The sequence below is a fragment of the Burkholderia sp. AU31652 genome (assembly GCF_002223155.1).
Classification (GTDB): domain Bacteria; phylum Pseudomonadota; class Gammaproteobacteria; order Burkholderiales; family Burkholderiaceae; genus Burkholderia.
Window position 1 is genome coordinate 1485914 of record NZ_NKFG01000003.1, and the last position, 57323, is coordinate 1543236.

General features: G+C 67.3%; 53 protein-coding genes (2 of these 53 running past the window's edge). 20 read left to right on the plus strand and 33 right to left on the minus strand.

The features are described from left to right. From CFB40_RS09430 to CFB40_RS09445, 4 genes are all read left to right on the plus strand, one after another. On the plus strand, positions 1-1067 hold the 3' portion of the coding sequence (locus CFB40_RS09430; protein WP_089431110.1) for an MFS transporter. The gene continues 172 nt to the left of window position 1, outside the view; the window shows 1067 of its 1239 coding nt (coding positions 173-1239); the start codon falls outside the window, past its left edge; its stop codon occupies positions 1065-1067. 76 nt (positions 1068-1143) lie between these two features. Continuing rightward, positions 1144-2427 carry a beta-ketoacyl-ACP synthase II gene (fabF, locus tag CFB40_RS09435; RefSeq protein ID WP_206148705.1) on the plus strand — a complete coding sequence of 428 codons (1284 nt, stop codon included), beginning with the start codon at positions 1144-1146 and terminating at the stop codon, positions 2425-2427. A gap of 106 nt (positions 2428-2533) precedes the next feature. Then, complete coding sequence (locus tag CFB40_RS09440) at positions 2534-3043, plus strand: winged helix-turn-helix transcriptional regulator (protein WP_089425478.1); 510 nt, start codon at positions 2534-2536, stop codon at positions 3041-3043. 167 nt (positions 3044-3210) lie between these two features. Further along, complete coding sequence (locus tag CFB40_RS09445; RefSeq protein ID WP_089431111.1) at positions 3211-3927, plus strand: helix-turn-helix transcriptional regulator; 717 nt, start codon at positions 3211-3213, stop codon at positions 3925-3927. A gap of 105 nt (positions 3928-4032) precedes the next feature. Here the strand turns inward: CFB40_RS09445 and CFB40_RS09450 are convergent, their stop codons facing one another. The 18 genes from CFB40_RS09450 to CFB40_RS09535 all read right to left on the minus strand — a co-directional run bounded on the left by CFB40_RS09450 (position 4033) and on the right by CFB40_RS09535 (position 27491). After that, positions 4033-4242, minus strand: coding sequence for a hypothetical protein (locus tag CFB40_RS09450; protein ID WP_089431112.1), 210 nt, complete (start codon positions 4240-4242; stop codon positions 4033-4035). Between the two features lie 215 nt (positions 4243-4457). Continuing rightward, a complete protein-coding gene (locus CFB40_RS09455; protein WP_089431113.1) occupies positions 4458-5105 on the minus strand; it encodes a glutathione S-transferase family protein in 648 nt (215 codons plus the stop codon). 100 nt (positions 5106-5205) lie between these two features. After that, positions 5206-8367, minus strand: coding sequence for a multidrug efflux RND transporter permease subunit (locus CFB40_RS09460; RefSeq protein WP_089431114.1), 3162 nt, complete (start codon positions 8365-8367; stop codon positions 5206-5208). A gap of 21 nt (positions 8368-8388) precedes the next feature. After that, entirely contained in the window at positions 8389-9750 is a 1362-nt protein-coding gene (locus CFB40_RS09465) for a TldD/PmbA family protein (protein ID WP_089431115.1), read from the minus strand. Beyond that, entirely contained in the window at positions 9750-11201 is a 1452-nt protein-coding gene (locus CFB40_RS09470; protein ID WP_089431116.1) for a TldD/PmbA family protein, read from the minus strand. The genes CFB40_RS09465 and CFB40_RS09470 overlap by 1 nt, the downstream gene beginning before the upstream one ends. Beyond that, a complete protein-coding gene (locus tag CFB40_RS09475) occupies positions 11194-12837 on the minus strand; it encodes an ABC transporter ATP-binding protein (protein WP_089431117.1) in 1644 nt (547 codons plus the stop codon). Before CFB40_RS09475 ends, CFB40_RS09470 begins: the two co-directional genes overlap by 8 nt. Further along, positions 12837-13949, minus strand: coding sequence for an ABC transporter permease (locus tag CFB40_RS09480; RefSeq protein ID WP_089431118.1), 1113 nt, complete (start codon positions 13947-13949; stop codon positions 12837-12839). Before CFB40_RS09480 ends, CFB40_RS09475 begins: the two co-directional genes overlap by 1 nt. Further along, complete coding sequence (locus tag CFB40_RS09485; protein ID WP_089425486.1) at positions 13903-14955, minus strand: microcin C ABC transporter permease YejB; 1053 nt, start codon at positions 14953-14955, stop codon at positions 13903-13905. Before CFB40_RS09485 ends, CFB40_RS09480 begins: the two co-directional genes overlap by 47 nt. Before the next feature lie 13 nt (positions 14956-14968). Next, positions 14969-16891 carry an extracellular solute-binding protein gene (locus CFB40_RS09490; RefSeq protein ID WP_089431119.1) on the minus strand — a complete coding sequence of 641 codons (1923 nt, stop codon included), beginning with the start codon at positions 16889-16891 and terminating at the stop codon, positions 14969-14971. A gap of 237 nt (positions 16892-17128) precedes the next feature. Continuing rightward, positions 17129-19921: a TonB-dependent receptor gene (locus CFB40_RS09495; protein ID WP_089431120.1), complete on the minus strand. Its 2793-nt coding sequence runs from the start codon at positions 19919-19921 to the stop codon at positions 17129-17131. Between the two features lie 336 nt (positions 19922-20257). After that, positions 20258-20833 (minus strand): helix-turn-helix domain-containing protein, encoded by a 576-nt coding sequence (locus CFB40_RS09500; protein ID WP_027787334.1) that lies wholly within the window; start codon positions 20831-20833, stop codon positions 20258-20260. Between the two features lie 300 nt (positions 20834-21133). Further along, positions 21134-22324, minus strand: coding sequence for a tetratricopeptide repeat protein (locus tag CFB40_RS09505; RefSeq protein WP_089425489.1), 1191 nt, complete (start codon positions 22322-22324; stop codon positions 21134-21136). A 16-nt stretch (positions 22325-22340) separates the two neighbouring features. Beyond that, positions 22341-22772 (minus strand): ExbD/TolR family protein, encoded by a 432-nt coding sequence (locus CFB40_RS09510; protein ID WP_011352157.1) that lies wholly within the window; start codon positions 22770-22772, stop codon positions 22341-22343. Between the two features lie 175 nt (positions 22773-22947). Further along, positions 22948-23370, minus strand: a complete 423-nt coding sequence (locus CFB40_RS09515) for an ExbD/TolR family protein (RefSeq protein WP_021160935.1) — start codon at positions 23368-23370, stop codon at positions 22948-22950. Between the two features lie 20 nt (positions 23371-23390). Further along, positions 23391-24308, minus strand: coding sequence for a MotA/TolQ/ExbB proton channel family protein (locus tag CFB40_RS09520; RefSeq protein WP_089431121.1), 918 nt, complete (start codon positions 24306-24308; stop codon positions 23391-23393). A gap of 85 nt (positions 24309-24393) precedes the next feature. Next, positions 24394-25092, minus strand: a complete 699-nt coding sequence (locus tag CFB40_RS09525; protein WP_089425491.1) for an energy transducer TonB — start codon at positions 25090-25092, stop codon at positions 24394-24396. A gap of 811 nt (positions 25093-25903) precedes the next feature. Further along, a complete protein-coding gene (locus CFB40_RS09530; RefSeq protein ID WP_031401741.1) occupies positions 25904-26389 on the minus strand; it encodes an aminoacyl-tRNA deacylase in 486 nt (161 codons plus the stop codon). Positions 26390-26513: 124 nt separating this feature from the next. Next, the gene (locus CFB40_RS09535) at positions 26514-27491 is read right to left on the minus strand and encodes a cysteine synthase A (RefSeq protein WP_089425926.1); all 978 of its coding nucleotides are present in this window, start codon (positions 27489-27491) and stop codon (positions 26514-26516) included. 143 nt (positions 27492-27634) lie between these two features. Between CFB40_RS09535 and CFB40_RS09540 the strand changes: the two genes are divergently transcribed. Beyond that, a complete protein-coding gene (locus CFB40_RS09540; protein ID WP_089431122.1) occupies positions 27635-28084 on the plus strand; it encodes an adenosine-specific kinase in 450 nt (149 codons plus the stop codon). Between the two features lie 262 nt (positions 28085-28346). Next, positions 28347-28640 (plus strand): YciI-like protein, encoded by a 294-nt coding sequence (locus CFB40_RS09545; RefSeq protein WP_089425493.1) that lies wholly within the window; start codon positions 28347-28349, stop codon positions 28638-28640. Positions 28641-28647: 7 nt separating this feature from the next. Here CFB40_RS09545 and corA read toward each other — a convergent pair whose 3' ends face one another. Beyond that, on the minus strand, positions 28648-29625 hold the full coding sequence (gene corA / locus CFB40_RS09550; protein WP_089425494.1) for a magnesium/cobalt transporter CorA: 978 nt from the start codon (positions 29623-29625) through the stop codon (positions 28648-28650). Between the two features lie 179 nt (positions 29626-29804). On the opposite strand from corA, the gene cydX reads away from it, so the two are divergent. Then, positions 29805-29951 (plus strand): cytochrome bd-I oxidase subunit CydX, encoded by a 147-nt coding sequence (gene cydX / locus CFB40_RS09555; protein ID WP_043182986.1) that lies wholly within the window; start codon positions 29805-29807, stop codon positions 29949-29951. Then, complete coding sequence (locus tag CFB40_RS09560; protein ID WP_089431123.1) at positions 29948-30565, plus strand: AAA family ATPase; 618 nt, start codon at positions 29948-29950, stop codon at positions 30563-30565. The genes cydX and CFB40_RS09560 overlap by 4 nt, the downstream gene beginning before the upstream one ends. 96 nt (positions 30566-30661) lie before the next feature. Here CFB40_RS09560 and CFB40_RS09565 read toward each other — a convergent pair whose 3' ends face one another. Beyond that, entirely contained in the window at positions 30662-31762 is a 1101-nt protein-coding gene (locus CFB40_RS09565; protein ID WP_039357959.1) for a saccharopine dehydrogenase family protein, read from the minus strand. A gap of 248 nt (positions 31763-32010) precedes the next feature. Between CFB40_RS09565 and CFB40_RS09570 the strand changes: the two genes are divergently transcribed. From CFB40_RS09570 to CFB40_RS09585, 4 genes are all read left to right on the plus strand, one after another. Continuing rightward, positions 32011-32793: a COG4705 family protein gene (locus tag CFB40_RS09570; RefSeq protein ID WP_089425496.1), complete on the plus strand. Its 783-nt coding sequence runs from the start codon at positions 32011-32013 to the stop codon at positions 32791-32793. Between the two features lie 38 nt (positions 32794-32831). Continuing rightward, positions 32832-33272 (plus strand): hypothetical protein, encoded by a 441-nt coding sequence (locus tag CFB40_RS09575; RefSeq protein ID WP_089425497.1) that lies wholly within the window; start codon positions 32832-32834, stop codon positions 33270-33272. Positions 33273-33353: 81 nt separating this feature from the next. Continuing rightward, positions 33354-34019 carry a response regulator transcription factor gene (locus CFB40_RS09580; protein WP_089425498.1) on the plus strand — a complete coding sequence of 222 codons (666 nt, stop codon included), beginning with the start codon at positions 33354-33356 and terminating at the stop codon, positions 34017-34019. Continuing rightward, positions 33995-35425, plus strand: coding sequence for a sensor histidine kinase (locus CFB40_RS09585; protein WP_089431124.1), 1431 nt, complete (start codon positions 33995-33997; stop codon positions 35423-35425). The genes CFB40_RS09580 and CFB40_RS09585 overlap by 25 nt, the downstream gene beginning before the upstream one ends. A 3-nt stretch (positions 35426-35428) precedes the next feature. On the opposite strand, the gene CFB40_RS09590 is transcribed toward CFB40_RS09585, so the two are convergent. Next, the gene (locus CFB40_RS09590; RefSeq protein WP_006481526.1) at positions 35429-35893 is read right to left on the minus strand and encodes an Lrp/AsnC family transcriptional regulator; all 465 of its coding nucleotides are present in this window, start codon (positions 35891-35893) and stop codon (positions 35429-35431) included. Between the two features lie 255 nt (positions 35894-36148). On the opposite strand from CFB40_RS09590, the gene CFB40_RS09595 reads away from it, so the two are divergent. Together CFB40_RS09595 and CFB40_RS09600 are read left to right on the plus strand one after the other, a co-directional pair. Beyond that, entirely contained in the window at positions 36149-36700 is a 552-nt protein-coding gene (locus tag CFB40_RS09595; RefSeq protein ID WP_089425500.1) for a Spy/CpxP family protein refolding chaperone, read from the plus strand. A gap of 130 nt (positions 36701-36830) precedes the next feature. Further along, a complete protein-coding gene (locus CFB40_RS09600; RefSeq protein WP_089425501.1) occupies positions 36831-37262 on the plus strand; it encodes a PGDYG domain-containing protein in 432 nt (143 codons plus the stop codon). Between the two features lie 33 nt (positions 37263-37295). On the opposite strand, the gene CFB40_RS09605 is transcribed toward CFB40_RS09600, so the two are convergent. From CFB40_RS09605 to CFB40_RS09640, 8 genes are all read right to left on the minus strand, one after another. Then, on the minus strand, positions 37296-37658 hold the full coding sequence (locus tag CFB40_RS09605; protein WP_047850836.1) for a DUF3022 domain-containing protein: 363 nt from the start codon (positions 37656-37658) through the stop codon (positions 37296-37298). A gap of 13 nt (positions 37659-37671) precedes the next feature. Further along, positions 37672-38463 carry a YhfC family intramembrane metalloprotease gene (locus tag CFB40_RS09610; RefSeq protein WP_089431125.1) on the minus strand — a complete coding sequence of 264 codons (792 nt, stop codon included), beginning with the start codon at positions 38461-38463 and terminating at the stop codon, positions 37672-37674. Between the two features lie 54 nt (positions 38464-38517). Continuing rightward, entirely contained in the window at positions 38518-39561 is a 1044-nt protein-coding gene (locus CFB40_RS09615; protein WP_089425503.1) for a LacI family DNA-binding transcriptional regulator, read from the minus strand. A gap of 389 nt (positions 39562-39950) precedes the next feature. Then, positions 39951-40916 (minus strand): NAD(P)-dependent oxidoreductase, encoded by a 966-nt coding sequence (locus CFB40_RS09620; protein ID WP_089425927.1) that lies wholly within the window; start codon positions 40914-40916, stop codon positions 39951-39953. Positions 40917-40921: 5 nt separating this feature from the next. Beyond that, entirely contained in the window at positions 40922-42202 is a 1281-nt protein-coding gene (locus tag CFB40_RS09625) for an MFS transporter (RefSeq protein ID WP_039357927.1), read from the minus strand. A 212-nt stretch (positions 42203-42414) separates the two neighbouring features. Further along, positions 42415-43407 carry a sugar kinase gene (locus tag CFB40_RS09630; protein WP_089425928.1) on the minus strand — a complete coding sequence of 331 codons (993 nt, stop codon included), beginning with the start codon at positions 43405-43407 and terminating at the stop codon, positions 42415-42417. A gap of 28 nt (positions 43408-43435) precedes the next feature. Then, positions 43436-44200 (minus strand): TIM barrel protein, encoded by a 765-nt coding sequence (locus CFB40_RS09635; protein ID WP_089431126.1) that lies wholly within the window; start codon positions 44198-44200, stop codon positions 43436-43438. Between the two features lie 160 nt (positions 44201-44360). Beyond that, the gene (locus tag CFB40_RS09640) at positions 44361-45254 is read right to left on the minus strand and encodes a LysR family transcriptional regulator (protein WP_089425505.1); all 894 of its coding nucleotides are present in this window, start codon (positions 45252-45254) and stop codon (positions 44361-44363) included. A 112-nt stretch (positions 45255-45366) separates the two neighbouring features. Here CFB40_RS09640 and CFB40_RS09645 point away from each other — a divergent pair, with 112 nt between their 5' ends. Together CFB40_RS09645 and CFB40_RS09655 are read left to right on the plus strand one after the other, a co-directional pair. Next, entirely contained in the window at positions 45367-46434 is a 1068-nt protein-coding gene (locus CFB40_RS09645; protein WP_089431127.1) for a YeiH family protein, read from the plus strand. Positions 46435-46537: 103 nt separating this feature from the next. Beyond that, positions 46538-48271, plus strand: coding sequence for a ClcB-like voltage-gated chloride channel protein (locus CFB40_RS09655; RefSeq protein WP_218828874.1), 1734 nt, complete (start codon positions 46538-46540; stop codon positions 48269-48271). A gap of 54 nt (positions 48272-48325) precedes the next feature. On the opposite strand, the gene CFB40_RS09660 is transcribed toward CFB40_RS09655, so the two are convergent. Continuing rightward, the gene (locus CFB40_RS09660) at positions 48326-48946 is read right to left on the minus strand and encodes a TetR/AcrR family transcriptional regulator (protein WP_089425509.1); all 621 of its coding nucleotides are present in this window, start codon (positions 48944-48946) and stop codon (positions 48326-48328) included. 186 nt (positions 48947-49132) lie between these two features. Between CFB40_RS09660 and CFB40_RS09665 the strand changes: the two genes are divergently transcribed. The 4 genes from CFB40_RS09665 to CFB40_RS09680 all read left to right on the plus strand — a co-directional run bounded on the left by CFB40_RS09665 (position 49133) and on the right by CFB40_RS09680 (position 56109). Further along, a complete protein-coding gene (locus tag CFB40_RS09665; RefSeq protein WP_089425510.1) occupies positions 49133-50242 on the plus strand; it encodes an efflux RND transporter periplasmic adaptor subunit in 1110 nt (369 codons plus the stop codon). Then, positions 50239-53385, plus strand: coding sequence for an efflux RND transporter permease subunit (locus CFB40_RS09670; protein ID WP_089425511.1), 3147 nt, complete (start codon positions 50239-50241; stop codon positions 53383-53385). The genes CFB40_RS09665 and CFB40_RS09670 overlap by 4 nt, the downstream gene beginning before the upstream one ends. A 2-nt stretch (positions 53386-53387) precedes the next feature. Continuing rightward, positions 53388-54962, plus strand: a complete 1575-nt coding sequence (locus tag CFB40_RS09675; protein ID WP_089431129.1) for an efflux transporter outer membrane subunit — start codon at positions 53388-53390, stop codon at positions 54960-54962. A 118-nt stretch (positions 54963-55080) separates the two neighbouring features. After that, complete coding sequence (locus tag CFB40_RS09680; RefSeq protein ID WP_089431130.1) at positions 55081-56109, plus strand: MerR family transcriptional regulator; 1029 nt, start codon at positions 55081-55083, stop codon at positions 56107-56109. 159 nt (positions 56110-56268) lie between these two features. Here the strand turns inward: CFB40_RS09680 and CFB40_RS09685 are convergent, their stop codons facing one another. The 3 genes from CFB40_RS09685 to CFB40_RS09695 form a co-directional block, all read right to left on the minus strand. Further along, on the minus strand, positions 56269-56493 hold the full coding sequence (locus CFB40_RS09685; protein ID WP_027787308.1) for a helix-turn-helix domain-containing protein: 225 nt from the start codon (positions 56491-56493) through the stop codon (positions 56269-56271). An 8-nt stretch (positions 56494-56501) separates the two neighbouring features. Further along, positions 56502-57065, minus strand: coding sequence for a DUF2975 domain-containing protein (locus tag CFB40_RS09690; RefSeq protein WP_089425514.1), 564 nt, complete (start codon positions 57063-57065; stop codon positions 56502-56504). A 229-nt stretch (positions 57066-57294) separates the two neighbouring features. Further along, positions 57295-57323: the final stretch of a sigma-54 interaction domain-containing protein gene (locus tag CFB40_RS09695; RefSeq protein ID WP_089431131.1), read on the minus strand. It continues 1363 nt past the right edge of the window; the window shows 29 of its 1392 coding nt (coding positions 1364-1392); the start codon falls outside the window, past its right edge; the stop codon is at positions 57295-57297.

The window sequence follows — 57323 nt, forward strand, 5'->3', positions numbered from 1 at the left end:
TGGCGCTCTATCCGCTGGCCATGTTCGCCGCGTCGCCGCTGCTCGGCGACATGTCCGATCGGTACGGCCGCAAACGTGTGCTGCTGCTGTGCCTGGGCGGCAACGCGCTCGGCATGCTCGGCACCGCTGCCGGCGTGTACGCCGGCAGTCTGTGGGGGGTGCTCGTCGGCCGCGCGATCTGCGGCCTGACCGCCGCGAGCCTGCCGGTGGCGCAGGCGGCCGTCATCGACATCAGCACGCCCGACACGAAAGCCGGCAACCTCAGCATGATCACTGCGGCGAACGGCGTGGGATTCGCGATCGGGCCGGTCATCGGTGGGGTGTTTTCCGGCACGGGCGGCGGTGCGTTCGGCGTCGCGCTGCCGTTCGTCATCGGTGCCGCCCTGGCGGCGCTCACGCTCGCGTTCGTGATCGCGTTCTTCTCCGATCGTCGCGCACACGACGGCACCACGCCTGCGCGACGCGCCGGCGCATGGCGGCGCATCGTCGCGAATGCGGCATCGCCGGTACTCCGCACGCCGCTCGTCATCCTCGCGGTGTTCCTGACCGGCTACTACATCTTCTTCAACTACATGTCGGCCTTTTCCCTGCTGCGGTATGGATTCGACGCGTTCTGGGAGGCGATGCTGCTGTCGTTCTACTCGGCGTGCTTCGCCGTGTCGCTGCTGTTCATCATTCCCGCACTGGCGAAGGCGTTTTCACCGCGACAGAACCTCATGGGCAGCCTGATCGCGCAACCGGTCCTGATCGCACTGGTGATGCTGGTCGACGCCCCCATCAGCCTCTGGGCGGCCGTGCCGCTGCTCGCGCTCGCCGTCTCCAACTGCTATGTCACGCTGCTCAGCATCGCGTCGAACCGCGCGACCGCCGACGATCAGGGGCAGGTGCTGGGCGTCGTCTCGTCGATCAATGCGCTTGCCTGGGGCGTCGCCCCGATCGTGACCTCGTTGCTGCAGCCGCACTCGATCGTCCTCCCGGTCGCGACGTCCGCGCTCGTGCTCGTGTCGGCGTGTGTGCTGGGCGGCCGCTTCTGCAACCAGGCGATCGAACTCGAGGTCAGCCGATGAGCCCGCGTCAAGGTCATTCACCGCGAACCAACTGGAGAATTCAATGAATCCCAACACTCCCCAACTGCCTCATCCGCTGGGATTGCGGCGTGTCGTCGTGACGGGGCTCGGCCTCGTGACTCCGCTCGGCGTCGGTGTCGAACACTCGTGGCGGAACCTGCTCGCCGGTCGAAGCGGTATCACGACCATCGATCGCTTCGACACGTCGAACCTGCCTTGCAAGATCGCCGGGCTGATTCCCGCCGGCAATGCGCGCGACGGCGGCTTCGATGCGACCGAATGGGTCGAGGCGAAGGAAGTCAAGAAAATGGATCCGTTCATCGTCTATGCGATCGCGGCCGCCACGGAAGCGCTCGACGACGCACAATGGCATCCGGACGACCGGGCGCTGCAGAATCGCACCGGCGTCATGGTCGGTGCGGGTATCGGCGGCCTGCCGGGCATCGAGGCTGGATCGCGACAAATCGAGCGTGCGCCCGGCAAGCGGCTGTCGCCGTTCTTCATTCCGTCGAACCTGATCAACCTGGCCGCCGGCCAGATTTCGATCAAGTACGGCTTTCGCGGCCCGACGCACGCAACGGTCACGGCATGCGCATCCGGTGCCCATGCGATCGGCGATGCGGCGCGCCTGATCGCGCTCGACGACGCGGACGTGATGATCGCGGGGGGCGCGGAGGCCGCCGTGTGCGAGGTCGGGATCGCCGGTTTTGCCGCGGCGAAAGCGCTGTCCACGGGCTTCAACGACACGCCGGAGCGTGCGTCGCGGCCGTGGGATGCCGACCGCGACGGCTTCGTGATGGGTGAGGGCAGCGGCATGGTCGTCCTCGAGGAATACGGGCATGCGCTGGCGCGCGGCGCCCGGATCTACGCGGAAGTGATCGGTTACGGCATGTCGGGCGACGCTTATCACATCGTCGCGCCGCCGGATGATGGCGACGGCGCGGCCCGCGCGATGCTGGCCGCCCTCAAGCGTGCGCGCATCGAGCCGGACGCCATCGACTACATCAATGCGCATTCGACGTCGACGCCCGCCGGCGATCTGGCCGAGATCGCCGCGCTGAAACGCGTGTTTGGCGAGCATCTGTTCGGTGGTGCGTCGGTGTCCGCCACGAAGGCGTCGACCGGGCACCTGCTCGGCGCCGCCGGCAGCGTCGAAGCGGTGTTCGCGCTGCTGGCGCTCCGCGACCAGGTCGCACCGCCGACGATCAACCTCGATCGCCCGGCCCCCGAATGCGACGGCCTCGATCTGGTGCCGAACCGCAGCAAGTCGCGGCCGGTGCGTTACACGCTGTCGAATTCCTTCGGCTTCGGCGGAACGAACGCCGCGCTGATATTCGGCCCTCCGCCGGCAGACGCCTGATCCAGGGGCGTGCCGGACACGCCCGTCCGGCACGCCCTTGACGCCACAGGGCATCCGTCCGGATAGTCACTTGCATATTAGAAGTCACGATGTTAGCCTTCACGCCATGAGAACGACCAGCTTTAAATCGATGGAGTGCCCGACCGCGCGCGCACTCGACTGCATCGGCGAATCGTGGACGCTCCTGATCCTGCGGGATGCGTTGCAGGGGTGTACACGCTTCGACGAATTCCAGCGCAGTGTCGGGATTGCAACCAATACGCTGACGCGCAGATTGAAACGCCTGGTCGATCAGGGCCTGCTGGAGCGCCGGCGCTACATGACGCGACCCACGCGTTACGAGTACGTGCTGACGCAGATGGGCATCGACCTGTTCCCGCTGCTGGTCGTGCTGTTCGATTGGGGGAGCAAGTACCTCGTCAACGACGGTGTCGCGGTTCAGCAGATCGATCGGGAGAGCGGTCGGGTGCTGGAGTCCGTGGTCGTCGACAGGAATGACCTGCAGCCGATTACCGTGGATCGCGTCCTGCTCAAGGCAGGGCCGGTCGCGTCGGCTGCCGTGCATGAACGTGTCGAGCAGGTGCGCGAGCTGCGCGAAAGTGCGTCGGGCAGCTAACCGCTCCCGTACTGTTGGCACCAGCCGGACTCGCCCCGAGTACCGGCCATGAAATACCGGATCGACCCGCGCGGGGCGCCGCTTGTCGGCGGGCGAGCGCGGCGTTTCCGATGGTGTTGACGCGTGCTTACGTTCGAGATCAGTGAAGAGTCAATACGGAGTTTGAATTGGTAGACGAATTCATGCCTATCCTTCAATCGCAGACGATGGAGGAGCTCGGGGCCCACGTGGGAAGTTTCTGCCGCGAGGCCGGATACCAAACTTATATGTATTCGGTTGTCTCGTCCGGGTCCGCCGGCGAGACGGCCTTCAGTCACATCATCTCGAACTGCCCGGCCTGGCAGGATGTCTACGCCGAGCGCCGCTACGCGAACATCGACCCGATACTCGCCCACGCACGCACGTCCTCGCTGCCGCTGCGATGGGAGCGCGCGATGTACAGCTCCGGCGAGCAGCGGTGCCTCGAAGCGGACGCGCGTCGCTTCGGTCTCGTTCACGGCCTGAGCTTGCCGGTGCGCGGCCATCGCGGCGACATCGGCGTGCTGAGCGTTGCCTCCGACGGCTCTGAAGGCATCCCGGCGCACGACCTCGGCCAGACCGCGAAACTCAGTCTGCTTTGCGCGTATATCGAGGAAAAGGTCACCATGATCGCGCGGGAAACCAAAGGGCAGGGCACCACGCGGATGTCGGGCATGAGTTCGCGCGAACGGCAATGCCTGCAATGGTGTTCCGCCGGCAAGACGAGCTGGGAGATCGGTGAGATTCTCGGCATCACCGAGCGAACCGTAAATTTTCATATCGGCAATGTCGTTCGGAAACTCAATGCCAAGGGCCGTCGCCATGCGGTGACGAAGGCCATCTCGCTCGGGCTGTTGTGCGTCTGACAAGCACGCATCGGTTGTCTTGCGGCTTGGGTCTGATTGTTCCGTCAAGCTGGCGGAGGGGAACGGAACAGTCATCGATCGGCGGCACTCGGGTCCTGACAGCGGTTAGCGTCCTTCGCCCGGTGTCTCGACATCGATCGCGTCCGGCTTGCCGTGCTCACGTGGCCTGCCGACGAACCGGCGAATTCGGCGGGTCGTCAACGCCTGCCGTTCGGCTGCACGTCCCGGCTTCAAGCCCGTGTCCACCACGGCCTGGATTACCTTGAGTCGATCAAGCTCTCGCATCGTCAGTGTCACCAATCCGGCTGGCTGCATGGTCGGCTCCGCGCTCGCTCAACGAGCCGTCCAGCATGCCAGCAGTCAAAAACACGACATCTGTAAATAGCCAGAACACGACATTAGGATATGGCTGCTACAACCAAATCCGCCGATAATGTTGATTATGTCAAATACGATATTTCATCCCCAAACCCCACGACAAGCAGCCTCCAACCGACCGCTGCCGCACTTTTGAGCGCCTTCGGAAACGCTCAGGCAACCGGATTCAACCACTCCGTCAGACCTTCACGCGCGTTCAACTCGATGAACGTCGGCATCGCGCGAAGCTCGTGGATATAGCGCGCCAGATTCCTCCACGTCGTTGCCGGACGCGGCATGTTGCGCGTCCAGCGCATGAGCATCAGCGCCAGGAAGTCGACCGTGCTCAACCGATCGTTGATCAAATACGAACGGCCATCGGACAGCAGAGTGTCGAGATGTGCCATCGATTCCTCGATTTGCCCTTGCGAAAACGTCTTCACCATTTCAGCGCATCGCGGATCCCCATCCGTCTCCGCATAGAACCAGTTTCGCATCGCCGGCAAGACGGAATTGGCGAGATAGATCATCATCTCGAACCACTCGGCACGTTCAGGCGAGCCCGGATCCGGAGCCAGGCGCGGCTCCGGATGACGTTCGGCGAGCAGCATCAGCAACGCGGCCGATTCGGTCCGCGGTTTGCCATCGACGACCAGCGTCGGCACTCGGCCCGCGGGATTCAACCGCAGGTACTCGGGCGTATGCTGCGCCCCCGTATCGATATCGACGAGGCGCGTTTCGAACGGCACGCCGAGTTCGATCAACATCCAGTGCACGGCCATGCTTGCCGCGCCGGGCGAGTAATACAGAACGTAGGACATGGTCTGAATTCGTCTCTTTGAATTGAAATGTCTGTGACTCGTCTGCACGGTAATCGCATTCAATCAACACAACGCTCGAAAATCACCTGTCGAAGCGACCTCACTCCCCCACCACCTCCGCCTGACGATCATCCCGTTTCGCCACCGTCGCCCGCCTGCCGCGTCGCCCGACCGACGCCACGACCCGAAACGCTACCGGCGCGAACACGAGCCCGAACACCGTCGCCGCCAGCACACCGCCGAACGCGCCCGTGCCGATCGACCGTCGGCTTTCCGCCCCCGCGCCCGTTGCCAGCACGAGCGGCACGACGCCCAGCAAGAACGCCATCGACGTCATCACGATCGGCCGGAATCGCGCAGCGGCCGCGTCGACCACCGCCTGCCGCAGCGGCACGCCATGCACGACCAGGTCGCGCGCGTATTGCACGATCAGGATCGCGTTCTTCGCCGCCAGCCCGACCACGGTGATCATCCCGACCTTGAAATACACGTCGTTCGGCATCCCGCGCGCGAGCGCCGCCGCGATCGCACCCATCATGCCGAGCGGCACGATCGTCAGCACGGACAGCGGAATCGTCCAGCTTTCGTACAGCGCGGCCAGCGCCATGAAAACCGCGAGCACCGACAACCCGACGAGCAGCGGCGTCTGCCGCGCGGCAACCTGCTCCTCGCGCGCCGCATCGACCCAGTCGAAGCCGATCCCGGCCGGCAGCGCAGCGGCAAGCCGCTCCATCTCCGCCATCGCCGCGCCCGAACTCGTGCCTGTCGCCGCCCGGCCGCTGATGTCGAGCGACGGATAGCCGTTGTACCGGTTCAGCATCACCGGCCCGATCGTCCAGTGCGGCGCGGCAATGGCCGACAGCGGCACCATGTCGCCGGTACGGTTCGGCACGGTCAGCGCCATCAGCTGCGTATCGGTTGCGCGTGCAACCGGATCGGCCTCGATGATCACCCGCCGCATCCGGCCCGACGCCGGAAAGTCGTTGATGTAGTTCGAGCCGAACGTGCCGCCCAGCAGCCCCGCGATCCGCTCGAACGGCACGCCGAGCGCGTACGCCTTCGCGCGATCGACATCGAGCTCGATACGCGGTGCGTCCGGCAGGTCTTCGAAATGCACGGCCGAGAGCAATGGGCTCGCCTTCGCGCGTTCGGCAAGCTGCTCGCGAGCCGCCTTCAACGCATCGAGCCCGACCCCACCGCGATCCTCGAGCCGGAACGTGAAGCCGTCCGAATGCCCGATGCCGCGCACCGACGGCGGCAGCGCCGCCTCGACGTCGCCGTCGAGGATCGCACTGAACCGCCCGTTGAGCCGGTCGCGCAACGCCATCGCATCGACGTCGCGCTTCGCCCAGTCCTTCAGTTCCACGAACGCCATCCCGACGTTCTGCCCACTGCCGACGAAACTCCAGCCGATCACGCTCGTCACGTTCGCAATCGCCGGCTCCCCGTGCAGGATGGCCTCCACCCGCTCGACGACCGCGAGCGTGCGCGCCTGCGTGGCGCCCGCCGGCAACTGGATCATCACCTGCAGTTGCCCCTGGTCCTCGGTCGGCAGGAAGCCGCCCGGCATCATCCAGTACAGCAGCCCGCACGCGATCACGAGCGCCGCGTAGACCACCACGACCATGCCGGTGCGGCGCACCGCAAACACGGCGACGCGGCGATAACCGGTTTCGGCGCGCGCGAAAGCCGTACCGAACCGGTCGGCCAGACGCGCGCCGATGCCGCGTCGCCGCGCACGGCCGGCGCCGCGATCGTGCCGCGCGACCGGCTTCAGCAGGTTCGCGCACAGCGCGGGCGTGAGCGACAGCGCCATGAACGACGACACCAGCATCGACGCGATCATCGCGACCGCGAACTGCCGGTAGATGCCGCCGACGCTGCCCGGGAAAAATGCCATCGGCACGAATACGGCGGTCAGCACCGCGGTCACGCCGACGATCGCCCCGCCGATCCGCTTCATGGCCCGGCGCGTGGCGTCGCGCGGCGACACGCCCTCCTCCATCACGCGATGCACGCTCTCGACGACGACGATCGCGTCGTCGACCAGGATGCCGATCGCCAGCACGAGGCCGAACATCGTGAACACGTTGATCGACAGCCCGAACGCCCACATCGCGACGAACGCGCCCATCAGCGTGACGGGAATCACGACGGTCGGCACCAGCGTGTAGCGCAGGTCGCGCAGGAACAGCCACATCACGCAGAACACCAGCACGACGGCCTCGACGAGCGTCAGCACGACTTCGTGGATCGCGATCTTGACGAAATGCGCGCCGTCGAACGGAATCTCGACGGCGACGCCCGGCGGCAACGTCCGCGAGAGTTCCGCGAGCCGCGCGCGAATCGCATTCGACGTTTCGAGCGCGTTGCCGCGCGGGCCGAGCTGGATGCCGACCGTTGCGGCCGGCCGGCCGTTCAGCCGCGAATAGAACGAATAGTCGTCGCGACCGATCTCGACGCGCGCGACATCGCCCACACGCACCACCGAGCCGTCCTGTTTCGACTTCAGCACGATCCGGCCGAACTCCTCGGGCGACGTGAGCTGGCCCTTGACCACGACCGTCGCGGTGAGCTGCTGGCCGCGCACGAACGGCGCGTCGCCGATCGCACCGGCCGTGACCGTCGCGTTCTGCGCGCTGATCGCCGTGATCACGTCGTCGGCGCCGAGGTCGTATTCGCGCAACTTGACCGGATCGAGCCAGACCCGCAGCGCCTCGTCGGCATCCCACAGCTCGGCCGCACCGACACCCGGCGCGCGCTTCAGCTCGCGCAGCACGTAGCGGTTCAGGTAATCGCCGAGCTGCGCGGAATCGCGCGTGCCGTCGGTCGACGTCAGCGTGACGAGCATCAGGAACGTGTTCGCCGCCTTGAACACGCCGATCCCCTGCTGGACGACCTGCTGCGGCAGCCGCGGCTCGACCTGCTTCAACCGGTTGTTGACATCGACGAGCGCGATGTCCGGATCGGCGCTGGGCGCGAACGTCACGTCGATCTCGAGGTTGCCGTGGCCGTCGCTGCTGGTCTCGTAGTACAGCAGCCCGTCGGCGCCATCGAGGCTTTCCTCGATGACGCTGCCGACGTCGGCATCGACCGTCTCGGTCGACGCGCCCGGATAGGACGCGGTGATCACGACCCGCGGCGGCGCCAGGCGTGGATACTGCGCGATCGGCAGCTGCGGAATGGCGAGCACGCCCGCGACGACGATCGCGAGCGCGACGATCCACGCAAAGACGGGACGGTCGATGAAGAATGACGGCATCGGCGAGTGTCGGCGAACGCGCTACAGCGTGAGCTCGAACGAACGCGCGAGCAGCCCCGGCAACTGCGCGCCTCCGGTGGCGCGCTCGCCGTACGTGTCGTCGCTCGCGAGCAGCGCCGGTGCCGCGCCGAGCTGCTCGAGCTCCGACCCGAACAGCCGGTAGAAGCTGTCGTCGAACCGCATCGCGTCGACCGGCGCGACGATGCGCCCGCCTTCGACCCAGAACGTCGCGAACCGCGTCATCCCCGTCATCCGGCACGCGATCGGGTCCGAAAAGTTCAGGTACCAGAGGTTGCCGACGTAGAGCCCCGTGTCGAGCGCGGCCAGCACGTCGGCGTCGGCGAGCGTGCCGCCCGCGATCGACAGCGACTGCGGCGCTTCGGCGTTGTCCGCGCCGTTCGGTGTGCGCCCGTGCTCACGCGCGGTGCGTGCACACACGAGCTGCCCGGCGCCCCGCCCTTCGACGACGAGCGGCACGCTGTCGCGCCGGTAGCCGTCCGCGTTGAACGCCGGCGCGATGCCCAGCGTGAAATCCTCGGTGATCGACACGCGCGGATCGAGCGCGACCTCGCCGGCGTACAGGCGATGCAGCGGGCTGCGGGCGCTCGCCACCGCGCGCGCCGAGAAGCCGCTCCAGCCGAGCAGGCTCGTCATCTCGTGAATGGCGTCCGGCGCGAAATACGCGCGGTAGCGCCCGGGCGCAAGCGCCTTCGGCGTGCGGCCGAGCACGGGCAGCCGCGCGGCGGCCGCGTCGACCTTCGCCGCGAACGCCGCATCGCGCCAGTCGTCACCCGCATAGACGGTCTTGATCGCGCGGCCGCTCGGGTCATACAGCGACCAGCTGAAGTTGAAATTCTCGACCTCGTACCAGCCGCGGCTGCCGGTCGACGATGCGAAGCCGCGCGCCAGCGTGCCGCCCGCGTAAAAGCCGACGAAGTCGAGCCCGCGCGCGCATTCGGCCACGATTCGCGCGAGCCCGTCCGCATTCGGCAAGCGCCCGGTGCGGCGCGTTTCCTGCACCCACGACGCGGTATCGAACAGCAGATGAGGATCGTCCTGCGCATCGCGCAGGCCGTCGCGCAGCACGGCTAGCGCGTCCGCCAGTTCGCGCAGGTCGGCCGCCGGATCGCCGCAGACGGTCAGCGCCGAGTGCGCCTGCCGCGCCCCGTCGATGAGCCGCACGGACAGCCGCCCTTGCGTGACGCGCCCGGTCTGGCGAATCCTGCCGCCATTGAAACGGATGAAGTCGGACGTTTCGCCGGAGAAGCCGAGCAGGACGGTTTCGGTCGGCGCGGTCAGCCGCTGCGCCTCCTCGGCGAGCCGGGCGAAATACGCGTGCCAGTCGATTCCGGCCTGGCGGGCGATCGGATCGAATCCCGTCATCACGCGCCTCCGAAGACGTCGACGCCGGCGAACACGCAGGCCGGCGCGGCGTGGCCGACACGGATGATCTGCGCAGGCTCGCCCTTCCCGCAGTACGGCGTGCCGTAGATGCCGAACGTGCCCGCATCGCCGACCGCGCGCAGGCTGCGCCAGAACTGGGCAGAGATGCCGCGGTAGTTCGGACGCTTGACGACCTGCGTGAGCCGGCCGCTCTCGATCAGTTGCCCGAATTCGCAGCCGAACTGGAATTTGTTGCGGTGGTCGTCGATCGACCAGGACGTGTTGGTGCGCATCAGGATCCCGTGCTCGGTGCCGGCGATCAGCGCATCGAGCGACTGGTCGCCGGGTTCGACGTTCAGGTTCGCCATCCGGTCGATCGGCGCGCGGTTCCAGCTCGACGCGCGCGAGTTGGCGACGCCCGGCAGGCCCGCGCGCTGCTGCGACAGCGCCCCGCCGAGCAGCCGTTCGAGCACGCCGTTGCGGATCAGGTACTGCTTGCGCGCCGGCGTGCCGTCGTCGTCGAATGCGTAGGACGCGGCTTCGGCCGTCGGCTCCGGATCGAACGTGACGTTCAGCAGCGGCGAGCCATATTGATAGTGGCCGACCATCTCCGGCCTGACGAAACTCGATCCGGCGAAGTTGCGCTCGTCGCCGAGAATCCTGTCGAGTTCGAGCGGATGGCCGATCGACTCGTGGATCTGCAGCATCATCTGGTCCGGCATCAGCAGCAGGTCGCGCCGGCCGGTCGGGCAGTTCGGCGCGGCAAGCAACTGCAGCGCCTCGTCGGCAACACGCGCGCCGGCGCCATCGAAGCCGTAGCGCGCCAGCACGTCGATGCCGCCCTGCGCCAGCGTGCCCGATTGGCCGAGCGAGCGCGTCTGCGTGTCGCCGTCGCCATGGGCGACGGCCTGCAGCTCGGGCATCAGGAAGCGGAAGCGCTGGTCGATCCGCACGCCGTCGCTCGTCACGTAATACTGCTCGGTGTGCACGATCATCACGCTAGCCGAACGCTCGACGATGCGCGCGCCGAGGTTTGCCGCCGCACATTCGTGCGCGAGACGCTCGATCCATTCCGCGCGTGACGGCAGCGTCGCATCGACATCGGGCGACGCATAGGTGCCGCTCGCCTGCGGACGCGCGGCCTGCCGATGATCGACCAGCGCCCACGGCGCGCTGGCACGGGCCCGCGCGGTCGCGATGTCGAGCGCCGCCTGCAGCCCGGCCGGGGACAGGTCGGGCGTCGCGGCATAACCCGCGCCCGTGCCGGCCCAGGCCGTCAGCATCGCACCGCGCTCGCGCGTGCGCGAAAACGGCTGCGCGACGTCGTTGCGCACCGCGTGTTCGTCGATCGTCTCGTCGACGATGCGCAGCGACCAGAAATCGGCGTCGCTGCGCAACCCCTGCGCCGCCTGCACGGCTCGGGCACCCGGCGCCCGGTTCTCGTCAATCATCGGTTCCCTCTTGCTGCTCCTGCGGGCCGCGCTCAGGCGCCAGCATGGACGACGCGAGCAGCGCCCGCGTATACGGATGGGATGGCGCGTGCAATACGTCGAGCGTCTCGCCCGCCTCGACCACGCGCCCCGCCTTCATCACGATGACCCGGTGGGCCATCGCGCGCATCACCGCCAGATCGTGCGTGATGAACAGGTAGCTGAGTTTGTACTTCTTTTGGAGATTCGTCAGCAGATTCAGCACCTGCTTCTGGATCGACACATCGAGCGCGCTCGTCGGCTCGTCGAGCACCAGCAGTTCCGGCTCCACCGCCAGCGCCCGCGCGATCGCGATCCGCTGCCGCTGCCCGCCGGAAAACTCGTGCGGATAGCGCAGCATCGCCTCGGGCGGCAGGCCCACCTCCTGCAGCAGCGCGGCGATCCGCGCGCGCCGCGCGTCGCCGGCCACCTGCGGCCGGTGCACGGCAAGCCCCTCGCCGACGATCTGCTCGACCGTCATGCGCGGCGACAGCGAGCCGAACGGATCCTGGAACACCACCTGCATGCGCCCGTACAGCGTGCGCCGGCCCTGCGTCGTGCGCAGCGACGCCAGCGGCATCCCGTCGATCTCGATCCCGCCCGACGCCGGCCGCTGCAGGCCGAGCACGGCCGACGCGAGCGTCGATTTCCCCGAGCCCGACTCGCCGACGATCCCGAGCGTTTCGCCGCGCTTCAGGCTCAGCTGCACGTCGTGCACGGCGCGGAACGTCGTCTTGCCGAGCACCGAGCGCCAGCCGTTCGCCGCGATGCGGTAGTCGACGGCGAGATGCTGCACGTCGAGGATCGTCTGCGCGCCGGCGGCCACCGGCTCGACCGCCCGTTGCGGCGCGCTGTCGAGCAGCCGGCGCGTATACGGATGCTGCGGCGCCGCGAACAGGTCGGCCGTCGTGTTGCTTTCCACCAGCACGCCCTTCTCCATCACGGCCACACGCTGCGCGAAGCGCCGCACAAGGTTCAGGTCGTGCGTGATCAGCAGCACGGCCATCCCGCGTGCGGCGGCCTCCTGCTCCTGCAGCTCGATCAGCAGGTCGACGATCTGCTGGCGCACCGTCACGTCGAGCGCGGTGGTCGGCTCGTCCGCCAGCAGCAGGCGCGGCCGGCACGCCAGCGCCATCGCGATCATCGCGCGTTGCCGCTGCCCGCCCGACAGCTGGTGCGGAAAGCTGTCGATGCGCCGCTCCGGCTCCGGAATCCCGGTGCGCCGCAGCAGCGCGATCCCGCGCTCACGCGCGTCGCCCGGGCGCAGCCCCTCGTGCAGCCGCAGGCTCTCGGCGATCTGCTTGCCGATCGTATACAGCGGATTGAGCGCCGTCATCGGCTCCTGGAACACCATCGCGATGTCGGCGCCGCGAATCCCGCGCATCTGCTGCTCGGTCTTCGCGAGCAGATCCTCGCCGTCGAACAGCATCCGCCCCGACAGCGTCGCCTGCTGCGCGAGCCGCAGGATCGACAGTGCGGTCACGCTCTTGCCCGACCCCGACTCGCCGACGAGCGCCACGCGCTCGCCGCGGCCGATCGACAGGCTCAGGTCCTGTACGGCCGCGCTCGCGCCGAAATGCGCGGAAAACCCGTCGATCTGCAGCAATGGTCTCGTCATCACCGCCCTCCACCGAATGCCGAACCGCGCGTGCGCGTATCGAGCGCGTTGCGCAGCGCATCGCCCATGAAGGTGAGCAGCAGCAGCGTCATCACCAGCGCCGCGAACGCCGCGATCGAGATCCACCACGCATCCAGGTTGTTCTTGCCTTCCTGCAACAGCTCGCCGAGGCTCGGCGTCGGCGGCGGCACGCCGAGGCCGAGGAAATCGAGGCTCGTCAGCGACAGGATCGCCGCGCTCATTCGGAACGGCAGGAACGTGATCACCGGCGTGAGGCTGTTCGGCAGCACGTGGCGCCACATGATCTGTGCGTTGGTCAGCCCCATCGTGCGCGCCGCTTTCACATAGTCGAGCGCGCGGTTGCGCAGAAATTCGGCGCGCACGTAGTCGGACAGCACGAGCCAGCCGAACATCGACAGCAGGATGAACAGCAGCCACAGCGACGGCGTGAAGATCGACGCGAAGATGATCAGCAGGTACAGGTCCGGCAACGCGCTCCAGATCTCGATCAGGCGCTGCCCGACCAGGTCGGTGCGGCCGCCGTAGAAGCCCTGCAGCGCGCCCGTCAGCACGCCGACCAGCACGCCCGATACGGTCAGCGCGAACGCCATCAGCACCGACAGCCGGAACCCGTACAGCAGCCGCGCAAGCACGTCGCGGCCGAACTGGTCGGTGCCGAGCCAGTTGCTCGACGACGGCGGCGCCGGATACGGCCGCGACGCGAAATAGTCGATCGTGTCGTAGCGGTAACGGTTCGGCGGATAGATCGCGAAGTTGCCGTGCGACTCGATCTTCGTGCGGATATACGGATCGAGATAATTCGTCATCGCGGGAAAGTCGCCGCCGAACGCCGTCTCCGGATAGTCCTTCACGATCGGGAAGTAATAGCGCCCGTCGTAGCGCACGATCAGCGGCCGGTCGTTCGACAGCAGGTCCGCACCGAGGCTGAGCGCGAACAGCACCGCGAAGATCACGAGGCTCCAGTAGCCGAGCGGCTGCGCGCGAAAGCGCAGCCACGTGCGCCGCCACGGCGACGGCGAGGCCGCACACGCGGCGCAGGCCTGGTCAGTGGTCCAGGCGGTTGAACTGGATACGGGGGTCGACGAGGACATAGCAGATATCCGCGATGAGTTTGGTCAGCAGGCCGATCAGCGTGAACAGGAACAGCGAGCCGAGCACGACCGGATAGTCGCGGCGGATCACCGAGTCGTACGACAGTTGCCCCATGCCGTCGAGCGAGAACAGCGTCTCGATCAGCAGGTTGCCGTTCAGGAAGGCGCCGACGAACGCGGCCGGCAGCCCCGTGAGCAACGGGATCGCTGCATTGCGCAGCACGTGCTTCCACAGCACGTCGCGCTCCGGCGCGCCCTTCGCGCGTGCGGTCAGCACATATTGGCGGCCGATTTCCTCGAGGAACGTGTTCTTGGTCAGGATCGTGACGATCGCGAAGTTGCCGACGACCGACGCCGTCACCGGCATCACGACGTGCCACAGATAGTCGAGCGCCTGGCCGATCAGCGTCAGGTCGTCGAAGTTATCGGACGTGAGCCCGCGCATCGGGAACACCTGCCAGAACGTGCCGCCGCCGAACAGCATCAGCAGCAGCACGCCGAGCACGAAGCCCGGCACCGCGTATCCGGCCAGCACCAGCACGCTCGTCACGGTGTCGAACCGCGATCCGTTGCGCACCGCCTTCGCGATGCCGAGCGGCACCGACACCAGGTACGTGAGGATCACCGTCCACATCCCCAGCGTGATCGACACCGGCAGCTTCGAGCGGATCACCGCCCACACGCTGCGATGCGCGAAATAGGACTGGCCGAGGTCGAACGTCGCATAGCTTTTCAGCATCAGCACGTAGCGTTCGAGCGGCGGCCTGTCGAAGCCGAACTGCCTGCGGATCTGCTCGATCTGCTGCGGGTCGACGCCCTGGCTGCCGTGGTAGCCGCCGCCCCCTCCGCCCGCCTCCCCGCCGCGCGCACTGCCGTGGCGCAACTGCGCGAGCACCTGTTCGACCGGGCCGCCCGGCACGAACTGCGTGACCGCGAACGTGATCGTCACCACCCCGATCAGCGTCGGGATCATCAGCAGCAAGCGCCTGAGTATGTATGCCAGCATCGTCGTTCCTCCGTCAGGCGGCCGGCGCGGGTTTCGCCGCCGGTTGCTTCACGTACCAGTAGTCGATGATCCAGTCCTCGTATTGATAGGAGTCCGGCACGATCGCCGGGTGGCCGAGCGTCGCCTTGTACGCGATCCGCGCATTCGGCAGGTAGTACTGCGGGATCAGCGCGTACAGATTGATCAGCACGCGGTCGAGCGCGTGCGTGGCCGTCTCGAGATCGTCGAGCGTGTCGGCCGCGAGCGCCGCGCGGATCAGCGCGTCGACGGCCTTCGACTTCACACCCGGATAGTTCTCGGAGCCCGGCTGCGACGCGGCCGCACTGCCGAAGCGGCGCGTCAGCTCCGCACCCGGAATCGTCACCGGCAGGTAGATGTACGTCGTCATGTCGTACTCGAAATTGTCGAGGCGCTTCAGGTAGACCGCGCTGTCGATCTCGTGGAGATACGCGTGGATGCCGAGCATCGCGAGCGCCTGCGTGTACGGCAGGATCAGGCGGTCCATGCCGGGCTGGTCGTCGATGATCTCGATCGTCATCGGCGTGCCGTTCGCGTCGCGCAGCGCACCGTCGCGGTAATGCCAGCCGGCCTGCGCGAGCAGGTCGCGCGCCTCCTTCAGGTTCGCGCGCAGCGAGTTCGGCGGCAGCGTCGACGGCTGCCGGACCATCGGGCCGAACACCTCGGGCGGCAGCGTCGAACGGAACGGTTCGAGCAGCGCAAGCTCCTTCGCGCTCGGCATGCCGGATGCCGCGAACGGGCTCGCCTCCCAGAAGCTGTTGGTGCGGCGATACTGCCCGTAGAACATCATCCGGCTCATCCAGTCGAAGTCGAACGCCAGCGCGAGCGCATGCCGCACCCGCACGTCCTGGAACATCGGCTTGCGCATGTTCATCAGGAAACCCTGCATCTGCGCGGGGCCGTCGGGAAACTCGCCGCGCTTCAGCATGCCGTTGCGAAAATTCTTGCCGACGTACTTGCGCGCCCACTGCGTCGCGCTGTATTCCATGCGCGCGTCGATGTCGCCGGCCTTGAACGCTTCGAGCGCCGTGTACTGGTCCAGGTACAGCTTGAACGACACGTGCGCGAAGCGGAACATGCCGCGTCGCGACGGCAGGTTCGCTGCCCAGTAGTGCGGGTCGCGCACGTAGCTGATCTGCTTGTCGTTCTTGCGCTGGTCGATCAGGTACGGGCCGCTCGCGATCGGCGGCACGTTCGCGATCTGGTCGAACGGCGGCCGCGTGCCGTCCGCGCGCTGCCCCCATTTCGGCGAGAACACCGGCAGGTCGCCCGCGATCAGCGCGGCGTCGCGCTCCGCGTGCTTGAACTCGAAGCGCACCGTGTGGCCGTCGACCACCACCGCGCGCTTGATGATCGAAAACTGTGCGTTGTACAGCGGCGACGCCTGCGGGCTCGTCAGCGTGTCGAACGAATATTTGACGTCGACCGCGGTGATCGGGTCGCCGTTCGAGAAGCGTGCGGCCGGGTTGATGTGAAACGTCGCCGACAGCCCGTCAGGCGCGATGTCGACGTCGTCGGCGATCAGCGCGTATTCGGATGCGATCTCGTCCCAGCTGCGCTGCATCAGCGTGTCGAACATCAGGTTCTTGATGTCCGGTGCGGGCGCGCCGCGCACGAGGAACGGGTTCAGCGAATCGTAGCTCTGCGCCTCGTCGTAGTTTTCGAACTGGAGCGTTCCGCTGTCCGGCGCATCCGCATTCGCGTAGTCGAAATGCGTGAAGCCCGGCGGATACTTCGGATGGTCGTATTGCGAGATCGCCGGCACCGCGAGCGCGGCCTGCGGCAAGACGCCGCCCGACACGAGCCACACGGCGCACGCGAGCAGCGCGGCGCGCGCGGCGGTGCGCATCCGCCCGTGCGTGCGCGTCAGGTGCGAGTGGCGCGGCACGCGTGCCCGTCGCCCATTCAACAGTCTCATGGTCAGTCTGTCCGGAAGCGTGCGGGTGTGAAGCCTGCACGCAATCGATGCCCGTGCCGGACGCCGCATACGGCCGCGTCCCGCGGATGGTTCGTGCTGTCACGATCGGATGAACTGCACCGCCGCGCGTCCCGGTTGCGGGCCGTCGTGGCACCAGGCGAAAAAAGGCCGCCCCGAAAAGGGGGTAGTGGACGTGGAGCGGCCTGTCCAAAGCCTGTCAGTGCATCGCGATCGCCGTCAGAACTTGTACGTCGCGCCGACCTGCGCGAACCGGCCGATGTACGAGTACACCGACGTGTCGTACCCGCTCTGGCTCAGCGTGCCGTTCGCGAAGATCGGGTCGTACGGCGGCGTGCGGTTGAAGAGATTGTCGATGCCGCCGTAGATCGTCCAGTTCTTGAAGCCCGTGTACGTCACCATCAGGTTGAACTGGCTGTACGAACCGACCTTGCTCGGCTCGGGCATCAGGTTCTGCGCGTACGGCCCCGTGAACTGCCACGTCAGCGCCGCATCGAACTTCCGGTAGTTCCAGTCCAGCGTCGTGTTGCCGCGCCAGCGCGGGAAGCTGCCGCCGAACGGCTGCGTGATCGTGAAGTTGTTGCCCGCGCCGTTGACCGGCGCGGCGCCCGGGAAGCCGATCTTGTAGCTGTTGACGTAAGCCCAGTCGCCCGACAGCGTAATCGTGCCCCACCCCTTCAGCGGCAGGCCCTGGCGGAACGTGCCTTCGAAGCCGTTCGTGTCGAGGTAGCCGAGGTTCTGGTACGGAATCACCTTGTACAGCAGCTGGCCGGTCGTCGGGTCGGTCACGACCTGCGATGGCTTGCCCTGGCCGATCACGTTGTCGATGCGGATCTTGTACCAGTCGAAGCCGAGGTCGGTGTAACGGCTCGGCGAGACCTGGAAGCCGATATTGAGGTTGCGCGTGCGCTCCGGCGCGAGGTTCGGGTTGCCGACGGTGATCGACGTGTAGTTCTGGCCGGTGGCCGGATCGACCTGGATGCCGAGCGTCTGCGACTTGCTGTCCTCGACGAAGGTCGGCGCGCGGAAGCCGCGGTTGTACGACGTATACAACGTGAGCGCCTTGATCGGCTGGTACCGCAGCGCGAAGCGCGGCGAGAAGGCGCCGCCCACGTCGGTGTAGTGATCGTAGCGTCCTGCCTGGCTGAACGTCAGGTTCTCGATGATCGGTATGTTGATCTGGTAATAGATGGCCGCGACGTTGCGCTGGCCATCCACCGTCTCGAGGTCCGGCGTGATGACGGCCCCGCTCAGGTACTCGGAACCCGGCGTCAGCGTTTCGCTCTGGTGCGTGAACTGCGCGCCGAAGCCGATGCCGACGTCGCCGGCCGGCAGATGGAACAGGTTCGGCGTCGACAGCGTCGCATCGATCGTGTCGAGCTTCGAGATGCCGAGGTTGTTCGCTTCCTGGAACAGCCCGTTGAACGCGTTCGGCGTCGCGGCCGGGTTCGCGAAATTCAGCGTGCCGTTCTGGTAGATGTTGTTCAGCGCGTTCACGTTCAACTGGTTCGTGAACACGTTCGACACCGTGCTCTGCGAATGGCTGACCGACGTCGCCCAGTCCCAGTCGCCGTACGGCAGCGTAAACGACCCCTTGATGCCGGCGGCCGCCCGCCAGTAGTTGGCCCAGGTCTTTTGCGCGACCGTGTTCGGAAACGCATAGGTGAGCGGCGTGGCCGCGCCCGTCGTGTTGTACGGGTTGCTGGTCGGCACCGTGTAGTTGAACGGCGACAGCAGCTTCGTCTGCGGATTCCACACGAGCGCCGGGCTCTGCGAGTTGCCGATCACGTTGTTCCACAGGCCGTCGTTGGTCGTGGTCGTGTTGTAGCTCTCCATAAAGTCGGCGAACGCGGTCGTCTTGTCGTCGATCTTGAAGTCACCATGGAGCTTCGCGTTCAGGCGCTCGGTCATCGGCAGGATCGACGTGCTTTCCGCCGTGTTGTACCCGCAGATGGTGCCCGGCAACCCGGCCGACAGCGAATTCGACGCGGCCGGATGAACCGAGCCGCCGAACGGGCAGCCGCCGGTCAGCGCCTGCGCACTGCCGTCGGGCATGTTCCAGTAGGACGGCGCGAGCAGCGAGAAGCCGCCCGGCTTGCCCGTGAAGTCCTGGTTGCGCGTGGAATCACGGTCGGCCAGCGTGAAGCCGTTCGACTTGTAGTAGCTGAGCGCGGCCGTCACGTTGAAGCGGTCGGCGTTCAGGTCACCGAAGCCGCCGAGCACGCCGAACTTCATCGTGCCGTCGCCGTTGCCGGCGTTGATCGCGCTGCCGAGGCTGCCGTCGAGCTGCAGGCCGCGGAAATTGTGTTTCGTGATGATGTTGACGACACCGCCGATCGCGTCCGAACCGTACTGCGACACCGCGCCCGTCTTCACGATTTCGATCCGCTCGATGTCGTTGAGCGGGATCGTGTTGAGGTCGAAGAACGAGTCGACGCTGTTCGAGAAAAATGCATACGGCGCGACGCGCTGGCCGTCGACCAACACGAGCGTGTACTTCTCCGAGAGGCCGCGCAGTGCAATGCCGGCCGCGCCGGCCGCGAAGTTGCCCGATTGCCCTTCGCCCCAGCTGTTCGCCGAGTTGGCTGCCGCATCGCGCAGGAAGTCGGCGACGGTCACCGCGCCGCTGGCCTGGATTTCCTTCGGCGTGATCGTCTGCACCTGCTGGAAACCCGTCTTGTCGGCCTGCCGGATCAGCGAGCCCGTCACTTCGAACCGCTTGATCTGCGCGACCTTGCCCTGCCCGTTCGCGGCGGGTGCGGCAGCCGTCGCGTCGGCTGCTGCACCGGGTGCCGCATCGGGCGCCGCAGCGTCCGGTGCAGCGGCGCTGCCCGCCGTGCCGCCCGCCTGTGCAACGGTCACGGGCGCGCCGCTCGCGACCGCATCCGCGATCGCGACGGCGCCCGGCGCCGGCTGGCTCTCGGCGAACGCCGGCGGCGCCAGTACGGCCGTCAACGCGAGTTCCGCCCAGACTATCCTCTTGATGGCCAACGCCAAAACTCTCTGCTTCATCTTGTTCCCTCTCGCTCGTAGTAAGACCCCACCTGCTGTGCGCCGGAACCTTGTGAATTCCTTGCGCGTCCTGGGTGCCCGTGTACCGGAACCCGCGATTGCCACGCTTTCGACTGCCACGACTCGAACGGATCGGCCTCGTAGCACCAGCGCCATTCAGCATCACCGTCTTTTTCTATTTTGATTCGTCATACTAAACACCTACATTGAGCGCATTGCCTGCTTCTTCCCGGCTCGACCGGCGGTTGGTTCCGTAAAACGCGAACCTGTATGCGCGCCACACTGCGCACCCTCTGCCGTCGACCGGGTACTTCTCCTTCCTGCCGGCCGCCTTCGCTAGAACAGCCTCGGCGTGCCGACCCAGACGATCACCGCCTCTTCGTCGGCCGTGTTGCGCCACGCATGCGGCATCGTCGATTCGTAATGCGCGGTATCGCCCTCGTTCAGCGTGAACGTGCAATCCTCGAGCGTCAGCGCCACCTGCCCGCGCAACACATAGACGAACTCCTCGCCCGCGTGCGTCGTCATCTCGGACGACAGCTGCCCCGCCGGCATCCGGACGAGAATCGCGTCGAGCTTGCGGCCGTCCACCAGGTTCGTCAGCCTGGCGAACCGGCTGGCCGAGTTCGTGAACTGGAAATACTGCAGCGCGTTGCCGCGGCATACCGAGCGCGCTTCCGTCGGCGTGTCGATGAAGTACTGCATCGTCACGCCCAGCGCCTTCGCGATCCGCACCAGCGACGTGATCGACGGCGTCGCCCGCCCGCGCTCGACCTGTGACAGGAACGGCTTCGAAATGCCGGCGATCGTCGACGTTTCGTCGAGCGTGAGTTTCAGGCGCTGGCGCAGCGCCCGGATCTTGTTGCCGAGCGACACGGCGACGAGCACCGACTCATCAGGGGGCAAAACCATGGAAAGACGGTCCCTCGCAGTCGAAATCGGTTTGATGTCGTCAAGCCGCGACCGATGCCGTGACACGACCGGCCCGGCGCGATCCCCCGCTGCACGCTGTCGCGACGTGCAAGCCACGCGCGGTGCGGCGGCGCACTCGCGTCGTGCGGCCGCGCAGCGTTCGCTCATTTCATTCGGTTTACTAATTAACAAGGTTGCCCCTTTTCATCGGCTGACCTGCCCGTCGTGCATCCGCGCGATCGCGGCGGCACACCGCTTGCCGACCGCCAGCGGTGCGCGCGGCCGTGCACGTCCGTTGCGTTACCGGGAGGCCACCACCGCCCAGAGCCGTGCCAGATCACCGGAACCATCGGTGCCCTTGACCGTGCGCAGCACCTGGACCGCACGCGCTTTCTGGCCGGCCACGTAATACGCCTCGCCGAGCCGCAGCCGCGCCGCATCGGGATGCTCGAGCCCGCCCTTCGCGATCGCCTGCTCCATCATCGGCAGCCCCTGCTGCGCATGGCCCTCGAAGACGAGGTTCATGCCCGCGTCGATCGGCGCTGCCGGCGTCGTGGCGTCTCCGCCCGATTGCGCGCGCTTCGCCGCGAGCGCCTGCAGCCGCTTCTCGCGATCCGCCTGCGCATCCTTGCCGAGTACGCCGGATGCGAACCCCTGGTCGATCACCTGCTTGCCCTCGGCGGGCGAGCCCGCCACCAGCGCGAGCTGCGTCATTTCCATGTACGCGTTGGCGGTCGAGAGCGAGCCCGTCGCCCGTCGCAACCGGTAGATGTCGAGGTCGAGCGACGGCAGATACCCGGGGTTGCCGCGAATGGCCGTGACCATTTCGTCCCAGTACGCGGGGCTCGGGTGATAAGCCACCAGCAGCCCGAGCGCACCGCGATACGCGTTGCCATCCTTCACTTTCTGCGCGCAGGACGCCAGCATCTGCAACTGCCCTTCATCCGGTGCGTGTCCGCCATTCGCCTGCGCGTCGGTGCTCGCTTTCAACTGGCTCACGAGCGGTGCGCAATCGTTCGACAGGTAGTAAGACTGCGTGAGCAGCGTGCGCATTTCCGGATCCGAGCCCCCCGCCTTCAGGTAGCGCTGCGCGACGCGGATCGCCAGCGGGTAGTTCTTCTGCTGGAAGTAGATGCCGGCCAGCGCCGCCGTGGTCCGCTGCTCGTCGTCGCCCGAGAGCCGCCCCGCGTTCAGCACGCTCTCGTACGCCTGCGCGGCCGTGCCCGAGTCGCCGGCCGCCATCGCTGCCGCGCCGCGCATTTCTTCCACCACGGTGGTTTCGTACGGCGTCCGGTTCGGCACGGCGGCCGCCTGGGCGATCTTGCCCAGCGCGTCGCGATACTTGTGCGCGCGGTACAGCTCCTGTGCGGCCGCCAACGGTTTCGCCACGTCCGGCCGCAGCGCGTCCGCCGGTAGCGCCGGGCGTCCGAGCAGGGCTGTCGCACCGAGCGCCGTCACCGCCATCATCCGTTTCCATCGTCGCTGGTTCATCGGTTCGTCCGTGTCGTCATTGCATGAACTGTTCGTTACCGATCAGGCCGATCTTGGTCGCGCCCACGCGTTGCGCGGAGGCGAGCACGGCGGCCACGTCCTTGTACGGCACCAGCTTGTTGGGACGCAGATGAATCTCCGCCTGCACGGGTTCCGCCGCCACCTGGGTCAATTTCGACTCGAGCGCCGCGCGGTCCGGCACCGGCGCGCCGTTCCATGTCGTCGTGCCGTCGAAGTCGATGTCGATCTGCACGATTTCCGGCGGCGTGGCCGGCGGCGGCGGATTACCCACCGGCAGGTCCATCTTCACCGAATGCATCTGAATCGGGATCGTGATGATCAGCATGATCAGCAACACCAGCATCACGTCGATCAGCGGCGTGGTGTTGATATCGACCATCACTTCCGGTTCGGCATTGCTCCCGCCCGAAGGCACGTTCATTCCCATCGTCGACTCCTGTCGATCCACGTTAGCGCTTTAGCGCTTACGTGGATCCCATGCTTCGCGGTCGACCCACGTTAGCGCTTTAGCACTTACGTGGATCCCAAGCTTCCCGGTCGACCAGCGTCAGCGCTCCACCACTTGCCGCCGGCCCCCTGTTCCCCCCGATTCCGCTGCGCGACTATCCCCCGCGCGCCGGCGGCTCCGTAATGAACGACAGCTTCGCAATCCCCGCGCGCTCGCACATCGTGACCACCCGACCGATGAACTCATAACGCGTGTTCTGATCGCCCCGCACGTGGACGCTCGGCTGCGGCTGCTGCTGCGACACGTCCTTCAGCTTCGCGAGCAGCGTCTGTGCATCCACCAGTTGCTCGCCCCAGAAGAAATCGCCATCGCGGTTCACCGCGATCTCGATGCTCTTCGGCGTCGTCTGCAGCGGCTGCACCGTCTCCTTCGGCAACTGAAGCTGGATCGTGTGCGTCACGACCGGAATCGTGATCAGGAAGATGATCAGCAACACCAGCATCACGTCGACGAGCGGCGTCGTGTTGATGTTGGCGATCACCTCGTCGCTATCGTCCTGCCCGACGTTCATGGCCATCGCGCGTCTCCGTCAGCCGATCAGTTCGCGAGCGACGCAGCGGCCGGCGACGATGACGACGCGCGTACCGGGCGCCGATTGCCGGCCAGCAGCACGGTATGCAGCTGCGCGCCGAAGTTGCGCACCCGCTCCATCACCGACTTGTTGCGGCGAACCAGGAAGTTGTAGCCGAGCACCGCCGGCACGGCGACGGCGAGGCCGATCGCGGTCATGATGAGCGCCTCGCCCACCGGGCCCGCGACCTTGTCGATCGACGCCTGCCCGGCGATGCCGATGGCCGTCAGCGCGTGATAGATCCCCCAGACGGTGCCGAACAGCCCGACGAACGGCGCGGTGGAGCCCACCGTGGCCAGGAACGCGAGCCCGTCCTGCATCCGGTTCGACACGTTCGTGATCGAGCGCTCGACCGACACGTCGATCCACGTGTTGCGGTCCACCGCTTCCAGCAGCGCGTCTTCATGATGCTCGCCGGCCTCGATCGCCGTTTCGGCGATGAACCGGAACGGCGACGCCTCGTCGAGCAGCTTGGCGCCCTCGGCGAGCGACGGCGCGGTCCAGAGCTGTGCGTCCGCCAGCTTCGCGCGGCGATTGGCCCGCAGTTGTTCCAGGAACTTCGTGATCATGATGTACCAGCTGCCCATCGACATGATCACCAGCAGGATCAGCACGAAACGGGCGACGAAATCGCCGTTCTTCCATAGCGCACCGAGCCCGTACGGATTCTCGACCGCTTCCGTCGTGGCCGGCGCGGGCGGCGGAGCCGGCTCGGCGGCCGCCGGAACCGGGGCCGGCGCGGCCGACGGGGCTGCGGCCTGCGCCGACGTGCCGGTCGCGCCGCTTGCCTGCGCGTGTGCGAGCTGCGGTGCAACGAACCCGTCGATTGCGGCGACGGACATCAGGATGCTTGCCGCCAGCGCGGCCAGTGAACGCTTCGTCATACCCCACTCCAGTTATTTCGGTGAACTTAGCACGTCAGTTCGAGATGGTTTTTCCGGCCCGGATCGCGCCGGGCCGCCCACTGCATCAATTCAGATTGAACGAAAACGGAACCTGGACCCGTACCGACTGGCCCTGCGCGACGCACTTGAAGCGCTTCACGGTATTGAAGGCAGCACGATCGAGGATCGGATCAGCCGACTGCGCCACACGCTCGTTCGTGATGTTCCCTTCCGCATCCACGACGAACTCGATCGTCACGTCGCCGGTGATGTTGTTTTCCTGCGCTTCTTTCGGATACTGGATCGACGCGCGAAGCGTGTCCGAATTCGGGCAGACCACCCCCACGTCATGGCTGACGGGCTTGGCCGGCGCGGGAGGCGCCACGACCGGCGCCTGCACGGCCGGTGCGGACGGTACCGGGGCCGACTGGTGCGTGATCGTCGCCTGCGGCGGCGCCTGCACCGGCACCTCCGGCGGCGGGACGAACGGCGGCGGCGGCGGCGCGAATTTCGGCGGCGGGAGCTTGACCACGGGCATCGGCGGTGGCGGCGGCGGCTTGACCGGCTCGATGATGCGGGTTTCGATCGGGTGCTGGATCACCTGCACGACTTTCGTCGCGAGGCCGTTGAGCAGCGCGTAGATCAGCACGGCATGCAGCACCAGCACGATTCCGATGCCGCCGAACCGGCGCACCGGATTCTGTTGCTTCTTGCCGAACTCTCGCGGACGGCCCAGCGTAGCCAGTCCGCTGTTCGACGTAGCCAGACGTTCTTCGACTTTCATGCCCACTATCCATCCCCCAAGCGATTCGCCCAGTTTCGGATCGCTGCCGGCGGCGAAGCCAGGTCGGCATCGCCACCGCATCAACCCGAACATTTCATTTCAAATTCAATTAGCAATCCGAATTGAAAGAATTCAATTCGAATGCCAATTCATTCTTTTCAAGGAATCGTTCCGGCCGGCGCGGCCCGGTTATGCACCGAAAAAACGCGCCAGCACGTTCAGGCAATTGTCAGCTGAGCGGGCGGCACCTTTCATTTCGTATGACGACCCGCCGTTCGTTACACGGTGATGTCATTGGCGCCGTTCACTTGGGTGCAGACAATAGCAAGGAAAAAATTTTGACGTCAAACTTTATTTGATACCCGAATACAAAGTTTGGAGGGTTTATTCAAATAATATTCCGGTAAGCCCAAACCAACCTTTTATTATAAAAACGGTAATTGAATTGTATGGTTATATGCGAAAACGGATATTAATCTGTTTCGACATAAATATCGGCACATTTCCCGCGCCGCACCAAAATGGGCCGCGCCGGAAGCGCCCGGCAGGATACGCCCCTCCCCTCATCGGTCGTCGGATACGCTTGATCAACTGACTCGAACCGGCCGACACCGCGTCCTCGGAACGTCCGAAACCCTACGGATATCCGGAAATTTGCTCTGCAATGCGATGCAAATTTCATGATGGCCTGGCACGCGACGAAACGTCGAAAATAACTTCGCATATCGAATTAAATATCGCCCGACCACTTGCCGCCTCGACACGCGGCCGTGTCAGACACGCACCGACCAGCGCCCTTGCCCCGCGCGCGTCAGGAGTGCATGCCCTGCATCTTGTGCGAGAAATGCGCGCGTTCGGCCGTCTCCATCAGCATCAGGAATTCGTCCTGCATCATGTGGATCAGCGCTTCGTGATCGCCGGCCTCGAAATAGACTTCCGGCTGCTGCGCGAGACGTTCCTCGAGAAACGTCTTCATGCCGTACGCCATGCACACCGGCGGCAATGCGCCCATGTCGCAATCCTTGAACAGCTCGCGCAACTCGACCTCCCGGGCGAGCACGAGATGGCGTCCCGTCTTCACCCAGAGATCCGACAGGCGCACGGCGTGCGTGGTCGGCAATACGGCGGCGACGTAGCCTTCGTCGTCTTCGAGGAGCACGGTTTTCGCGAGGCGATCGCCGGGAATATGCGCGGCGGCGGCCGTCTCCATGCTCGTATGGCTATAGGGGTGGTACACCACTTCGTACCGCGATGACTTCTGACGCAGGCAATCCTGCAGGGTGGCTGATACAGGCATGGCACACCTCGTCTTGGCGAAACGGGCGAACGGCGTTCGCACCGGATTCGTTCAGCATAGGTCGCATTCCGGCGGATGGAAAACCTCACCGCTCCCGTGCTTCGCACCGACTCGACGCACGGGTTCAGTCCCCCGGATCCAGTCCCTTTTCACGTAGCCATTCCCGATTGAACAGCCGCGCGCGATAGATGTCGCCACGGTCGCACAGCAAGGTCACGATCGTGTGGCCCGGGCCCATCCGGCGGGCCAGCCAGACCGCCGCCGCGACGTTGATGCCGCTCGATCCGCCCACGTACAGCCCCTCCTCGCGCAGCAGCCGGTAGACCATCGTCACGCACTGCTGATCATCGATCCGCACGGCATCGTCGATCGGCGTGTCCGCAAGGTTCATCGTGACGCGCGTCGATCCGATGCCTTCGGTGATCGAGCTGCCTTCCGCGCCGAGGTCGCCCGTCTTCACGTACCCGTAAAGCCCGCTGCCGTGCGGGTCGGCCAGCACGATCCGGACGTCCGGCTTCTGCTGTTTCAGATAACGGCTCACGCCGGCCAGCGTGCCGCCCGTTCCGGTCGCGCACACGAAAGCATCGATCGTGCCTGCCGTATCGCGCCAGATCTCGGGCCCGGTCGTCTCGTAGTGCGCCTGGCGATTGACGACGTTGTCGAACTGATTGGCCCACACCGCGTTGTCGAGTTCGTCCGCGAGCCGCCCGGCAATCTTCTGGTAGTTGTTCGGGTCACGGTAGGGCGCCGCCGGCACCGGGCGCACCTCGGCGCCGAGCGTGCGCAGGATCGCCATCTTGTCCGGCGATTGCGTGTCGGGAATCACGATCACGCAGCGATAGCCGCGCGCCGCGCAGATATGCGCCAGGCCGATGCCGGTGTTGCCCGCTGTACCCTCGACCACGGTGCCGCCCGGCTGCAGCACGCCACGCCGCTCGGCGTCGCGGATGATGTAGAGTGCCGCGCGGTCCTTCACCGACCCGCCCGGATTCATGAATTCCGCCTTGCCCAGGATCTCGCAGCCCGTCTCGGCGCTGAGCTTCGCCAAGCGAATCAGCGGCGTGCGCCCCACGCAGTCGACGAAGCCTTGTCGCACGTCCATGTCGCCCTCCATTGCCTTCGCGCAGCGCGCGCCACACACAACGAAGGATAGGCCGCCCGCGCCGCTTTCGTCGCCGGCTGCAGCGTACTAAGCTTGAAGCGCCCATTGCGGCCCACGCGCCGCATCGCGAGACGAGGTCCGCCATGCTGCAACTGCAAACCGTTGCCGTCGACAAGCCCGAGACCGTGAACTTCATCCTCGGCCAGTCGCATTTCATCAAGTCCGTCGAAGACATCCACGAGGCGCTGGTCGGCACCGTGCCCGGCATCCGCTTCGGGCTCGCATTCTGCGAGGCGTCGGGCAAGCGGCTGGTGCGCCACTCCGGCACCGATGCGGCGCTCGTCGACCTTGCCTGCCGCAACGCCGGCGCGATCGGCGCCGGTCACGCGTTCATCGTGTTCCTCGGCGACGGATGCTTCCCGGTCAACGTACTCAACGCGATCAAGGCCGTGCCGGAGGTCTGCCGGATCTATTGCGCGACCGCGAACCCGACCGAGGTGATCGTCGCGGAAACCGCGCAAGGACGCGGGATCGTCGGCGTCGTCGACGGCTTCGGGCCGCTCGGGGTCGAAAATGACGACGACATCCGCTAGCGCAAGGATCTGCTGCGCACGATCGGCTACAAGGCGTAGGGATACCCCCGCCCGGCGGCCTGTAGACCTGGCTGCATGGAAGGCGCGTTGCGGCCGGGATTCCAGGACGGGTAGCGCTCAGACCGTTAGTTGCATTTGTGGTCACTGAAGCGCGCCGCCCTCCGCGTCGTGTCGCCGCCGTCCGCGTGCCCTATACTGCCCGCAGCAGACTGACTGACGGCGCGCTGACGCACCGGCCGCCGCGATCCTTCCCGGAGCCGCCATGCATTACCAGTTGACCTACGAACTCGTCGACGATTACCTGTCCCGTCGCGAACCGTTCCGCGCCCAGCACCTCGCGCTTGCGCAGGCTGCGACCGAGCGCGGCGAACTCGTGCTCGCCGGCGCGCTGTCGGACCCGGCCGATCAGGCCGTGCTCGTGTTCGAAGGGGATTCGCCGGAAGCGGCCGAGTCGTTCGCGCGCGCCGATCCGTACGTGCAGAACGGCCTCGTGAAATCGTGGCGCGTGCGGCCGTGGCGCGTCGTGGTCGGCAAGCACGCGCCGCCCCAAGCGTGACGCGGGACTACAGCCACCCTGCCCGCTTGAAGCGCCACCACAACGCGAAGTCGGCCACGACCATCACGCCGATACAACCGTAGAAGCCGTATTTCAGGTGCAGTTCGGGCATGTTCGCGAAGTTCATCCCGTAGATGCCGGCGATCATCGTCGGGATCGCGAACAGCGCGGCGAACGAGCCGAGCCGCTTCGTCACCTCGTTCTCGGCCAGCGAGATCATCCCGAGGTTGACCTGGATCGCCGTGACCACCATCTCGCGCCGCCCTTCGATCGTCTTCACGATCCGCTGCAAATGGTCGTACACGTCGCGAAAGTACGGCTCCATGCCGCTGCAGACTTGCGGAATGCGCCCGCCGGTGAGCTTCGCCAGCGGCTCGAGCAGCGGCGCCGTGTGCTGGTACAGCATCACGAGCCGGCGCTTCAGCGAATAGAGATCCTCGATGATCGCGCGCGACGAGGCGGGCGTGGCCTTCGCGAAGATGCGGTCCTCGAGCTGCTCGAGTTCGGTGCCGAGCGTTTCGAGGATCGGGAAATAGCGGTCGACGACCTGGTCCATCAGCGCATAGAACACGAATGCCGAACCTTCCTGGAGCAGATGCGGCTCGCGCTCGCAGCGCTTGCGCACGTCGCGAAAATCGTGCTCGGTATGGTTGCGGATCGACAGCACGTAATTCGGGCCGACGAACACGTTCAGCTCGCCGACATTGAACTCATCGTCGTCGTCCAGCTCCACCGTATGCAGCACCGCGAACAGCGAATCGCCGTACTCCTCGATCTTCGGCCGCTGATGCCCCTTGCGGGCATCCTCGAGCGCCAGTTCGTGCAGCCCGAATTCCTCGCCCATCAGGTCGAGTTCCTCCGGTGTCGGATCCTTCAGCGCGACCCACACGAAGCACTCGGGCTTCGACACGTAGTCGCTGATGGCGTCGATATCGATGTCGGCCAGCTTGCGGCCGTCCTGGTATGCAGCACAGTTGATCAGCATGGTGTTCGTGACGTTGCGGTTTGCGCATCAGTTTACCGGTTTGCTGCGCGGGTGGCCCGGCTTGCGCGGCTCGGCGATATTGGTCATGATCGGGCTGCGTGCGCCGCAGCATGCGCACCCGGACACTTCGGCCCCCCAGCCGCACGGCCGTGCGGCCCAACCGTCAAGGAGGCAGACCCATGTGGTATTTCTCGTGGATACTCGGCATCGGCGTGGCGCTCGGCTTCGGCATCATCAACGCGATGTGGCTGGAAGCGGAAGTCTTCTCGCGCGGCGACAAGCGCAACGGCGCGTCGAGCCCGCGCTCGGGAGGCAAGGCTTCGTGACGCATCTGGTGTTCTTCTGCGGTCACGCCGGCACCGGCAAGACCACGCTCGCGAAGCGGCTCATCGGGCCGCTGATGCGCGCGACCGGCGAGGCCTTCTGCCTGCTCGACAAGGACACGCTGTACGGCCGCTACAGCTCGGCCGCGATGGGTGCGCTCACCGAGAATCCGAACGACCGCGACAGCCCGCTCTACCTGAAGCACCTGCGCGATCCCGAATACCAGGGCCTGCTCGACACGGCCCGTGAAAATCTCGCGCTCGGCATCGGCGCGCTCGTGGTCGGCCCGCTGTCGCGCGAAGTGCGCGATCGCCGCATTCTCGATCGCGCGTGGCTCGGCATCGCGCCCGACGTCACGCTGACGGTCGTCTGGGTCCACACGTCGGAAGACGTCGCGCACCAGCGGATCGTCGCGCGCGGCAACCCGAACGACGCATACAAGCTCGCGCACTGGGATGAATACCGGCAGCGTCGCTTCGTGCCGACCGGCCACGAATGCGACGGCATCGTGATGTTCGACAACACCGCGCCCTCCGACGCCGACGTCGAGGCGCTGCTGTACCGCATCGCGCCGCCTCCGCAGGCGGCCACGATCGTCCCGCCGCTGCCGGCCTGACCGGCCGCTCTTTTTCGTCCCCCGCAAAAAACAACGCCGGAAGCGCTGTTGCGCTCCCGGCATCGTACGGCCCTCGTGCCAGAGGCTGACGGGTGGTCAGGCTACTTCGTGCACGCGCTCCATCGTGCCGCCTTCGTACAGCTTGCCGAAGCGGTTCGACAGGAACGCCTTCAGCGACACCTTTTCCTGCGGGATGAAACCGCTCTGCGGCAGCTTCTTTTCGCGGAACAGATCCAGCACCGCGCACATCGCGCCGGCCGTCGTGATCTGGATCGCGCTCATGTGCATCCCGCACACGTCCTTCGCGAAGATCTTGCGCGTGAACACGTCCTGCACCAGCTGGCCGTCCTTCACGCCCGTCACCGTGATGAACACGAGCACGACGTCCTGCTTCGTCGACGGCACCGCGCGGCGCATGATCGACTTCAGCGTGTCGCGGTCGGTCGACAGGCGCAGGTCTTCGAGCAGGAACTGCACGAGATCGCGGTGGCCCGGATAGCGCACCGACTTGTAGTCGAGCGTCTCGACCTTGCCCGACAGCGTCTCGCACAGCGTGCCGAGGCCGCCCGACGTGTTGAACGCTTCGTATTCGGTGCCGTCGAGCGAGAAGTGCTCGAGGCCTTCGAGCGGCTGCACCCATTGCTTGCGGCCGTCGCGGATCGCTTCGCACGGCTGGCAGTATTCGTTGATCAGGCCGTCGACGCTCCACGTCAGGTTGTACTTCAGCGCATTGGTCGGATACTCGGGCAGCGCGCCGACGCGCATCTTCACGTCGCGCACTTCGCTGAAACCGTTCACCAGTTCGTGCGCGGCGAGACCGATGAAGCCCGGTGCGAGGCCGCACTGCGGCATGAACGCACGGTCGGAGCCTTCGGCCAGTTCGCGGATCGCGTGGGTGGCGCGCACGTCTTCGGTCAGGTCGAAGTAGTGAACGCCGGCAGCCTTCGCGGCGGCGGCCACGTTGACCGCGAGGTAGTAAGGCAGCGCGTTGACGAGCGCATCGAAGCCCTTCACGGCTTCGCGAATCGCGTTTGCATCGGCCGAATCGACCCGTTGCGTCGCGATGCCTTCGCGCGACAGCTTCGCAAGCGCATCCGCGTCACGGTCGAACGCGACGACTTCGTAGTCGCCCGTTTCACGCAGCATGTGAGCAATGGTGTGGCCGATCAGACCTGCGCCGACGATGGCGATTTTCATGCGCTTATCTCCTGATGATGGGTTGGTGTTGTGAACGGCGTTGAGCCATGAACACAGTGTAGGGACGCGCAAAATCAGTTCCAAGACGAAGAATGATGCGAATCGACCGATAATTTCGACGTTTCGACCACGTATTTCGTCGAAGTGTCGAAACGTCGCGTTTTTGACGCTGCCGGCCCCGCTATGGCTGGCCTAAGTCTTCCGTTTCAGACTGCATGCCGACCACCCGATTTCCAAGGAGGCATCGCATGCAATCCCTGCCCGCTCATCGCTCGCCGCACTGGCTGAACAAGGTGCCCGACGTCGCGCTGTCGTTCTGGATCATCAAGATCATGTCGACCACGGTCGGCGAAACCGGCGCGGACTTTCTCGCGGTCAACGCAGGGCTCGGCCAGACCGTCACGCGCGTCGCGATGGCGTCGCTGCTCGCGATCGCGCTGTGGCTGCAGTTGCGTACGCGCCGCTACGTGCCGTGGATCTACTGGCTCACGGTGGTGCTGGTCAGCATCGTCGGCACGCAGATCACCGACCTGCTCACCGACGGCCTGAACGTCAGCCTCTATGCGAGCACGGCCGCGTTTGCCGTCGCGCTCGCCGCGATCTTCTTCGTGTGGCATCGCGTCGAAGGCACGCTGTCGATCGACACGATCGTCACGCCGCGCCGCGAGCTGTTCTACTGGGCCGCGATCCTCTGCACGTTCGCGCTGGGCACCGCCGCGGGCGATCTCGCGACCGAGGCGCTCGGGCTCGGCTTCACGTTCGGCGCGCTGTGCTTCGGCGGCTTGATCGCGGCCGTGTTCGTGATGTGGCGGCTCGGCGCCAATGCGGTACTCGCGTTCTGGATCGCGTACATCCTGACGCGCCCGTTCGGCGCGTCGCTCGGCGACCTGCTCACGCAGGCCCGCACCTATGGCGGGCTCGGCTTCGGCGCCGCGTGGACGAGCCTGCTGTTCCTGACCGTGATCGTGCTGCTCGTCGCCGTCGCGCAGTTCGGCAGCGGTCCGCGCACGCGTACCGGTACCGCCGAATGACGCCCTTTTCCTTCCCTTCATCGAATCGAGGACACGCCATGCGCATCCCCCATCCCGTTTCCCGTCTCGCCGTTACCGCAGCCGCGATTGCCCTGTTGAGCGCCGCCGCCGGCTGCTCGAAGCAGCAGGATGCAATCGCAGCGACGCCGGCACCCGCCTCGGCCGCCGCATCGCCCGCAGCGGCCCACGCATCGAAGCTCGGCGACCTGTCGCCGTTCCGCACGATCGCCGTCGACGTGAACGCGCTCGTCGCCAAGGGCGACCTGCCGGGCGCGAAAACGCGCATCAAGGATCTCGAGATCGCGTGGGACTCGGCCGAAGCCGGCCTCAAGCCGCGCGCCGCCGCCGACTGGCACATGGTCGACCAGGAGATCGACCGCGCACTCTCCGCGCTGCGCGCCGATCATCCGACCCAGGCCGATTCGGCCGCCGCGATGAAGAACCTGCTCGCGGCGCTCGAGCGGTTCAGCGGCAAATAAGGATCGCAGCGCGCCGCGGCACGTGACGCCCGTGCGGGAATCGCATACGCTGGCGGCGTTTGCGCGGCACGGAGAACACGCATGCGAATACTGCTCGTCGAAGACGACCCGATGATCGGCGAGGCCGTCCACGCCGCGCTGAAGGACGCGTCGTACGCCACCGACTGGGTCACCGACGGCGTGCGCGCGTTGACCGCGTTCGCCGCGCAGCCCTACGACCTGGTCCTGCTCGATCTCGGCCTGCCCGGCCGCGACGGGCTCGACGTGCTGGCCGCCATCCGCGCGAAGGACGCCAGCGCGCCGCTGCTGATCGTCACCGCCCGCGACGGGCTCGACGATCGACTGGCAGGCCTCGACGGCGGCGCCGACGACTACATCGTGAAGCCGTTCGAGATGGCCGAGCTGCTCGCGCGGATTCGCGTCGCGATCCGGCGCCGGGCCGGTTCGGCCGCGCCGCTGTTGAGCAACGGCATCGTGTCGCTCGACCCGGCGACGCGCGAGGCCGCCGTCGACGGGAACGCGCCGGTGCCGCTGTCGAATCGCGAGTTCTCGCTGCTGCGCGCGTTGCTGGTGCGCCCGGGCGCGATCCTGTCGCGGCGCGAGCTCGAGGATCGCCTGTACGGCTGGGGCGAGGAAGTCGAAAGCAATGCGGTCGAATTCCTGATCCATTCGCTGCGCCGCAAGCTCGGCAGCACCGTGATCAAGAACGTCAGGGGTGCGGGATGGATGGTTTCAAGAAGCGCCTGAGCGAGTCGATCGGGTTCCGGCTGTCGGTCGCGCTGTCGGCCGCGATCCTGGTCGTCGCGACGGCCGCGGCCGCGTTCGCGTTTTCATCGGCATTCGACGAAGCGCACGAACTGCAGGACGACGTGCTGCGCGAGGTCGCGACGCTGCTCGACCGCGAGCACGCGTCGTCGCTCCATGCCGACGGCACCGGGCCCGCGCGCGAAAGCGACGAGCTGTCGCGCGTGTTCGTGCAGCCGCTCGGCAGTGCACCGCAACCGCAGCCGGGCAGTGACGGCGCGCCGCGGCTCGCGCTGGCACCGACGCTCGCCGACGGGCTGCATACGGTCGATGCCGGCGGCAGCACGTATCGCGTGATGGTCCGGACCTTCGCGAACGGCGAGCGCATCGCGGTCGCGCAGGAAGCCGGCATGCGCGACGATGTCGCACGCGAAAGCGCATGGCGCACCGCGTTGCCGCTGCTGATCCTCGTCCCGATCCTGCTGCTGCTCGTCGCCGATCTCGTGCGCAAGCTGTTCCGCCCGGTGGCCGCGCTGTCCGCGGGCATCGATGCACGCGACGAGCACGACCTGCGCCCGGTGCCGGCCGAGCGCGTGCCGGTCGAGGTGCGGCCGTTCGTCGTCGCGATCAACCGCATGCTGGCGCGCGTCGCGCAGTCGGTCGCCGCGCAGCGCCGCTTCGTCGCCGATGCCGCGCACGAACTGCGCTCGCCGCTCACGGCGATGTCGCTGCAGGCCGAGCGCCTCGCCGAGGCCGACCTGCCGGACGATGCGCGCGCACGGCTCGCCGCGCTGCGCGGCGGGCTCGACCGCAGCCGCCACCTGATCGGGCAGCTGCTCGCGCTCGCGCGGGCGCAAAGCGCGCCGGCCGCGCCGCCCGGTGACGTGTCCGTCCATGCGATCTATCGACGCGTGCTGGAAGACCTGATGCCGCTCGCCGACGCGAAAAACCTCGACATCGGCATCGAGGACGGCCCGGACACGCACGTGCCCGTCGACGAGCTCGAACTCGTGTCGCTCGTGATGAACCTGGTCGACAACGCCATCCGCTACACGCCGCCGGGCGGACGCGTGGACCTGTCGACGCAACGCACGGACACGCACGTGTGCGTGACGATCGCCGACACCGGGCCGGGCATCGCGCCGCACGAACGCGAACGTGTGTTCGACCCGTTCTACCGGGTGCCCGGCAACGCGCAGATCGGCTCCGGGCTCGGCCTGTCGATCGTGAAGATCGTCGCGGACCGGATGGGTGCCGACATTGCGCTCGCCTATGCGGATGAAACGGAAGCGCGCGGGTTGCGCATCTCGGTGCGCATTCCGCTCGTGCGGCCGCCTGGCGCGGCGCAGCCCGACAGCCGGGCCGATACCCCGGCGCAACACGCACGACGCGACGCAGGCCGCGCCTGAGCGTCAGCCGCCGATCGTCCCGCGATCGATCTTGCGCGACAGGATGATCGACGTCGTCGTGCGTTCGACGCCTTCGAGCGTGCCGATCTGGTCGAGCAGGTCGTTGAGCCGTTCGGGCGAATCGGCGCGCAGCCACGCGACGTAGTCGTACTCGCCGCTCACCGCGCACAGCAGCTGCACCTCGGGCATCCGGTCGAGCTTGCGCAACACGTCCTTGCCGAACTTCGGCGTGAGGATGATGCCGACATACGCGTAGATGCTTGCATCGAGCACGTCCTGCCCGAGCCGAACGCTGTAGCCGGCAATCACGTTGGTGCGTTCGAGCCGCGCGATGCGGGCGACGACCGTCGTGCGCGCGACGTCGAGCTGACGCGCGAGATCCGCGACGCTGGCGCGCGCATCGGCCTGCAGCAGCGCGACCAGTTGCCGGTCGAGATCGTCGAGTTGGTCGAGGCGGGGTGGACGCATGAGGCTGGGCCGGGGCACGACGCGCCGGTTGAGTGGAAGGTGACGCGATGATAGCGCCGAACGCCGGCCCGCCCAAACGCCGTCGGCCGGACCCGAGTCGGACCTTTCAATTTCGATTCGTATCGGATGTAAGCAAGTGTCGCATTCACTGCTGCGCTGCACGCAACGTGCTACTAATACCGTGCGACGCGAGAAGCGCGCTTGCGGCAGTTGCCGCCGCGCCCGCTCGCAAGACACCACCCCGGAGAGCCAACCATGAAGAAAATCTCGCTCACCCTCGCTACGCTCGCCGTTGCAGCCAGCGCGTTCGCGCAAACCCCGGCGCAGCCGCAAGCGCCCGCCCAGGCCCCCGCAACGACGGCCGCGGCGTCGGCCCCGAGCGCCGAGCAGCGCGCGGCACGCCATGAAGCGCGCGTCGAGCAGCGCATCAAGTATCTGCACGACCAGTTGAAGATCACGTCGGCGCAGGAACCGCAGTGGAAGACGTTCGCGGACACGATGCGCGACAACGGCGACACGATGGGCCGCCTCTATCGCGAACGGATGGCGAAGCACGACGTCTCCGCGCTCGACGACATGAAGCAGTACGCGGAACTGTCGCAGGCGAACGCCGACGGCGCGAAGAAGCTCGCCGACGCCTTCGCACCGCTCTACGAGAGCTTCCCGGCCGACCAGAAGGCGCTGGCCGACACGACGTTCCGCAGCTGGCTGCACCACGGCGGCGAGCACCGCGGCAAGGGCAAGACGAAGGGCACCGATGGCAAGGCGGCAGCCGCGCCGGCCGCCAGCGCCCCCGCGCAGCCCTGACGCCCGCCCTGCCGGCGCCGTCCCGCCCGTCCGGGCCGAACGGCGCCGCGCCAGGCGACCGGCGCGTCACACGGCGCGCCGAATTCGGGATAAGCTCCCCGCTTTTACAGCTTTCCCGCCCTTTCCCGTCATGCTCGAACTCAAGCACCTCGACCTGCGCACCGATCCGCAGGCCCGTCGCGTCGTCAAGGACGAAACCGTCGCCGTTGCCTTCGCGGAGGCCGACGGCGAACTGATGAGCCTCGAAGGCCCGAACCGCTATGTGGCGGGCGACGCGCTGATCACGGGCTCGACCGGCGACCGCTGGGTCGTGTCGCGCGCGCGCTTCGACGCCAAATACCTGCCCGCCGATCCGGCACTCGCACACGGCGCACCGGGCGCCTACCGGAACCGGCCGGCCGTCGTGCTCGCCCGCCGGATGGACGAGCCGTTCACGATCGCCCGCTCGGAAAACGGCGACACGCTGCGTGGCGTGGCCGGCGACTGGGTGATGCAGTACGCGCCCGGCGACTACGGTGTCGTGCAGGCGCAGCGCTTCGCGCAGGTCTACCGCGACGCGTAATGCAGCGCGCCGGCATGGCGCCGGCGCGAACGGTCACGCAAAGTCTTCGTCGAGTACGAGTTCCGCGTCGCGCTCGACGGCCTCGCCGGCCGCGTGACGCTCCTCGAGCGATCCGAGCATCGCTTCCGTATACGCATGCAGCACCGCATGGCTGCGCGCCCGCTGCATCGGCTTGAGCGCCAGGTAGCGCGCGAGCGCGGCCGGCACGATGCGGATATCGAGCGTCATCCGCTTCGGCGCCGAGCCGAAACGCATCGCGAGCCACTGCACGGACAGGAACCGCCCGCGTGCGTCGCTGCTTTCGGCGAAACGCGTCTGCTCCGGAAAGAGATCGCAGATCACGCGTGCGAGCGCGTCGAATTCCGCGCTCTGGCATTCGATCAGATAGTCATCCATCCCGTCTCTCCCGTCAGGCTGCCGCTTGCGACGGCCGGCATGCCTTCACCAGCACGACGACCAGGATCGCGGCGAGCACGAAATACGCGGCCTCGACCCCGCCGGCCGGCAGCACGCGCACCTGGTACAGCAACGCCGGCGCGGCCGCGAGCGCATGCAGCACGATCGCGAGCGGCAACACGCCCGCGCGGCCGGCGCGCACGCCACGCCAGACCAGCACCGACAGTGCAAGCTGCAGCACGAATGCCGTGCAGCGTTCGAGCAGCAACAGCAGCATCGACTGCGCCGACAGCGTCGCAAGCATCACGTGCAGGCGCACGACGGTATCGCCCGGCAGGTCGGCGAGTTGTGCTTCGAGCTGGCCGCGGCTCGCGAGCCACGCGAGATACGACCACTGGCCCCACACGAGTACGCCGACGAACCATGCTTCGGCGCCACCGTGACCGATCCCGTAGCCGATTCCGCGACTGTCGCCGGCCGACGACGGGCCATAGCGGCGATTCAGGAAACGCATCCCGAGATAGCGGCCGACTTCCTCGAACACGGCGGTCGCGAGCGCGCTGTACGCGACGAACGCGAGCGGCTGCGTGAGCCAGCCGTCCGGCGGCGTCTGGCTCAGCACGAGCCCGTGGAACGCGCGTTCGAGGATCATCGCGAACAGCGTGAAGACGGCCACGCCGACGATCGTGTCGCGGCGGTTCAGCGCCAGCGGCTTGCGCAGGAGTCGGTAGAGGACGAGCGGCAGGAGCGCGATGATCAGCGTGGCGGCGATCAGCACCGCCAGCGTGACGGGAGCGACAGTCATGTATTTCCTTGTTCGGGGCAGCGCACCTGGCGCGCTGCGTGCCCCGAATGATACTCAGCTTGCGGTCGACGCGCGCGCAACCAGCTCGCCCGGCAACAGCGAGACGCGTACGTCACCCGCCGCGCCGTCGATCCGCTCGTGCACGAATTCGACGGCCTTGTAGCCGATTTCGTAGGTCGGCTGGCGGATCGTCGTGATCCCGATCAGCTCGGCCCATTCCGGATCGTCGATCGACAGCAGCGCCGCCCGCTGCTGCCATGCGGTGCCGAAACGCGCGCGCAGGTGGCGCGCGATCGCGAGTGCGACCGGCGCGTTCGCGGCGAACAGCGCCGCGCGCACGCCGCGCCGTGCCGCGTCGTCGATGCGGGCATCGATGTCGGCCAGCGCCGCCGTGACCGCGTCGGGTTCGTTCAGGTCGAGCACGACCGTCGACGGCACCGTCAGCCCGCGCGCCGCCAGTGCCGTGCGGAACGCGGCCTCGCGCAGGCGCCGCGAGCTGACGCGCTCGAACGGCTGCACGACGAAATGGATCGCGTCGAAACCGTGTTCGACCAGGTGCGCGAGGGCCGTCTCGATCGCGTCGGCGTTGTCGAGGCCGATCAGGTCGGCCTCGAAGCCTTCGACCGTGCGGTCGACGAGCACGGCCGGGATGCCGGCGCCGCGCAGCGGGCGCAGCACGTCCTCGTCGGCGCCGAGCGCATTGACGATCAGCCCTTCGACGCGGTAGGTCGTGAGCAGCTGCAGGAAGCGGCGCTCCATCTCGACTTCATTCGCCGCGTGGCAGATCAGCGGCATGTAGCCGAGCGCGTGGCATGCGGCCTCGACGCCCTGCAGCACTTCGACGGTATAGGGATTGGTCAGGTCGGCCGCGAGCATGCCGAGCAAGCGGTTGCGGCCGCGCTTGAGCCCGCGCGCCATCTGGTTCGGCCGGTAGTTGAGCCGCGCGATCGCCGCTTCGATCCGCTGGCGCAGATCGGTGGACAGCACGTGCGTCTCGCCGTTCAGGTAGCGCGACACACTGGTCTTGCCCGTGCCGGCCTCGCGCGCGACGTCGCTGATCGTCGCCGGACGCGTCGTGATTGGTTGCGAATCGGTCACTGTCGTGCCTCGCGACGTACGATCCGCGCCGCTTCGTGAGCAGACGGACCTTTGTTGTTGGAAACGTAAGCCACCCGGTGGAATCTCCCTGTCGGTCAGCGTTAGCGCTTTAGCGCTTACGCTGGTCCCATGCTTCGCGGTCGATCAGCGTCTGCCCTTCAGCACCGGCGCGTCGGCACCCGCCCCGGTCACCTGCAACAGCAGTCGGCCGCACCGGACTGGCGCGGATACCCGTCGCGGGACGCCGCCGGCAGCATTGCCGGGCCGTCGATGCGACGCGCGGGGATCATAACGCAGCCAGCCCTCCAGCACCAAGACCGTCGACTCTAACGAAGCCGGCGCCCCGCTGGCCGGAGGTCGGCCGGGGGGCGCCCCGCTACCGCCGCGGCTCAAGCGCGCGCGAGCGCATCCGGATTGACGAGATTCGTGCGCAGCGTGCCGGCCAGCGCGCCGACCAGGTTTTCCGCGGCGCAACGCGCCATCGCGTGGCGCGTCTCGTGCGTCGCCGAGCCGATATGCGGCAGCGCGACGACGTTCTTCATCTGCAGCAGCGGCGAATCCGCCGCCAGCGGCTCCTTCTCGAACACGTCGAGCCCCGCGCCGCGGATCGTGCCCGCGCGCAGCGCATCGATCAGCGCGGCTTCGTCGACCACCGGCCCGCGCGACGCGTTGATCAGGATCGCACCGCGCTTCATCTTCGCGAATTCGGCCGCACCGATCAGGTGGTGCGTTTCCGGCGACAGCGGCACCTGCAGGCACACGAAATCCGATTGCGCGAGCAGTTCGTCGAGCGTCACGCGCCGCGCGCCGTACTGCGTCTCGGCTTCCGCGTGCGCGGAGCGGTTCGCGTACAGCACCTGCATCCGGAAGCCGAGCGCCGCGCGGCGCGCGACCGCGCCGCCGATCCGCCCGAGCCCGACGATGCCGAGCGTCTTGCCCTGCACGTCGGTGCCGTACAGGTCGGGGCCGATGCTGTGATGCCAGTGGCCGGCCTTCACCCACTCGGCCAGCTCGACCACGCGTCGCGCGGACGCGAGGATCAGCGAGAACACCGTATCGGCGGTCGACTCGGTCAGCACGTCCGGCGTATGCGCGAGCACGATCCCGCGCCGCGTGAGATCCGCGACGTCGAAGTTGTCGTAGCCCACCGAGATCGTCGACCACGCCTTCAGCCGCGGCGCGCGGTCGAGCATCTGCGGCGTGACCTTCAGGCTCGCGCCGATCGCGCCGTCCGCGTCGCCGAGCGCATCGGCAAGGGCGGCGGCGCCGTCGGCCTGCACGACGTCCGCATGCTCGCGCAGGTACGCGAGGACGTCATCGGGCAGCGGCTTGTACGCGACGATACGGGGCTTCATCGGATTCATTTTCCTTGCAGCGGCGTCGCGAGCGGATGCGCATCGCGCGCCTGGGGTTTGACGGACAGCGTGAGGATCACCGCGGCGACGAGCGCGGCGCTCATGAACGCATACGACGCGACGGGCGAGCCGGTCGCCCCGTTCAGGTAGCCGACGAAGTACGAGCCCACGAACGAGCCGAGCGCGCCCATGCTGTTGATCAGCGCCATGGCGCCGCCGGCGACGTTCTTCGGCAGCAGTTCCGGCACGATCGCGAAGAACGGGCCGTACGGCGCGTACATCGCGGCGCCGGCCACGACCAGCAGCGCATACGAGATCCAGAAGTGCGACGAGCCGAGTGCGTACGATGCGGCGAACGCAGCCGCGCCGATCAGCAGGAACGGCCACACGAAACCGCGGCGGGAGCCGACCTTGTCGGACGCCCACGATGCGGCAATCATCGCGATCGTCGCGGCGAGATACGGCAGCGCCGACAACCAGCCGGTCGCGACCATCCCGAGGTCGGAGCCGTTCTTGACGATCGACGGCAGCCACAGCACGAAGCCGTACACGCCGATGCTCCAGCAGAAATACTGTGCGCACAGCTTGATCACGGCCGGCGAGCGGAATGCTTCGCCGTAGTTGCGCACGGGCTTGATCGCTGCCTGCTCGGCCGCGAGTGCGGCGTCGAGGTCACGCTTTTCCTGCGCGTTGAGCCACGGCGAATCGGCCGGCTTGTCCTGCACGAGGAACCACCAGCACACGGCCCAGAGCACAGCCGGCACGCCTTCGGCGATGAACATGTGGCGCCAGCCGAATTCGTGCACGAGATAGCCCGACACGATCGACATCCACAGCACCGTGACCGGGTTGCCGAGGATCAGGAACGTGTTCGCGCGCGAGCGTTCGTTCTTCGTGAACCAGTTGCTGATGTAGATCAGCATCGCCGGCATCACGGCTGCCTCGACGACGCCGAGCACGAAGCGGATCGCCATCAGCGACGGGATGTTGCTGACCACGCCCGTGAGCGCCGCGCACGCGCCCCACAGGATGAGGCTGACGAACACGAGCTTCTTCACGCTGCGGCGTTCCGCGTAGATCGCGCCGGGAATCTGGAAGAAGAAGTAGCCGAGGAAGAACAGCGCGCCGATCAGCGACGACAGGCCCTTGCTGATCCCGAGGTCCTGGTTGATGCCGGCCGCGGCCGCGAACCCGTAGTTCGCGCGGTCGAGGTAGGCGAGGCTGTACGTGATGAAGACGATCGGCATGATCGTCCACCAGCGGCGGGCAGCGAGAGAGTTGGCCATCAGAATGTCTCCTGTGTCGATCAGCGTTAGCGCTTTAGCGCTTACGCTGATCCCATGCTTCGCGGTCGATCGGAGTTAGTGCTTTAGCGCTTACTCTGATCCCATGCTCCACAATCGACCAGAACAAACGCGTCAGCGCCCGTCCCGGTCCCGTACCATGCCGTGCGCATGCACGACGAAATGAGTCCGCGGATTGTGCCGTGTCCGGCCTCTCATTGCGCGGTGAAGGTTTCCTCTAGGCGATCGGCGCCATTGCTGACGTTTTCGAATCGATCGAGCGCGGCGCGGGTCGGCAGTCCTTCCGAGTCGCCGATCACCTGGATCGCGAGCGCACCGATCCGGTTGCCGCGCGCCACCGCGTGCTCGATCGTTCTGCCCTCCAGCAACGCGCTGACCACGCCGACCGCGAAGCCGTCGCCGGCGCCGACCGTATCGACGACGTTCTGCACGCGCTCGCCCACCACGGTTCCGTCGCGGCCGTCGGCCGTCCGGTAGTACGCACCTTCCGCACCGAGCTTGATCACGACACCGCGCGCGCCCTGTGCAAGATAGAAGCCCGCGATGTCGGCCGGCGTGTCGTGCCCGGTCAGTTGCCGCCCTTCGGCGATGCCCGGCAGCACCCAGTCCGCGAGCGACGCGAGCGCGTTCAGCGTCTTCGCCATCACGTCGGCCGACGGCCACAGCGTCGGGCGCAGGTTCGGGTCGAACGAGATCGTCTTGCCGGCCGCGCGCATTTCGCGCGCGAGCTTGAACGCGAGTTCGCACGACGTCGCGGAGATCGCCGGCGCGACGCCCGTCAGGTGCAGGTGGCGCGCGCCGAGCACGTAGTCGGCCACGTAGTCGTCGCACGACAGGTGGCTCGCGGCCGAGCCCTTGCGGAAATATTCGACAGTCGGGTCGCTGCCGTCGTCGTTGCGCGACTTGAGCTGGAAACCGGTCGGGTAACGCGGATCGACGGTCACGCACGACGCGTCGATGCCCTCGCGCGCCAGCGTGTCGAGCACGTAGCCGCCGAACGAATCGCGGCCGACACGGCTCATCCAGCCGACCCGGAAGCCGAGCCGCGACAGGCCGATCGCGACGTTCAGGTCGGCGCCCGCGACCCGCTTCGTGAACTGCGTCGCATGCGCGAGATGGCCGGGCTCGGTCGCGACGAACATCGCCATCGCTTCGCCGTAGGTCACGACATCGAGTGCTGCTTTCATGAATGTACTCTCCAGGATCCTTCCGCCGTCACGCCGTGGCGAGCCACGCAACGCGCCGGCATGCATCGCCCGCCAGGTCGGACGCGTCGAACGGGAACTCGATGCCGCGCGGCGCGTGCTGCGGCAGCACCGCGAGCACGCCGGTCACGAGCGGATCGTTCGGGGCCGGCGCGGTGGCGAAGCGACGCGCGCCCTCGCCCGCGACTGCCTTGCAGTGAATGTATTCCACATGCGGCGCGAGCACTTGCGCGCAATCAAGCGGTGCTTCGCCCGGCCACTGCCAGTTGCCGATGTCGAAGGTCATCCCGAGCACATCGGGCACGCCCGCCGCGGCCAGTGCGTCGAACAGCCCACGGAACTGCGCAAGCGCGCCGCCGACCGGAAGCTGGCCGTTCTCGACCACCACGCGGGCCCGCGCGCCGCGCGACAGCGCGACGATCTCGGCCGCGTGCGCATCGCCGGCGAAGCCGCCGAGCTGGAATTTCACGAAGCGCGCGCCGAGCGCGTCGGCTTCGACGAGCGCGCTGCGCAATGCGTCTGCATCGAGCGCGCCCGTTTCCGTGTACAGGTTGGCCGGCGTCGAGAACACCGACCACAGTCCGTGGCCGGCCAGTTGCGCGCCGAGCGCGGCCAGCGCGCCAGGCGCGGCCGCCTCTTCCGACGCGAACAGTTCACGCCGCACCTCGAAGCCGGTCGCGCCGGCTGCCGCCGCGGTCGCGATGAATGCGCTGTGGCCCTCCTGACGCACGCGGTCCATCCCGAATGCGCTCGCCACGATCACGATGTCTGTCATGTTGCCCTTTTTCACCGGAATGGAACCGGTTCCATTTGCTTGAGACGGATGGTGCGCTTCGCTCCGGGCCCACGCCATAGAGGAAATCCCTAAGACGGTGCACGGCGCGAACGCGCGCCCGACGGCGCGCAACGCACGTTCCCGGGCCGGGTTCGTTCGCTCAGGCGCTGTCGTGCGCGAGGCTCATTTCGAGGAATTGGGCGGCGACCCGCGACGGCGCACCGCCGTGCGGCACGAGGATGGAAAAGTGACGGATGAGCGGCTTGGGCGCGAGCGAGCGCAGGACGAGCGCGGCATCGTCGTGACGCAGCGACATCGCCGATACGAACCCGACACCCATCCCGGCCCGCACGGCTTCCTTCACGGCCTCGACGCCGGCGATCTCGAACGCGACGCGCATCGGCGCCGCGCCTTGCGCGAACGCGCGCTCGACGAGTTGCCGCACGGCGGAACCCGCCTCGCGCAGCACGAGCGGGTGGGCGGCCAGCGCGTCGAGCGTGACCCCCGACGCGTATTCGGGCGCCGCCAGCGGATGACCGGTCGGCACGATCGCCACGATCTCGTCCTCGCGCCACGCGTGCACCGCGGTGCCAGGCGGCAGTGCCTCGCCGGGCGGCCCTTCGATCATCGCGATATCGAGCGACGGCAGCGCCGCGACCACGTCGGCCGTGTTGCCGCTCATCGTCTGGATCGCCACGCGCGGCGCGCGCGGCTGGAACGCCGCGATCAGGTACGGCAACAGGTAACTCGCGGGCGTCGTGCTCGCGCCGATGCGCAGCGTGCCGGCCTCGAGGCCGCGTACCGCGTCACGAAACGCCCGCGCCTGCGCGAAGGTGTCGCGCTGCGCCTTCGCGTACTGCGCGAGCTGCTCGCCGACCGGGGTCAGGCGGATGCCGCGGCCTTCGCGCTGGTACAGCGGCTCGCCGAATTCATCCTGCAGCAGCCGCAACTGGCCCGACACGGCCGGCTGCGACAGATGCAGCGCCACGGCGGCGTGGCTGATGTTCAGGTGCTCGGCGACGGCGGCGAACGTTATCAGTTGATCCGGGGTCATGGGGATAAATTATCGGCTTTCCGGATAGTTTATGTCACAAATCACAATTTTTCATATCGATATAACGAAATTAGGATTACAGCATCGCCACACGCTCCATCACGGTGCTTCCATGTCCACTGCTCCGACTCCCCATCTCAGCCCCGCCGCGCCGTCGATGCGCGGCCAGTTGAATGGCGTGCTGTTCGTCGCGCTGTTCGCCGCCGCCGTCACGAGCCTGTCCCAGCTTCCCGCGATCGCGGGGCTCGGCCTGTCGCCGCTGATCGTCGGCATCGTCGCGGGCGCGTTGTACGGCAACGCGCTGCGCGACGGCATGCCGGCCAGCTGGGCGGCCGGCGTCAATTTCTCCGCGCGCAAGCTGCTGCGCATCGCGGTCGCGTTCTTCGGGTTGCGCGTGAGCCTGCAGGAAATCGCGCAGGTCGGGCTGCCGGGCCTGACGGTGTCGGTGCTGGTCGTCGTCAGCACGCTCGTGATCGGCACCTGGGCCGGCATGAAGATCATGAAGCTCGACCGCGATTCCGCGCTGCTGACCGCCGCCGGCAGCGCGATCTGCGGCGCGGCCGCCGTGCTCGCGTTCGAATCGACGCTGCAGTCGAAGCCGCACCAGAGCGCGATGGCCGTGGGCAGCGTCGTGCTGTTCGGCACGCTGTCGATGTTCCTGTACCCGATCGCGTATCACGCCGGGCTGCTGAACCTCGATCCGGCCGGCCTCGGCCTGTTCTTCGGCGGCACGATCCACGAGGTCGCGCAGGTGGTCGGCGCGGCGAGCGACATCAGCCCGCAGGTCGCGCACATCGCGACGATCGTCAAGATGACCCGCGTGATGCTGCTGGTGCCGGTGCTGCTGGTGCTTGGCTGGTGGCTGGCCCGCTCGGCACGCGCCACTGCCGGCGGCGCGCACGGCAAGCGGAAGGTGGCCGTGCCCTGGTTCGCACTCGGCTTCCTCGGCTTCGTGATCGTCAATTCGCTGAACGTGCTGCCCGCCGACGTCACGCACACGCTGAACGTGCTCGACACCTTCGCGCTGACGATGGCCATGACCGCGCTCGGCATCGAAACCCGCGTCGCGCAGATCCGCGCAGCCGGCCCCCGGGCACTGATGACCGGCCTGATCCTGTACGTGTGGCTGATCGCCGGCGGCTACGGGATCACCTGGGCCGTGCAGCACTGGCTTGGCTGAGTTGCCCGCCCGTGACACTTCGCACGCCGCGCCCGCCGGGAAGGTCCCGCGGGCGCGGCGCAGTGCTATGCTTCGCGTCGTTTTCCATCGCCCTCTTTCAGCCGTGCTCTCGTTCCTGCTGAAGCTGCGCACTCGCGCCCAAACGCTGTTCCGCCTGTCGGACGCCCATACGATGCTGATCTGGTCGGCCATCGTCGGCGTCGGCGGCGCCTTTGCCACGATGGCGTTCCGCGAAGGCATCGACCTGATGCAGCACCTGATCTCCGGGCAAAGCGGCAGCTTCGTGCAGATGGCCAAGCGCCTGCCGTGGTACGTGCGGTTCTGGATGCCGGCCGCGGGCGGCTTCCTCGCCGGCTGCGTGCTGCTGCTCGCGACCCGCGGCGCCAAGCAGGCCGCCAAGACCGACTACATGGAATCGGTCGCGCTCGGCAACGGCATCGTGCCGGTCCGCCAGAGCCTGTGGCGCAGCGTGTCGTCGCTGCTGACGATCGGCAGCGGCGGCTCGATCGGCCGCGAAGGCCCGATGGTGCAGCTCGCGGCGCTCGCCGCGTCGCTGGTCGGCCGCTTCGTGCACTTCGACCCGCCGCGCCTGCGCCTGCTGGTCGCCTGCGGGGCGGCCGCCGGCATCACGTCCGCGTACAACGCGCCGATCGCCGGCGCCTTCTTCGTGTCGGAGATCGTGCTCGGCGGCATCGCCATGGAAAGTCTCGGGCCGATGATCGTCTCGTCGGTCGTCGCGAACATCGTGATGCGCGAATTCGCCGGCTACCGGCCGCCGTACGAGATGCCGGTGTTTCCGGCCGTCACCGGCCCCGAAGTGCTGCTGTTCGTCGTGCTCGGCGCGCTGTGCGGCGTGCTCGCGCCGCAGTTCCTGCACCTGCTCGATGCGTCGAAGAACCGGTTCAAGCGGCTGCCCGTGCCGCTGCCCGTGCGGCTCGCGCTCGGCGGCCTCGTCGTCGGCGTGATCTCGGTCTGGGTGCCGGACGTGTGGGGCAACGGCTACAGCGTGGTGAACCTCATCCTCCATTCGCCGTGGACCTGGCAGGCACTCGTCGCGGTGCTCGTGTTCAAGGTGATCGCGACCTCCGCCACCGTCGGCTCCGGCGCGATCGGCGGGGTATTCACGCCGACGCTGTTCGTCGGCGCGGTGTTCGGCTCGCTGTTCGGACTCGCGATGCAAGCCGTGTGGCCCGGCCACACGTCGGCGTACTTCGCATACGCGATCGTCGGGATGGGCGCGTTCCTGACGGGCGCCACGCAGGCGCCGCTGATGGCGATCCTGATGATCTTCGAGATGACGCTCAGCTACCAGGTCGTGCTGCCGCTGCTGGTGTCCTGCGTGTTCGCGTACTTCGTCGCGCGCGCGACCGGCACGACGTCGATGTACGAGATCACGCTGCACCACCACCAGGATGCCGAGGAACGCAGCCGGATCCGCACCACGCAGATGCGCGAGCTGATCCAGCCCGCGCAGACGGTCGTGCCGCTCACCGCGAGCGTCGCCGACATGACGCGCGTGTTCCTCGAATATCCGGTGAAGTATCTGTACGTGACCGACGACGCCGGGCGCTTTCGCGGCGCGGTCGCGCTGAAGGACATCACGTCGGACCTGCTCGACAAGCGCGACACGGCCGACAAGACGGCCGCGCACTATGTGCACACGCCGTTTCCGCTGCTCACGCCCGACATGCCGCTCGCCACCGCGCTCGAACGGTTCATGGCGTTCCAGGGCGAACGCCTGCCGGTGATCGAAAGCGAAGCCGAGCCGACGCTCGCCGGGGTCGTCTACAAGACGTCGCTGCTCGATGCGTACCGGCGGATGACCGGCGAGCGCTGACCGGGCGGTTCGTCGCCGGCAGCGTGACGAAGGCGGCCCGAGGCCGGAGCCCGCTCAGTCCGGCGCGCGCCCAAGCACCACGCGCGCGAAGAACCCCGCCAGCACCGACTCGGCCACCTCGGCCGACACGTGCTGCGGATCGGCCGAGTAGTACGACTGCACGCCGTCGCACAGGCACATCAGCCCGAACGCCAGCGTCTCCGCCGGCAGCAGCAGCGGCGTGCCCGCACGCTCGGAGAAGCGCCGGATGAACTCGGCCATCTGCAGGCGCTTGCCATGCAGGAACTGGTTGAACCGAACGCGGAATTTCGCGTCGCGCGCGGCCTGCAGCTTCGCCTCGCCCCACAGCAGCGAATACTCGTCGTCCTGAAACAGCGTCCGGTAATACGCGAGCGACATCGACTCCATCTGCTCGCGCGTGCCGCCCCCGTCGAAGATCGCCTGGAAGTCGGCCTGCACCTCCGCGTGATTGCGCTCCAGCAATGCCAGCAGCAGGTCAGACTTGCTGCGGAAATTCGAGTAGAACGCGCCGCGCGTATAGCCGGCCGCCGCCGCGATGTCCTCGACGCTCGCGGCGACAAAACCTTTCTTCAGAAAAATACGGTGCGCGGCAATCAGCAGACGTTCGCGCGTCTGGTCCCTGCTCTGCTCGCGAGTTAAGCGCTGTGGTTTCATGGCGCGCAGTCTAGCACCCTTTACCTTTCGGATTCATCTTTGCACTCAGATACAGGTGTGTATTAGAATTCGCCACAGTTTCTGAAAGATGGTGTCCGCACGCCCGTGCCGGCGCCGCTCGGGGCAAGCGCCCGCCGCGCTCGCCGGCTTCGTTCCGCTCTCGCTCTCACCTCATCTGGGGGTTTCGTGAATCGCTCCGGTTCCCGCGTCGCGCTGCTGGTCGGCGCCGCGCTCGTCGTCGCCGCCTGTCATCCGAAAGAATCCGCGCCGCCCGCCCCGCGCCCCGTCGTCGCGCTGCCCGCCCATGCCGACGACGCTGCCGTCGCCCGCACGCTCCCCGGCGAGATCCAGCCGCGCTACGCCACCCCGCTTTCGTTCCGCATCGCCGGCAAGATCATCGAGCGCAAGGTGCGCCTCGGCGATACGGTCAAGGTCGGCCAGGTCGTCGCGCTGCTCGATCCGTCCGACGTCGAGAAGAACGCCGCGAGCGCGCAGGCGCAACTCGATGCCGCGACGCACAGCCTCGCGTTCGCGAAGCAGCAGCTCGACCGCGATCGCGCGCAGGCGCGCGAAAACCTGATCGCGACCGCGCAGCTCGAGCAGACCGAGAACAGCTACACGTCGGCGCTCGCGCAGCGCGACCAGGCGCAGCAACAGCTCGCGCTCGCGAAGAACCAGCTCCGCTACGCGACACTCGTCGCCGACCACGCGGGCTATATCACCGCCGAACAGGCCGACACCGGCCAGAACGTGTCGGCCGGCCAGGCCGTCTACCAGCTCGCGTGGTCCGGCGACGTCGACGTCGTCAGCGACGTGCCCGAGGCCGCGCTTGCATCGCTCACGCCGGGCCACGCGGCCACCGTCACGCTGCCGTCGCTGCCGGGCCGCCCGTTCGCCGCGAAGGTGCGCGAAATCGCACCGGCCGCCGATCCGCAAAGCCGCACGTATCGCGTGAAGCTCACGCTCGCCGCACCCGATCCGGCGATCCGGCTCGGGATGACGGCCAGCGTCGCGTTCGACGGCGCACCGGCCGCCGGCGACGCGCAGTCGATCACGCTGCCCGCGACCGCGCTGTTCCACGACGGCCAGCAGCCGGCCGTGTGGGTCGTGCGCACGAAGGACGACACGCTCGAGCTGCGCCGCGTCGACGTCGCGCGCTTCAACGAGCGCACGGTGACGGTGTCGCACGGGCTGCAGCCCGGCGAACGCGTCGTGCTGCAGGGCGTGCACACGGTCAGCGCGGGCGAAAAGGTCCGCGCGATCGCGCCGCTGCATCCGGAGGACTTCGCATCGTGAGCGTTTCCTACGAAGAAGGCCGCTTCAACCTGTCGGCGTGGGCGCTGCGCCACCAGGCGCTGGTCGTCTACCTGATCGCGCTCGCGACGCTCGCGGGCATCCTTGCCTACACCCGCCTCGCGCAATCCGAAGACCCACCGTTCACGTTCCGCGTGATGGTGATCCGCACGTTCTGGCCCGGCGCGACCGCGCGGCAGGTGCAGGAACAGGTCACCGACCGGATCGGCCGCAAGCTGCAGGAAACGCCGGCCATCGACTTCCTGCGCAGCTATTCGCGCCCCGGCGAATCGCTGATCTTCTTCACGATGAAGGATTCAGCGCCCGTGAAGGACGTGCCGGAAACCTGGTACCAGATCCGCAAGAAGGTCGGCGACATCGGCTATACGCTGCCGCCCGGCGTGCAGGGCCCGTTCTTCAACGACGAATTCGGCGACGTCTACACCAACATCTGGACGCTCGAAGGCGACGGCTTCACGCCGGCGCAGCTCCACGATTACGCCGACCAGCTGCGCACCGTGCTGCTGCGCGTGCCGGGTGTCGGCAAGGTCGACTATTTCGGCGACCCCGACCAGCGGATCTTCATCGAGGTCAACAATGCGCAGCTCACGCGCCTCGGCATCTCGCCGCAGCAGCTCGGGCAGGCGATCAACGCGCAAAACGACATCTCGTCGGCCGGCACGCTGACGACCAGCGACGACCGTGTGTTCGTGCGGCCGAGCGGCCAGTTCGACAACGTCGACGCGATCGCCGACACGCTGATCCGCATCAACGGCCGCACGTTCCGGCTCGGCGATCTCGCGACGGTGAAGCGCGGCTACGACGATCCGGCCGTCACGCAGATGCGCGCCGGCGGCAAGGCGGTGCTCGGCATCGGCGTCACGATGCAGCCGGGCGGCGACGTGATCCGGCTCGGCAAGGCGCTCGACGCCGAATCGAAGGACCTGCAGGCGCAACTGCCGGCCGGCCTCAAGCTGACGCTGGTATCGAGCATGCCGCATGCGGTCGCGCATTCGGTCGACGACTTCCTCGAAGCCGTCGCGGAAGCCGTCGCGATCGTGCTGGTGGTGAGCCTCGTGTCGCTCGGCCTGCGCACCGGGATGGTGGTCGTGATCTCGATTCCCGTGGTGCTCGCGGTCACCGCTCTCTTCATGTACCTGTTCGACATCGGGCTGCACAAGGTGTCGCTCGGCACGCTCGTGCTCGCGCTCGGGCTGCTCGTCGACGACGCGATCATCGCGGTCGAGATGATGGCCGTGAAGCTCGAACAGGGCTACACCCGCGCCCGCGCCGCCGCATTCGCCTATACGAGCACCGCGTTCCCGATGCTGACGGGCACGCTCGTCACCGTGTCGGGCTTCCTGCCGATCGCGCTCGCGAAATCGAGCACCGGCGAATACACGCGCTCGATCTTCGAGGTGTCTGCGATCGCACTGATCGCGTCGTGGTTCGCGGCGGTCGTGCTGATCCCGCTGCTCGGCTTCCACCTGCTGCCCGAGCGCAAGCGGCAAGCGCATGAAGCGCACCTGCCCGACGACCACGAGCACGACATCTACGACACGCGTTTCTACCGGCGGCTGCGCGGCTGGATCGACTGGTGCATCGAACGGCGCTTCGTCGTGCTGTTGATCACGGGCGCGCTGTTCGTCGTCGCGCTGATGGGCTTCACGCTCGTGCCGCAGCAGTTCTTCCCGAGCTCCGATCGCCCCGAGCTGCTGGTCGACCTGCGGCTGCCCGAAGGCGCGTCGTTCGCGGCGACGCTGCGCGAGACCGAACGGCTCGAGAAAGTGATCGACAAGCGCCCCGAGATCGATCATTCGGTGAACTTCGTCGGCAGCGGCGCGCCGCGCTTCTACCTGCCGCTCGACCAGCAGCTTCAGTTGCCGAACTTCGCGCAGTTCGTGATCACCGCGAAATCGGTGAAGGACCGCGAAAAGCTCGCGACCTGGCTCGAAACCACGTTGCGCGAGCAGTTCCCGGCCGTGCGCTCGCGGCTGTCGCGGCTCGAGAACGGCCCGCCGGTCGGCTATCCGGTGCAGTTCCGCGTGAGCGGCGACAGCATCGCGACGGTCCGCTCGATCGCGGAGAAGGTCGCGGCGACGATGCGCGGCGACGCACGCACCGTCAACGTGCAGTTCGACTGGGACGAGCCGGCCGAGCGCTCGGTGCGCTTCGAGATCGACCAGAAGAAGGCGCGCGAGCTGAACGTCACGTCGCAGGACGTGTCGAGCTTCCTCGCGATGACGCTGTCCGGCACGACCGTCACGCAGTACCGCGAGCGCGACAAGCTGATCGCGGTCGACCTGCGCGCGCCGCGGGCCGATCGTGTCGATCCGGGCAAGCTCGCCGGCCTCGCGCTGCCGACCCCGAACGGCCCCGTGCCGCTCGGCTCGCTCGGCCGCTTCAAGCCGACGCTCGAATACGGCGTCGTGTGGGAGCGCGACCGCCAGCCGACCATCACCGTGCAGTCGGACGTGCGCGCCGGCGCGCAGGGCATCGACGTCACCCATGCGGTCGACGCGAAGCTGAACACGTTGCGCGCGCAACTGCCGGTCGGCTATCAGATCAACATCGGCGGCTCGGTCGAAGAAAGCGCGAAGGCGCAGAAGTCGATCAATGCGCAGATGCCGCTGATGGCGATCGCCGTGTTCACGCTGCTGATGATCCAGCTGCAGAGCTTCTCGCGCGTGCTGATGGTCGTGCTGACCGCGCCGCTCGGGCTGATCGGCGTGGTCGCGACGCTGCTGCTGTTCGGCCAGCCGTTCGGCTTCGTCGCGATGCTCGGCGTGATCGCGATGTTCGGGATCATCATGCGCAACTCGGTGATCCTCGTCGACCAGATCGAGCAGGACATCGCGGTCGGCCACCGCCGCATCGACGCGATCATCGGCGCGACCGTGCGGCGCTTCCGCCCGATCACGCTGACGGCCGCGGCCGCCGTGCTCGCGCTGATCCCGCTGCTGCGCTCGAACTTCTTCGGGCCGATGGCGACCGCGCTGATGGGCGGCATCACGAGCGCGACCGTGCTGACGCTGTTCTACCTGCCCGCGCTGTATGCGACGTGGTTCCGCGTGAAGCACGACGAACGCGACCCGCATGACGGCCCGCCGCCTGGCGGCACGCCTGCCGCGCCGTCGGGAGTCTGACCATGGATCGATCGATGAACCTGAAAACACACGCCGTGCGGGCACTCGCGGTGGCGAGCCTCGCCGGCCCGCTCGCGGGCTGCGCCTGGTTCGCGCCGAGCGGCGAGCCGCCCGCGATGCCGTCGCCCGCGCACTATGGCGCCACGCCGCAAGTCCAGCAGACCGTGTCCGCGCAAGGCGTCACGCAGCAGTTCGAGGTCGGCGCGCAACCGGTGCCCGACTGGTGGAAACAGTACCGCTCCGACGCGCTGAACGCGCTCGTCGACGAAGGGCTGCGCAACAGCCCGACGTTGAGCGCGGCATCCCACTCGCTCGATGCCGCGCGCGAACAGTTGCGCGGGCAGATCGGCAGCTCGATGCTGCCGTCGATCGACGCGGGCGGCCAGGCCACGCGCCAGCGTGCGCTCGGCGTGCCGATTCCCGCGCTCGGCGCGCCAACGCTGCTGTACGACACGTTCGTCGGGCAGCTCCAGGCGAGCTACACGATCGACCTGTTCGGCGCGTCGCGTTTCGCGAACCGCGCGCTGGCACGACGCGTCGACGTCAGCGCGTTCCAGCTCGAATCCGCGCGGCGCGCGCTGGCCGCGAACATCGTCACCGCGTCGATCACGGTGTCGGTGCTGAATGCGCAGATCAACACGACCGAGCGACTCGTCGCGCTCGCCAACGACCAGGCGCACGATGCCGAACGTCGCTACGCGCTCGGTTCCGCCTCGCGCAGCGACGCGCTGAACGCGCGGCAAAGCGCCGACACGTTCGCGGCGAGCCTGCCCGCGCTGCGCCAGCAGCGCGACTCGGCGCGCCATGCGCTCGCGGTGCTGGTCGGCCGCACGCCCGACCGGCCGCCGGCCGACCTCACGCTCGCCGATCTGCACCTGCCCGAACAGGTGCCCGTCGTCGTGCCGTCGGACCTGCTGCAAAGCCGCCCGGACATCCAGGCAGCCGACGCGGGGCTGAAGGCGGCCGCGGCGGAAGTCGGCCTCGCGACTGCGCAGATGTTCCCGCAGCTGTCGCTGTCGGCGGCGATGGGCAAAGGCGGCTTCAGCTGGCCAACGATGCTGTCCGGCGCCGGCGCGATCTGGAACGTCGGCGCGTCGCTGAGCCAGCCGATCTTCCATGGCGGCGCGCTGCTCGCGCAGCGCCGCGCGGCGAAGGCGACCTACGAGGCCGCCGTCGACCAGTACAAGCAGGCCGTGCTCGGCGCATTCCAGAACGTCGCCGATTCGCTCGCCGCGCTCGAGCACGATGCGGAGGCGCTCGACGCGTCGTCCCGTGCCGCGCTGTCCGCGCGCGGCGCGTACGACGACGCGGCGGCCCGCGTGCGGCTCGGCGCGCTGCCGCCGTCGGCCGCGCGCGCCAGCGAGCTGCAGTATCGCAACGCACGGCTCGACGAGATCCGCGCGACCGGCGCGCGGTTCGCGGATACCGCGCGGCTTTACCAGGCGATGGGCACGCCGCCGGTCGACAAGACCGGCCAGTCCGGCAAGACCGGCAAGGCGGCCGACGCGTCCGCCACCGGCCAGCAAGCGCGCGCCGCCGGCGCCGACATCCCGCCTTCGCCGCCTGCTCCACAATAAGCCGGCCCTGCCATCGGGTGCGCGGAATCCCGCCGCGTACCCGATTTCCGATCTTCCGCTTGACCCTCACGTAGCGTAACGTTCGAGACTCCAGTGTGCGACCCGAATGGAGGAACGAATGCGACTGAAAGTGGGAGAACTGGCGAAACGCAGCGGGCTGACCGTCCGCACGCTTCATCACTATCACGCGATCGGTCTGCTGACGCCTTCGGCGCGCGCCGACAACGGCTACCGGCTGTACGACCGCCACGACATCGCCCGGCTCCACCAGATCCAGGCGCTGCGTCGCTTCGGCCTGTCGCTCACCGAAATCGGCGACCACCTGAACCAGCCCGACACGCCGCTCGTCGAGATCGTCGCGAAGCAGATCGCGCTGCTCGACCGTCAGCTCGCGCAGACCACGCAGCTGCGCGAGCGGCTCGTGAACCTGCATGCGCAGCTCGCCGCGGGCACGGAGCCGGAGCTGGCCGATTGGCTCACCACACTGGAGTTGATGACCGTGTACGACAAATATTTTTCCGAGGAAGAACTCGCGCGCCTGCCGATGTACCAGAAGAGCCAGGCGGGCGACGCCGAATGGATCGCACTCGTCGACGAGGTGCGTGCGCTGCACGACGCGGGCGTGCCCGCCGAGGACGAACGCACCCGTGCGCTCGCCAGCCGCTGGATGGCGCTGCTCGTGCGCGACACGAACGGCGATCCACGGCTGCTGGCGAAGCTGAACCTGATGCACGAACACGAACCGGCGATGCAGTCGAAGATCGGGATTTCGACCGCGCTGCGCGACTATGTGCTGCGCGCGTCGTCGGAAACCAAGATGCGGATCTTCGAGAAGTATCTCGCGCCGGACGAGATCCGCTTCATGCGGGCGCACTATGGTGAAAGCGCGATGGCATGGCCGCAACTGATGGGCGACGTGCGCGACGCGATCGATGCGGGCGCTCGGCCGGATTCACCGGAAGGCCGCGCGCTCGCGCAGCGCTGGCTCACGCTGTTCTGCAGCTATGCGGGCAACGATCCGGCCACGCATGCGAAATTCCGCCACGCGATGACGAACGAGCCGTCGCTGACGAAGGATTCGTGGATCGACGATACGTTGATCGGCTTCGTGCGGGACGCGATGGCGCAGCTTGCGCCAGCGCGATGAACACGTCGAGCGCGTTGAGCGCATGACGGTGCGGGCGGCACGCGGGTTTCCCGCGTGCCGCCCGCTTCACCATTTGCAGCCCGCGCGCAACGCACGGCCAGCGCGACGACGCACGACCTGCGGCGCCCCGCTACTTCGGCACCTGGCGGTTGAGACGTGTCAGTCCGGCTCGCCGACGCCGTCATCGCTGAACGCGAGCAGGTCGCCGGGCTGGCAGTCGAGATAGCGGCAGATCGCCTCGAGCGTCGCGAAACGGATGCCCTTGACCTTCCCTTGCTTGAGCAGCGACAGATTCTGTTCGGTGATGCCGACGGCTGCCGCGAGATCCTTCGAGCGGACCTTGCGCGTCGCGAGCATCACATCGAGCTTGACCACGATCGACATGGCGCGCCTCAGACGAACTGGCGATGCTCGGCGTCGAGCGTACTCGCCTGCCGGAGGATATGTGCGATCACGGCAATGCAGGCCGCGGTGAACAGCGCGACGACGTACGGCAGACCGAAGCCGATGCTGACCATGCGCTGGCCGACCGGTTCGAGCATCGTCGCCCACATACTGAGGAGCGGTTCGCACAGTACGCTCAGCAATACCCACAGGCCGATCCCGCGCCCGGTCTTGCCGAGATGGCCGGCCGCTTGCGCGGAGAAGTAGTCGCGGTGCGCATACGTGCGGAACAGCAGACGCAGGTGACGCAGGCCGTTCGCAAGCGCGACGAGCGGTACGCCCGACAACAGAAAGCCGCCGACCTTCTGCCACCACGGGAACGCAGCGACGTCGACGTTCAGGTTGGAGATCACCGAGTCGGACAAGCCGAATGCAAACCCGGGCCCGGTACGCATCAGGATCAACGACGGAAAGGCCCAGAACGCTGCGTTAAGCACCAACAGGCCGACGATCAACGACAGCGTGACGGCAGCCATGCGCTGGCTGATACGGGCAATGCGATCGGAATGCATGTGAAGTCCTCGACGGGGAATGAACGTGCGTCGAGTGTACACTGATAATTATCGTAAAACGATAATTAATCGTTGCTCTGGAATGATTTTTTATCGCATGGCATGTTCGACTCACCTCGACAGGCGCGCGTCGCACGCACCGTCGCGCCCGCCGATCATGAACGAAGACGCCCCCGGATCGAACGCGCCATTATCCGCATGGGCACATCGCGCCGCCATTGCACCCCGCTCACCCACCGCGCGACCCGAGCCCGAGCG

Coding starts and splice junctions, on each gene's coding strand:
- corA (WP_089425494.1), bottom strand. CDS start 29,625: ATGCTGATCAACTGTGCTGCATACCAGGACGGCCGCAAGCTGGCCGAC.
- CFB40_RS09660 (WP_089425509.1), bottom strand. CDS start 48,946: ATGAAACCACAGCGCTTAACTCGCGAGCAGAGCAGGGACCAGACGCGC.
- CFB40_RS09460 (WP_089431114.1), bottom strand. CDS start 8,367: ATGCCGTCATTCTTCATCGACCGTCCCGTCTTTGCGTGGATCGTCGCG.
- CFB40_RS09455 (WP_089431113.1), bottom strand. CDS start 5,105: ATGTCCTACGTTCTGTATTACTCGCCCGGCGCGGCAAGCATGGCCGTG.
- CFB40_RS09680 (WP_089431130.1), top strand. CDS start 55,081: ATGCGACTGAAAGTGGGAGAACTGGCGAAACGCAGCGGGCTGACCGTC.
- CFB40_RS09585 (WP_089431124.1), top strand. CDS start 33,995: ATGGATGGTTTCAAGAAGCGCCTGAGCGAGTCGATCGGGTTCCGGCTG.
- CFB40_RS09470 (WP_089431116.1), bottom strand. CDS start 11,201: ATGATTGACGAGAACCGGGCGCCGGGTGCCCGAGCCGTGCAGGCGGCG.
- CFB40_RS09605 (WP_047850836.1), bottom strand. CDS start 37,658: ATGGATGACTATCTGATCGAATGCCAGAGCGCGGAATTCGACGCGCTC.
- CFB40_RS09515 (WP_021160935.1), bottom strand. CDS start 23,370: ATGGCCATGAACGTCGGGCAGGACGATAGCGACGAGGTGATCGCCAAC.
- CFB40_RS09575 (WP_089425497.1), top strand. CDS start 32,832: ATGCGCATCCCCCATCCCGTTTCCCGTCTCGCCGTTACCGCAGCCGCG.
- CFB40_RS09465 (WP_089431115.1), bottom strand. CDS start 9,750: ATGACGGGATTCGATCCGATCGCCCGCCAGGCCGGAATCGACTGGCAC.
- CFB40_RS09440 (WP_089425478.1), top strand. CDS start 2,534: ATGAGAACGACCAGCTTTAAATCGATGGAGTGCCCGACCGCGCGCGCA.
- CFB40_RS09625 (WP_039357927.1), bottom strand. CDS start 42,202: ATGGCCAACTCTCTCGCTGCCCGCCGCTGGTGGACGATCATGCCGATC.
- CFB40_RS09500 (WP_027787334.1), bottom strand. CDS start 20,833: ATGGTTTTGCCCCCTGATGAGTCGGTGCTCGTCGCCGTGTCGCTCGGC.
- CFB40_RS09690 (WP_089425514.1), bottom strand. CDS start 57,065: ATGCATTCCGATCGCATTGCCCGTATCAGCCAGCGCATGGCTGCCGTC.
- CFB40_RS09590 (WP_006481526.1), bottom strand. CDS start 35,893: ATGCGTCCACCCCGCCTCGACCAACTCGACGATCTCGACCGGCAACTG.
- cydX (WP_043182986.1), top strand. CDS start 29,805: ATGTGGTATTTCTCGTGGATACTCGGCATCGGCGTGGCGCTCGGCTTC.
- CFB40_RS09630 (WP_089425928.1), bottom strand. CDS start 43,407: ATGAAAGCAGCACTCGATGTCGTGACCTACGGCGAAGCGATGGCGATG.
- CFB40_RS09685 (WP_027787308.1), bottom strand. CDS start 56,493: ATGTCGATCGTGGTCAAGCTCGATGTGATGCTCGCGACGCGCAAGGTC.
- CFB40_RS09675 (WP_089431129.1), top strand. CDS start 53,388: ATGGATCGATCGATGAACCTGAAAACACACGCCGTGCGGGCACTCGCG.
- CFB40_RS09580 (WP_089425498.1), top strand. CDS start 33,354: ATGCGAATACTGCTCGTCGAAGACGACCCGATGATCGGCGAGGCCGTC.
- CFB40_RS09520 (WP_089431121.1), bottom strand. CDS start 24,308: ATGACGAAGCGTTCACTGGCCGCGCTGGCGGCAAGCATCCTGATGTCC.
- CFB40_RS09610 (WP_089431125.1), bottom strand. CDS start 38,463: ATGACTGTCGCTCCCGTCACGCTGGCGGTGCTGATCGCCGCCACGCTG.
- CFB40_RS09510 (WP_011352157.1), bottom strand. CDS start 22,772: ATGGGAATGAACGTGCCTTCGGGCGGGAGCAATGCCGAACCGGAAGTG.
- CFB40_RS09525 (WP_089425491.1), bottom strand. CDS start 25,092: ATGAAAGTCGAAGAACGTCTGGCTACGTCGAACAGCGGACTGGCTACG.
- CFB40_RS09540 (WP_089431122.1), top strand. CDS start 27,635: ATGCTGCAACTGCAAACCGTTGCCGTCGACAAGCCCGAGACCGTGAAC.
- CFB40_RS09475 (WP_089431117.1), bottom strand. CDS start 12,837: ATGACGAGACCATTGCTGCAGATCGACGGGTTTTCCGCGCATTTCGGC.
- CFB40_RS09570 (WP_089425496.1), top strand. CDS start 32,011: ATGCAATCCCTGCCCGCTCATCGCTCGCCGCACTGGCTGAACAAGGTG.
- CFB40_RS09480 (WP_089431118.1), bottom strand. CDS start 13,949: ATGTCCTCGTCGACCCCCGTATCCAGTTCAACCGCCTGGACCACTGAC.
- CFB40_RS09565 (WP_039357959.1), bottom strand. CDS start 31,762: ATGAAAATCGCCATCGTCGGCGCAGGTCTGATCGGCCACACCATTGCT.
- CFB40_RS09595 (WP_089425500.1), top strand. CDS start 36,149: ATGAAGAAAATCTCGCTCACCCTCGCTACGCTCGCCGTTGCAGCCAGC.
- CFB40_RS09620 (WP_089425927.1), bottom strand. CDS start 40,916: ATGAAGCCCCGTATCGTCGCGTACAAGCCGCTGCCCGATGACGTCCTC.
- CFB40_RS09545 (WP_089425493.1), top strand. CDS start 28,347: ATGCATTACCAGTTGACCTACGAACTCGTCGACGATTACCTGTCCCGT.
- CFB40_RS09535 (WP_089425926.1), bottom strand. CDS start 27,491: ATGGACGTGCGACAAGGCTTCGTCGACTGCGTGGGGCGCACGCCGCTG.
- CFB40_RS09450 (WP_089431112.1), bottom strand. CDS start 4,242: ATGCAGCCAGCCGGATTGGTGACACTGACGATGCGAGAGCTTGATCGA.
- CFB40_RS09490 (WP_089431119.1), bottom strand. CDS start 16,891: ATGAGACTGTTGAATGGGCGACGGGCACGCGTGCCGCGCCACTCGCAC.
- CFB40_RS09485 (WP_089425486.1), bottom strand. CDS start 14,955: ATGCTGGCATACATACTCAGGCGCTTGCTGCTGATGATCCCGACGCTG.
- CFB40_RS09505 (WP_089425489.1), bottom strand. CDS start 22,324: ATGAACCAGCGACGATGGAAACGGATGATGGCGGTGACGGCGCTCGGT.
- CFB40_RS09495 (WP_089431120.1), bottom strand. CDS start 19,921: ATGAAGCAGAGAGTTTTGGCGTTGGCCATCAAGAGGATAGTCTGGGCG.
- CFB40_RS09635 (WP_089431126.1), bottom strand. CDS start 44,200: ATGACAGACATCGTGATCGTGGCGAGCGCATTCGGGATGGACCGCGTG.
- CFB40_RS09600 (WP_089425501.1), top strand. CDS start 36,831: ATGCTCGAACTCAAGCACCTCGACCTGCGCACCGATCCGCAGGCCCGT.
- CFB40_RS09645 (WP_089431127.1), top strand. CDS start 45,367: ATGTCCACTGCTCCGACTCCCCATCTCAGCCCCGCCGCGCCGTCGATG.
- CFB40_RS09640 (WP_089425505.1), bottom strand. CDS start 45,254: ATGACCCCGGATCAACTGATAACGTTCGCCGCCGTCGCCGAGCACCTG.
- CFB40_RS09530 (WP_031401741.1), bottom strand. CDS start 26,389: ATGCCTGTATCAGCCACCCTGCAGGATTGCCTGCGTCAGAAGTCATCG.